At 68.1% G+C, this 49,123-nt stretch carries 45 protein-coding genes; 25 read left to right on the top strand and 20 right to left on the bottom strand.

Going from position 1 to position 49,123, the window contains the following annotated elements:
* The 3 genes from L687_RS22515 to L687_RS22505 form a co-directional block, all read left to right on the top strand.
* Positions 1–751 (top strand): CPBP family intramembrane glutamic endopeptidase (locus L687_RS22515; RefSeq protein ID WP_021198040.1); only part of this gene is annotated, 751 nt, incomplete at its 5' end.
* A gap of 52 nt (positions 752–803) precedes the next feature.
* Positions 804–1,196, top strand: a complete 393-nt coding sequence (locus L687_RS22510; RefSeq protein WP_021198039.1) for a DUF1304 domain-containing protein — start codon at positions 804–806, stop codon at positions 1,194–1,196.
* 45 nt (positions 1,197–1,241) lie between these two features.
* Positions 1,242–2,318, top strand: coding sequence for a DNA polymerase IV (locus L687_RS22505; protein WP_021198038.1), 1,077 nt, complete (start codon positions 1,242–1,244; stop codon positions 2,316–2,318).
* A gap of 37 nt (positions 2,319–2,355) precedes the next feature.
* Here the strand turns inward: L687_RS22505 and L687_RS22500 are convergent, their stop codons facing one another.
* The 4 genes from L687_RS22500 to L687_RS22485 all read right to left on the bottom strand — a co-directional run bounded on the left by L687_RS22500 (position 2,356) and on the right by L687_RS22485 (position 4,762).
* The gene (locus L687_RS22500) at positions 2,356–2,757 is read right to left on the bottom strand and encodes a RidA family protein (protein WP_029258462.1); all 402 of its coding nucleotides are present in this window, start codon (positions 2,755–2,757) and stop codon (positions 2,356–2,358) included.
* A 56-nt stretch (positions 2,758–2,813) separates the two neighbouring features.
* Positions 2,814–3,791 carry a zinc-binding dehydrogenase gene (locus L687_RS22495; RefSeq protein ID WP_021198036.1) on the bottom strand — a complete coding sequence of 326 codons (978 nt, stop codon included), beginning with the start codon at positions 3,789–3,791 and terminating at the stop codon, positions 2,814–2,816.
* A gap of 27 nt (positions 3,792–3,818) precedes the next feature.
* Positions 3,819–4,283, bottom strand: a complete 465-nt coding sequence (locus L687_RS22490) for a MarR family winged helix-turn-helix transcriptional regulator (RefSeq protein ID WP_021198035.1) — start codon at positions 4,281–4,283, stop codon at positions 3,819–3,821.
* 92 nt (positions 4,284–4,375) lie between these two features.
* Positions 4,376–4,762 (bottom strand): SHOCT domain-containing protein, encoded by a 387-nt coding sequence (locus L687_RS22485; protein WP_021198034.1) that lies wholly within the window; start codon positions 4,760–4,762, stop codon positions 4,376–4,378.
* Positions 4,763–4,948: 186 nt separating this feature from the next.
* Between L687_RS22485 and L687_RS22480 the strand changes: the two genes are divergently transcribed.
* The 3 genes from L687_RS22480 (at position 4,949) to L687_RS22470 (ending at position 10,426) form a co-directional block, all read left to right on the top strand.
* A complete protein-coding gene (locus L687_RS22480) occupies positions 4,949–6,625 on the top strand; it encodes a SulP family inorganic anion transporter (protein ID WP_021198033.1) in 1,677 nt (558 codons plus the stop codon).
* A 117-nt stretch (positions 6,626–6,742) separates the two neighbouring features.
* Entirely contained in the window at positions 6,743–7,723 is a 981-nt protein-coding gene (locus tag L687_RS22475; RefSeq protein ID WP_021198032.1) for an FUSC family protein, read from the top strand.
* 102 nt (positions 7,724–7,825) lie between these two features.
* On the top strand, positions 7,826–10,426 hold the full coding sequence (locus tag L687_RS22470; protein WP_021198031.1) for a LuxR C-terminal-related transcriptional regulator: 2,601 nt from the start codon (positions 7,826–7,828) through the stop codon (positions 10,424–10,426).
* Positions 10,427–10,439: 13 nt separating this feature from the next.
* On the opposite strand, the gene L687_RS22465 is transcribed toward L687_RS22470, so the two are convergent.
* The 5 genes from L687_RS22465 to L687_RS22450 all read right to left on the bottom strand — a co-directional run bounded on the left by L687_RS22465 (position 10,440) and on the right by L687_RS22450 (position 15,719).
* Entirely contained in the window at positions 10,440–11,156 is a 717-nt protein-coding gene (locus tag L687_RS22465; protein WP_021198030.1) for a GAP family protein, read from the bottom strand.
* A 45-nt stretch (positions 11,157–11,201) separates the two neighbouring features.
* On the bottom strand, positions 11,202–11,873 hold the full coding sequence (locus L687_RS22460) for a GAP family protein (protein ID WP_021198029.1): 672 nt from the start codon (positions 11,871–11,873) through the stop codon (positions 11,202–11,204).
* Positions 11,873–13,525 (bottom strand): SulP family inorganic anion transporter, encoded by a 1,653-nt coding sequence (locus L687_RS0120560; RefSeq protein ID WP_235045201.1) that lies wholly within the window; start codon positions 13,523–13,525, stop codon positions 11,873–11,875. The genes L687_RS22460 and L687_RS0120560 overlap by 1 nt, the downstream gene beginning before the upstream one ends.
* A 195-nt stretch (positions 13,526–13,720) precedes the next feature.
* The gene (locus tag L687_RS22455; RefSeq protein WP_235045200.1) at positions 13,721–14,863 is read right to left on the bottom strand and encodes an AI-2E family transporter; all 1,143 of its coding nucleotides are present in this window, start codon (positions 14,861–14,863) and stop codon (positions 13,721–13,723) included.
* Between the two features lie 22 nt (positions 14,864–14,885).
* On the bottom strand, positions 14,886–15,719 hold the full coding sequence (locus L687_RS22450) for a mechanosensitive ion channel family protein (protein ID WP_021198027.1): 834 nt from the start codon (positions 15,717–15,719) through the stop codon (positions 14,886–14,888).
* 180 nt (positions 15,720–15,899) lie between these two features.
* Between L687_RS22450 and L687_RS22445 the strand changes: the two genes are divergently transcribed.
* Positions 15,900–16,967, top strand: coding sequence for a DUF998 domain-containing protein (locus L687_RS22445; protein WP_084487203.1), 1,068 nt, complete (start codon positions 15,900–15,902; stop codon positions 16,965–16,967).
* Positions 16,968–17,023: 56 nt separating this feature from the next.
* On the top strand, positions 17,024–19,570 hold the full coding sequence (locus tag L687_RS22440) for a LuxR C-terminal-related transcriptional regulator (protein WP_152525827.1): 2,547 nt from the start codon (positions 17,024–17,026) through the stop codon (positions 19,568–19,570).
* A gap of 26 nt (positions 19,571–19,596) precedes the next feature.
* On the opposite strand, the gene L687_RS22435 is transcribed toward L687_RS22440, so the two are convergent.
* On the bottom strand, positions 19,597–20,025 hold the full coding sequence (locus L687_RS22435) for a DUF6325 family protein (protein ID WP_152525826.1): 429 nt from the start codon (positions 20,023–20,025) through the stop codon (positions 19,597–19,599).
* A 22-nt stretch (positions 20,026–20,047) separates the two neighbouring features.
* A complete protein-coding gene (locus tag L687_RS22430; protein WP_021198023.1) occupies positions 20,048–20,434 on the bottom strand; it encodes an SHOCT domain-containing protein in 387 nt (128 codons plus the stop codon).
* 212 nt (positions 20,435–20,646) lie between these two features.
* Between L687_RS22430 and L687_RS22425 the strand changes: the two genes are divergently transcribed.
* Genes L687_RS22425 through L687_RS22415 form a run of 3 tightly spaced genes read left to right on the top strand, consistent with a single transcriptional unit; the run spans position 20,647 to position 22,838 of the window.
* Positions 20,647–21,081: a DUF6325 family protein gene (locus L687_RS22425; protein ID WP_021198022.1), complete on the top strand. Its 435-nt coding sequence runs from the start codon at positions 20,647–20,649 to the stop codon at positions 21,079–21,081.
* A 1-nt stretch (position 21,082) separates the two neighbouring features.
* Complete coding sequence (locus L687_RS22420) at positions 21,083–21,430, top strand: SHOCT domain-containing protein (RefSeq protein WP_021198021.1); 348 nt, start codon at positions 21,083–21,085, stop codon at positions 21,428–21,430.
* Between the two features lie 49 nt (positions 21,431–21,479).
* Positions 21,480–22,838 carry a hypothetical protein gene (locus L687_RS22415; RefSeq protein ID WP_021198020.1) on the top strand — a complete coding sequence of 453 codons (1,359 nt, stop codon included), beginning with the start codon at positions 21,480–21,482 and terminating at the stop codon, positions 22,836–22,838.
* A 28-nt stretch (positions 22,839–22,866) separates the two neighbouring features.
* On the opposite strand, the gene L687_RS22410 is transcribed toward L687_RS22415, so the two are convergent.
* A complete protein-coding gene (locus tag L687_RS22410; protein ID WP_031206625.1) occupies positions 22,867–23,808 on the bottom strand; it encodes an HAD family hydrolase in 942 nt (313 codons plus the stop codon).
* 209 nt (positions 23,809–24,017) lie between these two features.
* Between L687_RS22410 and L687_RS22405 the strand changes: the two genes are divergently transcribed.
* The 5 genes from L687_RS22405 to L687_RS22385 all read left to right on the top strand — a co-directional run bounded on the left by L687_RS22405 (position 24,018) and on the right by L687_RS22385 (position 30,069).
* Positions 24,018–24,227 carry a heavy-metal-associated domain-containing protein gene (locus L687_RS22405; RefSeq protein ID WP_021198018.1) on the top strand — a complete coding sequence of 70 codons (210 nt, stop codon included), beginning with the start codon at positions 24,018–24,020 and terminating at the stop codon, positions 24,225–24,227.
* Positions 24,227–25,183 carry a hypothetical protein gene (locus tag L687_RS22400; protein WP_021198017.1) on the top strand — a complete coding sequence of 319 codons (957 nt, stop codon included), beginning with the start codon at positions 24,227–24,229 and terminating at the stop codon, positions 25,181–25,183. The genes L687_RS22405 and L687_RS22400 overlap by 1 nt, the downstream gene beginning before the upstream one ends.
* Positions 25,184–25,245: 62 nt before the next feature.
* Positions 25,246–27,573 (top strand): heavy metal translocating P-type ATPase, encoded by a 2,328-nt coding sequence (locus tag L687_RS22395; RefSeq protein WP_021198016.1) that lies wholly within the window; start codon positions 25,246–25,248, stop codon positions 27,571–27,573.
* A gap of 20 nt (positions 27,574–27,593) precedes the next feature.
* Entirely contained in the window at positions 27,594–27,854 is a 261-nt protein-coding gene (locus L687_RS22390; protein ID WP_021198015.1) for a YHS domain-containing protein, read from the top strand.
* 70 nt (positions 27,855–27,924) lie between these two features.
* Positions 27,925–30,069, top strand: a complete 2,145-nt coding sequence (locus L687_RS22385; RefSeq protein ID WP_021198014.1) for a heavy metal translocating P-type ATPase — start codon at positions 27,925–27,927, stop codon at positions 30,067–30,069.
* A gap of 63 nt (positions 30,070–30,132) precedes the next feature.
* Here the strand turns inward: L687_RS22385 and L687_RS22380 are convergent, their stop codons facing one another.
* Together L687_RS22380 and L687_RS22375 are read right to left on the bottom strand one after the other, a co-directional pair.
* Entirely contained in the window at positions 30,133–32,487 is a 2,355-nt protein-coding gene (locus L687_RS22380; protein ID WP_021198013.1) for an arylsulfatase, read from the bottom strand.
* A gap of 123 nt (positions 32,488–32,610) precedes the next feature.
* The gene (locus tag L687_RS22375; protein ID WP_021198012.1) at positions 32,611–33,105 is read right to left on the bottom strand and encodes a DUF1269 domain-containing protein; all 495 of its coding nucleotides are present in this window, start codon (positions 33,103–33,105) and stop codon (positions 32,611–32,613) included.
* 259 nt (positions 33,106–33,364) lie between these two features.
* On the opposite strand from L687_RS22375, the gene L687_RS22370 reads away from it, so the two are divergent.
* The 5 genes from L687_RS22370 to L687_RS0120555 are packed head-to-tail and all read left to right on the top strand — an operon-like array spanning position 33,365 to position 38,863.
* Positions 33,365–34,858, top strand: a complete 1,494-nt coding sequence (locus tag L687_RS22370) for an amino acid adenylation domain-containing protein (RefSeq protein WP_152525825.1) — start codon at positions 33,365–33,367, stop codon at positions 34,856–34,858.
* Positions 34,843–36,177, top strand: a complete 1,335-nt coding sequence (locus L687_RS22365) for a hypothetical protein (RefSeq protein WP_021198010.1) — start codon at positions 34,843–34,845, stop codon at positions 36,175–36,177. Before L687_RS22370 ends, L687_RS22365 begins: the two co-directional genes overlap by 16 nt.
* Positions 36,178–36,188: 11 nt before the next feature.
* Positions 36,189–36,959, top strand: coding sequence for an enoyl-CoA hydratase/isomerase family protein (locus L687_RS22360; RefSeq protein WP_021198009.1), 771 nt, complete (start codon positions 36,189–36,191; stop codon positions 36,957–36,959).
* 42 nt (positions 36,960–37,001) lie between these two features.
* Positions 37,002–37,727 (top strand): response regulator transcription factor, encoded by a 726-nt coding sequence (locus L687_RS22355; RefSeq protein WP_046398829.1) that lies wholly within the window; start codon positions 37,002–37,004, stop codon positions 37,725–37,727.
* 5 nt (positions 37,728–37,732) lie between these two features.
* The gene (locus tag L687_RS0120555) at positions 37,733–38,863 is read left to right on the top strand and encodes a sensor histidine kinase (protein ID WP_167254400.1); all 1,131 of its coding nucleotides are present in this window, start codon (positions 37,733–37,735) and stop codon (positions 38,861–38,863) included.
* A 45-nt stretch (positions 38,864–38,908) separates the two neighbouring features.
* Here L687_RS0120555 and L687_RS22350 read toward each other — a convergent pair whose 3' ends face one another.
* Positions 38,909–40,819 (bottom strand): heavy metal translocating P-type ATPase, encoded by a 1,911-nt coding sequence (locus L687_RS22350; protein ID WP_031206620.1) that lies wholly within the window; start codon positions 40,817–40,819, stop codon positions 38,909–38,911.
* A gap of 138 nt (positions 40,820–40,957) precedes the next feature.
* On the opposite strand from L687_RS22350, the gene L687_RS22345 reads away from it, so the two are divergent.
* The 3 genes from L687_RS22345 to L687_RS22335 are packed head-to-tail and all read left to right on the top strand — an operon-like array spanning position 40,958 to position 43,670.
* On the top strand, positions 40,958–42,379 hold the full coding sequence (locus L687_RS22345) for a ferredoxin reductase family protein (RefSeq protein WP_021198005.1): 1,422 nt from the start codon (positions 40,958–40,960) through the stop codon (positions 42,377–42,379).
* A gap of 14 nt (positions 42,380–42,393) precedes the next feature.
* On the top strand, positions 42,394–42,858 hold the full coding sequence (locus L687_RS22340) for an FMN-binding protein (protein WP_021198004.1): 465 nt from the start codon (positions 42,394–42,396) through the stop codon (positions 42,856–42,858).
* Positions 42,858–43,670: an FAD:protein FMN transferase gene (locus L687_RS22335; protein ID WP_021198003.1), complete on the top strand. Its 813-nt coding sequence runs from the start codon at positions 42,858–42,860 to the stop codon at positions 43,668–43,670. The genes L687_RS22340 and L687_RS22335 overlap by 1 nt, the downstream gene beginning before the upstream one ends.
* Here the strand turns inward: L687_RS22335 and L687_RS22330 are convergent.
* From L687_RS22330 to L687_RS42635, 4 genes are all read right to left on the bottom strand, one after another.
* Positions 43,648–44,625: a sensor histidine kinase gene (locus L687_RS22330; protein WP_031206619.1), complete on the bottom strand. Its 978-nt coding sequence runs from the start codon at positions 44,623–44,625 to the stop codon at positions 43,648–43,650. The two genes, L687_RS22335 and L687_RS22330, sit on opposite strands and share 23 nt — an antisense overlap.
* Positions 44,622–45,299, bottom strand: a complete 678-nt coding sequence (locus L687_RS22325) for a response regulator transcription factor (RefSeq protein ID WP_021198001.1) — start codon at positions 45,297–45,299, stop codon at positions 44,622–44,624. Before L687_RS22325 ends, L687_RS22330 begins: the two co-directional genes overlap by 4 nt.
* Positions 45,300–45,337: 38 nt before the next feature.
* Positions 45,338–46,630 (bottom strand): Na+/H+ antiporter NhaA, encoded by a 1,293-nt coding sequence (nhaA, locus tag L687_RS22320; RefSeq protein WP_021198000.1) that lies wholly within the window; start codon positions 46,628–46,630, stop codon positions 45,338–45,340.
* A 67-nt stretch (positions 46,631–46,697) separates the two neighbouring features.
* Complete coding sequence (locus tag L687_RS42635; RefSeq protein WP_017831028.1) at positions 46,698–46,871, bottom strand: hypothetical protein; 174 nt, start codon at positions 46,869–46,871, stop codon at positions 46,698–46,700.
* A 72-nt stretch (positions 46,872–46,943) separates the two neighbouring features.
* Between L687_RS42635 and L687_RS41455 the strand changes: the two genes are divergently transcribed.
* Positions 46,944–48,584: an MFS transporter gene (locus tag L687_RS41455; protein WP_152525824.1), complete on the top strand. Its 1,641-nt coding sequence runs from the start codon at positions 46,944–46,946 to the stop codon at positions 48,582–48,584.
* 23 nt (positions 48,585–48,607) lie between these two features.
* Here the strand turns inward: L687_RS41455 and L687_RS22310 are convergent, their stop codons facing one another.
* Positions 48,608–49,045, bottom strand: a complete 438-nt coding sequence (locus L687_RS22310) for a cupin domain-containing protein (protein WP_021197998.1) — start codon at positions 49,043–49,045, stop codon at positions 48,608–48,610.
* Positions 49,046–49,123: the final 78 nt, after the last annotated feature.

Below are 49,123 nucleotides of genomic sequence, written 5' to 3'. Positions count from 1 at the left end.
GGGTCTGATCGAGCGCGGCCGCCGCGCCGAGGACGAGGTCGTGCGCGTGGGGTCTCGGTTGGAGACCGCGAGGGTGATCGGAGTACACAGGCCGCCGTCTCTCACGAGGGATCTCTCCCTGATCGCGATCGGTCTTCTGATCGTGAGCATCATCCCGTTGGCTGCGGAGCTCGACAACCTCGCGATGCTGCGCTTCACTCTTGCACTCGGCGGGGCGGTCGCCGTGCCGTACGTCATCTCGAGGTTCGTCTATCGCGACCGTGCGATCAGCTTTCCCTGGCGCACCCATAAGCGCTGGGGTCGGCTCCAGTGGGGCTGGCTGGTGGCCGTGCTGGTGCTCGGCTGGCTCATCCTGCCCTTCTACTTCATCACCAGCGGGGTCTACCAGAACTGGCCGGTGGTCGACACCCCGGACCTCATCGCGAGGCTCTTCGTCGGCGTCGGCGCCGTCGGCATCTGGGACGAGCTGTTCTTCATCTGCGCGGTGTTCGCGCTGCTGCGACGCCACTTCCCGGACCTGGTCGCGAACCTGCTCCAAGCGATCGTCTTCGTCTCGTTCCTCTGGGAGCTCGGCTACCGGGAGTGGGGACCGCTGCTGACCATCCCGTTCGCCCTGCTGCAGGGGTACATCTTCCTCCGCACGCATTCGCTCGCCTATGTCGTCACGGTGCATCTGCTGTTCGACGCCGTGGTGTTCGCCGTGCTGGTGCACGCACACAATCCGGGACTGCTGCCGATCTTCCTCGTGTAGCCCCGATCGCGGTCAGCTTGCTCCCGACCCTTCGGAACGGGAGAATCAGCCCATGCTCATCGTCGGTCTCGTCCTCGCCGCAGCCGCCGCTGCGTTCCACGTCTTCATCTTCGCGCTCGAGTCGCTCAGGTGGACCGATACCGAGACGCGGAAGATCTTCGGCGTCGCCAGCGAGGCCGATGCGGTCACCATGAAGCAGTTGGCCTTCAACCAGGGGTTCTACAACCTCTTCCTCGCGCTGACGACCCTGCTCGGCATCGGTCTCGTGATCGTGGGAGCCGAGACGGTGGGGCTCACACTCGTCTTCGCCGGTACCGCGATGATGCTCGCCGCCGCGCTGGTGCTCGTGCTGTCCGACCGCACCAAAGTGCGCGCGGCCACGATGCAGGGAGCCCTGCCACTGCTCGCGGTGGTCGCCACGGCGATCGGCGTCGCGATCAGCTGATGCTCGAGGGGTGACATCCGCGCCGTCAGCGACCACACTCGTTGCATGGCCGACTGGGTGCTGCACGTGGACATGGATCAGTTCATCGCCGCGGTCGAGGTGTTGCGCAGGCCCGAGCTCGCCGGCCTCCCGGTGATCGTCGGTGGTCGGGGAGACCCCACCGAGCGCGCCGTCGTGTCGACCGCCTCGTATGAGGCGCGCGCCTTCGGAATCGGTTCGGGCATGCCTCTGAAGATCGCCGCACGCAAGGCACCCGATGACGCGGTCTTCCTCCCCGTCGACCACGAGGCCTATGCTCTGGCTTCCGGTGAGGTGATGGCCGCGCTCCGGGCGCTGCCGGATGTGGTGCTCGAGATCGTGGGGTGGGACGAGTGCTTTCTCGGCGTGACCACGGACGATCCGGAGACGATGGCGAGGTCCGCGCAGGCCGCGGTGCTCGATGCGACCGAGCTGCACTGCTCGGTGGGGATCGGCGACAACAAGGTGCGGGCGAAGATCGCGACCGGATTCGGCAAGCCCCGCGGCATATTCCGCCTCACAGCGGACAACTGGTTCGAGATCATGGGAGACAGGCCAACGCGCGAGCTGTGGGGTGTCGGGCCGAAGGTGCAGAGGAGACTGGCCGCTCACGGCATCCTGACCGTGCGCGAGCTGGCCGATGCGGACGAGCAGGCTCTGGTGGCGGAGTTCGGACCGCGGATGGGCGTCTGGTATCACGGCTTGGGATCCGGAATCGGTCCGCGTAGCGTCGACGACACCCCATGGGTCGCTCGTAGCCACAGTCGCGAGATGACCTACCAGCAGAACCTGACGACACCGGATCAGGTCGAGACGGCGATCAGAGAACTCGCCGCCCAGGCTTTCCAGGACTGCGCCGCCGAAGGGCGACCCGTCGTGCGTGTGTACCTCAAGGTGCGGTACGCCCCGTTCGAGACCAGAACGATCGGTCGCAAGCTTCCGGGGCCGACCACGGATCGCCAGGAATTCGTCGCGGCCGCGGCAGCACTCGGCGCGACGCTCGATCCCGAGCGCGAGGTTCGCCTGCTGGGCGTGCGCGCGGAGATGACCATGCCGGACGGCGCCGACGATGCGGAGCGCACTCCGGTGCGTGGCAGGATCTGACCTCCGTCCCGCACGCCCCCAAAAGCGCGGGGTTCGATCAGTCCCGGACGACGGCGGCGACGGCGCTCACCTCGATCAGCGCACCGGGCACCCCGAGCCCTGCCACCAGCGCAGCCGTGACGAGGGGCGGGGCGCCTTCCCTGGCGAGCCTCGAGGCGACCGCTCCATAGGCTGCGCGCAGATCCGCTTCCTGATGGATCAGCACGGTCCAGCTGATCACGTCGTCGAGTCCGGCACCGACCGACTCGAGAGCGATCCTGGCGTTCTCCACCGCGCGCAGCGACTGCTCGCCGGCATCGGAGGAGACGACGGCCCCCGTGGTGTCGACGCCGTTCTGGCCGCCGATGTAGATCGTCGTCGCTCCAGGCGGAACGACCGCCACGTGGCTGAATGCCGGACTCGCGACGAGCCCTTCAGGCTGAGTGAGTGTGATGTTCATGCGCACACTCTGCCTTGGGGTACCGACATCGGAGAGCTCCTCGGAGGCGCACGCGCTCAGAAGCGGAGGAGCACCTTGCCGACGCGCCCTGCGGTGTCGCTCGCCTGCACGGCCGCGCTGATGTCGGCAGCGTCGAAGATGCCGGCGACGGGAAGGGTGAGGCTGCCGTCGGCGAGACGCTGGAAGAGCTCGCCGAACAGAGCGGTGCGCGTATCGGCATCCAGACGGGGGATCACCTTGCTGCCCCAGAAGCCCTTCACCGTGGCCTGCTTGAAGATCACATCGGAGGACGCGATCTCCATGATGGGCGAGTCCATCGCGCCGAAGGCGACCAGGGTTGCTCCCTCGGCGAGCAACGAGAGCACCTGGCCCGCAGAAGCGCCGCCGACCGAGTCGACACCGGCGACGACGGGGGCACCGCCGGTGAGGGCTTCCACCTGTGCCTTCCAATCGGCCTGATCGGTGGCGACGATCCGGTCGATGCCCTGCTCGTGGAGTTCCGTGATGCCCGCCGTCCGACGCACGAGGCCGACCACGTTCACACCACGTGCGGAGGCGAGCTGCGCGAGCATGCGCCCGACGGCGCCGTTCGCGGCGTTCTGGACGATCCAGTCGCCCTCCTTCACCGCGAGGAAATCGAGCAGGGTGATCGCGCTGAACGGCATCGACACGAGCTGGGCGGCCGTCTCGTCGGGAAGCCCGTCCGGGATGGGGATGAGCCCCGCGGCGTTCGTCACGATGTACTCGGCCCATGCGCCGAAGGTCCCTCCAGTGGCGACGCGCTGGCCGACGGCGAGGTTCTCGACGCCGGCGCCGAGCGCATCCACCACGCCCAACGCCTCTGTGCCCGACGCCGCAGGGAGTTCGGGAGTGAAGCCGTAAGTGCCGCGCACCGTCCAGAGATCGTGATTGTGGATGGGGGAGAGGACCACTCGCAGGCGGACCTGTCCCTCGCCGGGCTCCGGAACGGGCCGGTCCTCGACGCGGAGGACCTCCTTCGGCTCGCCGAACGTGGGGTGGATGAGTGCGCGCATGGCGGCTCCGTTCTGTCGGGGGTGAGGTCAGCGGGCGTCGCCCGGGCGGGCGCTGCCGAGGTCGATGGTCGCCTGCTGGAGGCGATCGGTGATGTCGTGCAACTCGGCGATGAGAGCTCTGCGATGGTCGTCGTCGTGGAGTCCCGAGATCGCGGTGATCCTGGAATGGATCGGCGCGACCTCGGAGCGAAGCTCGCGCCCCTTTTCAGTGAGCGTCACGATCACGACGCGCTCATCCTCGCGACTGCGCGATCGCGCCACGAGTCCTGCCTGCTCGAGTCGCCGGACGAGCGGGGAGAGCGTGCCGGAATCCAGGCGCATCACCTCGCCGAGCGAGCCGATCGTCTGCTCGCCGTCGAGCCAGAGCGCGGCGAGCACCAGGTATTGCGGGTACGTCAGTCCCCACGGCGCGAGCAGTGCCCGATATGCCTGCGTGGTGGCGCGAGCCGCGGAGTAGAGGGAGAAGCACACCATCTCATCGGTCACCGGCATGGATGAATCATTGCATGCAATTCGATTGTGCACAACTTGAATGACGGAGAACAGGGCGTGCCCGCGGTGCGCGGACACGCCCTGTGTCGGTCCTAACGGAGGACCTTGGCCTTGATCGTGTTGTACTCCTCGGCCGTGATGGTCCCGGAGTCCAGCAATGCCTTCGCCTTCGCGATCTCCTCACTCGGACTCGTGCCGGCGACCTGCTGGATATAGGCATCTGCCGCGCTGCGGGCGCTCGCGGCCTCCGCATTGCTCCGCTCTGCCATGCCCGATCCCCGTGCGATCAGGTACACGAGCACCGTGAGGAACGGAACGAAGATCAGGAAGATGATCCACACCGCCTTCCACCAGCCGTTGAGCTTCCGGTCACGGAACAGATCGGCGACGATGGCGAACAGGGCGAACAGGTAGGAGATGAAGACGAACGCCAGCAGGAACCACCAGATGATGTCCCAGAACGATCCCCAAAAACTCATGACTACTCCTTCAAAAGATGTTCCGCGCGAAGTCGGCGGCTCGTCGGACGTTACCGGTGCGCAGGGCCGGCGGCACTGTCCGCGGCGGGAGTTCACCAGGGTGAGCCGCGCGTGGGACTCTCTTCCCCGTGTTCCTCGCGGTGTCCGCCGCAGTACGCTTCTGACGACCCGACGACGGAGAGGCCGATGACCGTGACGAGACGACCCCCGTGGCTGCTCGGCACCGTTGTGGGCTACCGACGATCCTGGATCCTTCGCGACGTGATCGCGGGGCTCTCGGCCGGTGCCGTCGTGATCCCACAGGCGATGGCCTATGCGACGATCGCGAACCTGCCCGTGCAGGTGGGCCTCTACACCTGCATCCTGCCGATGCTCGTGTACGCGTTCCTCGGGGGGAGCAGGGCGATGAGCGTCTCGACGACGTCGACCATCGCCACGCTGACGGCGACGACCCTGGTCACGGCGGGCGTGGCGGCCGGGGCCGAGGACGCGATGGGTTCGTTGATGATGCTGACCCTGCTGGTCGGCGCGATCCTGCTGATCGCCCGGCTCTGCCGGCTCGGCTCGCTCGTGGAGAACATCAGTGGCGCCACGGTCCTCGGCCTGAAGATCGGTGTCGGTGCGACGGTCGCGGTCGGACAGCTGCCGAAGCTGCTGGGCGAGAGCGACGACTTCTCCGGTCATGGATTCCTCGCATCGCTCGGCGCGGTGGCGCAGGCCTTCGGAAGTGCGAACGGGCCCACGATCGCCCTCTCCGCAGGCTCCATCGCGGTGATCCTCGTGCTCAAGCGCTTCGCTCCGAAGGTTCCGGGCACGCTGGTCGTCGTGGTCGGAGGGATCCTCCTGGTCGGGCTGGCCGGAATCGATCGGCTCGGCGTCGACCTGATCGCTCCGGTGCCCAGCGGCCTGCCCGTTCCAGGAATCCCGGACTTCGGACAGACGGTGGCGCTGGTTCCCGGCGCGCTCGCGATCGCCGTGATGGCTTTCCTCGAATCCGCAGCCGTCGCCCGAAGCCTTCGCGTCGCCACCGAGCCTCAGATCGACAGCGACCAGGAGCTGTTCGCGACAGGCGCGGCGAACACGGTCGGGGCCTTCTTCGGAACGATGCCGGCGGCCGGAGGGTTCTCGCAGAGCGCGGTCAATCAGAGCGCGGGCGCGCGCTCGCAGGTGGCGACCCTCGTGACGGTGGTCCTCGCCGTCCTCGTCGCCCTCTTCCTCGGCCCGGTGCTCAGTCTGCTGCCGGAGGCGACGTTGGCCGCGATGGTGTTCGTCGCGGTGGCGGGGCTCATCAACATCCCGGAACTCGTGCGCTGGGCACGCATCAGTCGCGTCGACTTCTGGATCGCGTCGTCCGTCGCCGTGCTCGGTCTCACCGCGGGGCTGCTCCCCGCCGTGGCCGTCGGCGTCGTCGTGACGCTGATCCTGGTGCTGCGCGAGGTCAACATCCCGAAGGCGACGATCGTGGGTGCTGACGGCGGGGTGCTGGGTATCCGCCTGGACCGCGGTCTCTACACTGCGAACGCCCTGGCGAACGAGCGGATGCTCCTCGAGACCGTGGCGGCCCAGGGGGCTCCGGTCCGCGCGCTCGTGCTCGGGTTGACGCAGCAGGAGGTGATGACGATCACCGTGCTCGACGCGCTGGAGGATCTCGACCGCGAGCTCTCGCAGCTCGGGGTCGTGCTGCACCTGGCTGCGGTGCCGGCATCGGCCAAGGTCGTGGCGGAGCGCACACCGTGGTTCGCAGGCCTCGAATCGGCGGGGCGCGTCCACGGGACGTTGCGAGAAGGCATCACCGCAGCCGAATCGGCGATCGATGCGGGGATGCAGAGCCTTCACCAGGGTGAAGTGGACGACGCGCCCTGACGCACCGACGGCCTCCTCCCTAGGCTGGCTCCACAGGTGGGAGCGGCGGGCAGCCCCACGAGAGGGGGCGGTCGTGTCGAGCGACGAGCGGGCGGTTGCGGGGCCGAGGTGGACAGGATGGACGACCGCGCAGGGCTGAGTTGGCGGTGGTCTCGGTTCGGCCTCGGCATGCTCTTCGCCGTGCCCGCCATCGTGGTCGCCCCGTTCGATCTGTCGCTGGCGGTCGCCTTCGGGATCGGGGTCGTGCCCGCGGCGGCTTTCGGCATGCCGCCGCAACGGCGCAGTCGAGCGATCATCCCGGTCGTCGGGGTGCTCAGTGCCATGGCACTGCTGCTCGGGTCCGTGCTGGCGGCTTCGCCCGTCATCGCCGTCGTCGGGGTGTTCGTGCTCGCGGTCCTGGCGAGCGTCAACGCGACGCGCGGACGCGGGGGTCAGCTCCTGCTGGTCCTGGCGCTGCCGATGACCGGTATCGGGCTGAGCTTCACCTGGTCGCCGGTCACCCTCGGTTTCGCGGCGTGCATCGTGGTCGGTTCGATCTATGCGTGGATCCTCATGCTGCTCTGGCCGGAACGCGACGAAGCGCCCCATCCGCCGCCGCCGGTGCCGCGCGGTCGCGCCATGCTGGTCTACGGAATCCTTCTCGGCGCGGGTGCGGCCACTGCCGCGGCGCTGGGCTTCCTGTGGGACCTCGAGCATGTCGGCTGGGCGACCGGTGCGGTGCTCCTGGTGATGAGGCCGGTGCGGGGGCAGCTCATCGCGCGCAGCATCGGGCGTGCGGTGTCCGTTCTGATCGGCGCACTGGCGGCGGCGGTCGTGGCGGTGCTCGACCCGGCGGACGTGGTCGTGGGGATCGTGGTGGGACTGGTCATCGGGTCGGCGTGCGCGATTCAGGAGAGCCGTTGGTACGTCGTGCCCGGATTCACCACGTTCCTCGCTCTGACGCTCATCATGTCGACGTCCCCGGAGCCCCCGGCGGAGCGGTTCGTCGAGCGCGCCGTGGAAACGCTGATCGGGGTCGGACTCGCTCTCTTCTTCGGAGCCGTGGTGCCCTCGATCGTCTCGCTGCTCGCGAGGGTTCGGCGTCGTTCCTCCGCGTGATTCCACGCTAGACGAAAGTTCCTTGAGCCCGTGTTCTCTGGGGTGGGATACTTCGAGTGGGAGAGGGTCGAGTATCGTCTAACATGTTACGGGGGGGTTCCGATGGCATCAGATGAAGAGGACCCGCAATCGTCGCGGGCTTTCGCAGCCTCGACGGTCGCGGGGGATATCGCGCGGCCTCGACTGCTGGCGCGTCTCACCGCCGCGATGGATGAACCCTGGACGTTGACCGTGCTCTCTGCGCCGGCCGGATCCGGGAAGACGCGACTGCTCGTCCACTGGGCTCACGCACTGGACGCCCATGGCGACACCGCGGTGGTGTGGTGGGCTCTGCAGCGTGGCGACATGGATCTCGAACCGTTGCGGAGCGCACTGGCAGACGTCGATGACGAACGGCTCCGCGAGAGCCTGGCGCGGGTCGCCGGCAGCTGGTCGGTGGAGACCGCACGCGCGCTGGCGCGCTCCCTCCGCGGCGCGGGGCGGCGTATCGTCGTCATCATCGACGACGTCCACCTCGTCGAGGACGATCGGCTCGCCGAGATGCTGACTTCTTTCGTGAACGCCGTTCCCGGCAACGGGCACGTCGTCCTCTCCGGACGGGGAACCCGCAGGATTCCGCTCGCGCGCCGACGCATCGCCGGGATCGCCCTCGAACTCGATGCGAAAGATCTCGCCTTCACGCCGGCGGAGGTGCGGTTGTTCTTCCGTGCGCGGGACGTGAGCCTCTCACAGGGGGAGATCACGTCCGTGCTGCGCAGGACCGAAGGATGGGCGACCGGGCTGCGTCTCCTCGAACTCGCCGCGCTCCACGATTCGTTCGCGACCGTGCTCCCGCTGCGCGGCGATTCTCCCACGGTGACCGACTACTTCGCCGAGGAGGTCTTCGCCGACCTCGACCACGAGCTCAGCGACTTCCTCGTGCTCACCTCGGTACCCGATTCGTTCACTCCCCGACTGGCCTCGCGGCTCATCGGTGGAGCGCCGGCCGCGGGTCTGATCGAGCAACTCATCCGCCTCAACGTTCTCATCAGTCGCAACCGCGACGAGCCGGGGTGGTATCACTATCACCCCCTGCTGCGGGAGTTCCTCTACGCCCGGTTGAAGGAGCGCGGAGATGCGGCGGTCGAGTCCCTCGAGAAGGTGACGGCGGAGTGGTTCGCCGCGGAGCAGGAGCACAGGCTCGCGCTCACTCACGCGACGCGCAGTCACGACGCGCAGTCGATGTCCCTGATCCTGCGACAGTGCGGGATGCAGCTCGTGCTCAGGGGGCACGCCTGCGAGGTGATCTCCGCGACAGCGGAGCTTCCGCATTCGGTGCTGGCCGAACCTTCCGTGCAGCTGTTGATCGCATCGGCGCGACTCGCGCGAGGAGACGCTTCCACGGCAGCTGCCCTGCTGGACTCCTCGCCGCCATGGCCGGGGGATGAGGGGTCTGCGGCCGTTCGTCAGTGGCGGAAGGGGCTGGAACTGCATATCGCCGTCCGGCGCGGGGGCCTCACCGAAACTCTCGACCGGCTGGAGCTCGCGCTCGATGAGGTGACCGGGGAGTCGCAACTGGACACCTATGTGTTCGTGCAGGCCGCCATGGCGGAGCTCTATGTCGGAGACCTCGACCGGGCAGGTCGATTCGCGCGGTTGGCGTGTGACCGCGCAATCGCCTCCGGCGCTGCAGCGGCGGAGTTGCAGGCGGCAGCCATCCTGAACACCGCTGAGTTCTTCCGCGGTCGCATGGGCGAGGTGCTCCGTTCGGGTGCGCGCCTCGATCAGCGCTGGGCCGAGCTCGGCACCCCGGATGATTCGTTCTACGAGGTCACCAGAGTGTGGCGCTATTGGGTTCCCTTCGAGAGGATGCTCGTCGGCGACGTCGACGAGACGCTGAAGGTCGCCGCCGGCATCATCGAATCGGGCGCCGAACCCTCGATCGCACGGGGTCTCCGCGGAATGATCACGCTTCTGGGAGTCGACTCCGCGATCGACGCGCATGCCGCGGCCACCGCTCTGCTCGACAACCTGGCGCCGCGCGCCGACATGCCGCTTCCGGTGCACTGGTACGCGATGATGAGCGCATTCGCCGTGCGGGCGTTCGATCGACTCGGGGAGCGCTCGCTCCGTGACCGCTTCATCGTCGAGATCGAGCGGGCGATCGGCTCGACCGGCGACGTCTTCCTGCTCAGGGCGATCGCGGCACTGCACGACCAGGACTTCGCGCGTGCCCGTCAGGCGCTCGCTCCCGTCCTGGAGGGAAGCTCGCAGTGTCTTCTGCCGGCATCGATGGTCGACGCGTGGCTGGTCGCGGCCTGCCTCGACGTGCAGTCCGGGCACCCGGACCAGGCGCAGGTGTCTCTCGCCTTCGCGCTCGCGCTGGCGGAGCCGGAGGAGCTGGTCCGGCGTTTCGCCGACGCGGGGCCGGTGGTGGCGCGTCTGCTCGCCGCACGCGCCACCCCGGGTTCCCGCGGGCGTTTCGCCGACTGCGTCCGCGAGCGCCTCGCCGCTGCGGGCATGCTGATCGACGAAGAACTCACGCGGCGCGAGCGCATCGTGCTCTCCGCGTTGAGCCGCAATGCGACGCTGCGAGAGATCGCCCAGCAGGAGTTCATCTCGCCGAACACCGTGAAGACCCACGTCCGGAACATCTATCGGAAGCTCGGCGTCTCCGACCGCGAAGGAGTGACGGCGGCCGCGCTCGCTCTCGGTATCGACTGAACCGGTGCGTCGCTCAGAGCAAGGCAGCGATCCCCTTCTCGAGCTGAAGGGCACCGATGACCAGGAGCAGCGCGGCGTTCAGGACGTGCGTGTTCCCGGCTATCCACGTCCGCACGCGATCGAGGAGCGGCTGGGCGTCGGCACCGCGGACCACCACGTACAGCACGGGCAGCGCGATGGGGAGCGTCCCGATGACGACGAAGACGACAGCGACCCACAGGCCGGAGCTCCGGTCGACGTCCGACAGCGAGATGTCGAGCGCGGCGAGGATAGCGCACGAGGCATCGACCGGATTCAGCACGAAGAGCCCGAGTCCGAGAAGCAGGGTCCGCCCGGGCCGAAAGGACTCCACGGAATGCAGCCAGCCCGGGAGCTGCGGTGATGCGGCGACGACTTCGCGCGGTGATGACGCCGCGGCCATCTGTGCGATGTGTGCGCGCCCCTTTCGGTACACCCAGACGGCAGACCCGATCAGGAACAAGCCGAGGAGGACGCGCACGATCGGGACCCACAGCGGAGGCTCACCGAGCTCGTGCACCGCGAGCAGGGGGAACAGCCAGAGGCACAGGGCCATGAGCCCGCCCAGACCGAGGAACCACCCGACCAGGTACGTGATGCCGTTCATCCGCGCATTGCGCGAGAGGAGAACGGCGACGAGCGCCATGATCGCGAGCGGGCTCAGGACCACACCGAGAGCGACCGGGACGAGCGCGAGTATCAGTTCTCCCACGTGCGTGTCCCTTCTGCGGGCCGGGCGCCCCGGCCGATCCCGGTTCTAGAAACTGCCGATTCCCTTGCCGATCATCGACACGCCGATCACCAGCAGCAGGACGGCCATGATGACGGCGTTCTCCGCCGCCAGCCACCCGCGCAGGGCGTCCAAAGGCGCGCGGAGACGGTCGGCTGCGATGAGATAGCCGACGACAGGGATCAGCACCGTCGATGAGGCGATGAGCGTGTAGATGACGACGACCACGACGGCGGACCCGACCGGAAGGGACGCGCCCCCGATGTCGGTGCCCGCGCCGGCGGCCATGATCAGGTTCTTGGGGTTCACGGCGGACAGGAGGAATCCGAGGCCGAACGCCACGGGGAAGGTGACCGTGTCGATGGCCTTCATCCACTTCGGCAGCGCCGCGTCCTCGCCGGGCTTGGGGCGCTTGCGCCATTGTCCGAAGGCGAGGAGGAAGAGCAGCAGCCCCAGGACGAGCTGCACCACACCACGGATCGGCCGTGAGGCATCAGGGTCGTCCGCCGGCAGGATCGACGACAGGAGAGTGAACACGGTGACGGCGACGACGATCCCGATCACCCACCCGAGGAGGAAGCCGACACTGGTGATGCGCGCCTTGGGCGAGAGCAGCATGAGGATCGCCGCGATGATCGGGATCGGGCTGATCGCGACCCCGAGCGCGAGGGGGAGGATCTCTCCGATGACGGTTCCCATCAGTGACCTTTCTCTGGAGTCGACCCCGTCGTCGACGGAGCCAGATTCGTGATCGCTTCGCGGTTGGTGGCGTAGACGTCTTCCGCCTCGAGGAGTCCGAGCTCGGTCAGGCGGTGCAGTGTGTTCGGCCGCACTCGACTGAAAGCGAGGGAGACCGACTGGCCGGCGAGCCAGTGCTTGAGGGCGACGAACGATTCCGCGCCGGTCACGTCCACATCGGTGACGGCTTCCATATCGACGACGAGGTGTTGGACACGGCCGTGGCCAGCAGACGAGATGGCGTCTTTCACGGCGCTCGAGAACACGGCACCGTTGGCGAAGAACAGCGGAGCGGCCAGCCGGATGACGATCACTCCCGGTGCCGTGACGTTTCCGGCCGGAGCGTCTTCGAGCAGCGACTCGCCGGGGTCTCCGCTGGATTCGAGCACGTCGATCGCGGGATTCGACGCGCGTTTGGCGATGTTGATGAGCGCGAGCACGAACGCCACCATGATGCCCGGGATCGAGCCGATCAGAAGCGTGACGAGGAAGCAGGTCGCGCCGATGAGGAACTCGAACCGGTCCTTGCGCCACAGGTCGATGAAGTCGCGGATGCCGAGCAGCGGGATGATCGCGACGCCGACGATCGCGCCGATGGCGGGCGACGGGATGTCGGCCAGGAGTGCCGTGCCGAACAGGAGCAGCAGCAGGGTGCCCGCGGCGAGGATCAACGCGGGGAACTGCGTACGCGAACCCGCTTGATCCATCGCCGCAGTGCGGGAGGTCGACGAGCCGACGGCGAAGCTGCCCTGCGCGCCGGCGACGATGTTCGACGCGCCGAATGCGAGGAGATCCCGGTTCGCGTGGAACGGGTAGCCGTGTTTCTCGGAGTATGACCGCGACACCAGCAGGCCCTCGGCCGTCGTGACCAGGGTCAAGGCGATCGCGGACGGAATCAGCATGAGCCAGAGCGACCAGTCGATCATCGGCCACGTGAGCACGGGCGGTCCTGCCGGAACCTCGCCGAGGACGTCGACGCCCTGCTGATCGAGTCCGGTTACGACGACGACGAGCGTGGTCGCCACCAGGACGATCAGTGCCCAGGGGACGGCGCGGAGAAATCTGCGCCCCAGCAGCAGCACGGCGACGGCGCACACGGAGATCAGGACGGCCCAGCCGTTGACCGTGGTGAACCCTCCGACGAGGTCGACCAGTTTCCCGATGAAGTCCTTGCCGGAGTCGATCTTGACGCCGAGCATCTTCGCCACCTGGCTGACCATGATGTCGAGCGCCAGCCCGCCGACGAAGCCCACGAGAATCGGCTTGGAGAGGAAGTTCGCGAGGAAGCCCAGTTTGAAGATCGCGAGGAGCACGAACATGACGCCGCAGATGATCGCCTGGGCCAGCGCGAGAGTGGCGTAGTCGGCACTGCCGGCGGCGGCGAGGCCGCCGATCGAGGACGCGACGAGCGCGGCGGCTGCCGCGTCCGGTGACGCGACCAGCTGTCGGGAGGAGACGATCAGCGCGTACACGATGGTCGGAACGATCAGGGCGTAGAGGCCGGCGGTGGGCGGGAGGCCGGCGATCTGGGCGTAGCCGATGTTCAACGGGATCGCGATGGCGAGCAGGGTGACCCCGGCGGTGAGCTCCGTGACGAAGTTGCGCCTGGTCAATCCCGCGAGTGGACGTTGCACATCGCCTCCATCCGCCGGCGCCCCCGTCGAGCGCTCCCGCCTCCACGATCCCACCGGGAACGTTCTCGGGACCACGTCTCGACGGCAACCTCACCCCTGGTGATTTACGGGGGAGGTGCGGGCACAGCGAGGTCGTGCGGGCGCAGCAGTGGGGAAGAGGCAGGTGCGGAGACGTCAGCGGCGACGAGGCGCACGACGTCGGCGACGTCGTCGCGCTGGCTCGACCGGCTCCGGCTCCGGCGCCGCGGGAACCGCGGTGCGGTCTCCGGAGAGCCAGCGCAGCCAGGTCGCTTCGGGATCGCCCTCGAAGACGAGCGTCCGCGCCAGCAGGGTGAGCGGGATCGACAGGATCGCCCCGAGGGGACCGATGATGAAGGTCCAGAAGATCACCGAGAAGAAGCTGAGCGTCAGACTGAGATCGACCGCATCGCTGACGAACTTCGGCTGGACGAGCACCTGGAGGACCACGTTGACGATGCAGTAGACCGCGACCACTCCGAGCAGCAGCGGCCAGCCACCGACGACGAACGCCAGGATCGCCGGAGGGACGAGGCCGAGGACGAAGCCGATGTTCGGGATGAAGTTCGTCACGAACGCCAGGATCGCCCAGACGACCGGAGCCGGAACGCCCATCCACCACAGCGCGAGACCGTCGATGATCGCGACGATCGCGCCGAAGCTCGCGTTGACGATGTAGTAACGGCGCACGCCGGTGTTGAGACGCGAGATCCGTGCGATCACCGCGCCCTTGGTCGCGCCGAAGATCGCGGGCGCCTGGCGGTAACGCGCGGCATCCACCGCCATGAAGATGATGTAGGCGCACACGAAGAACAGGGCCGTCGCGACGCTGACCACGGTTCCCCCTATGCTCCGTGCGAGCCCGAGCAGCGTGGTGGGGTCGAGGACCGAGGCTGCGGCGTCCGAGGCCTCCTCGTCCAGGCCGAGGGACTGCAGCCACGCCACGAGGTCGTCGACGGTCGTTGCCAGACCGCCTTCCGACACCAGGTCGCCGATCAGACGGGCGAACTGCGTACCTGCGAGCCAGAGCAAGGCTCCCATGATCAGGAGGATCAGATACGCGACTGCGATGACCGCGGTCGTGCTCGCCCACTGCGGCCAACCGCGTCGATCGAGAGGGCGACGGAGGGGCTCGCAGATGACCACGATCACGATCGCCAGCGCGATGGGCCCGAAGAGGTCACGGGCGAAGTAGACGCCGGCCAGAGCCACCGCGCTGGCCGCGAGCATGAGCAGCACCCGCAGACTGGGGGAGAGCATCCGGTCGGGGGCGCGCTCCGGCGCAGGCGAGGTGGTCACGCGGACAGCGTAGTCGACGAGCTCAGAACGGCTCCGGTGCGACCAGCGGTGCCGGGCCTTGCCGGGGGGTGACGACCGCTCTCACCCCGGCGGATTCCAGCGCCTCGGCCACACCGCGGACCGTCGCCGACATCACGGCCGATCCGTGCAGCGGGTGGTGCCAGATCCGAAGGGTGAGCATCCATCGTGTCGGAGAGATCGAGGCGAACGACACGCCGGGATGCTCACGGGCATGAACGCCCTCGACCTCGCCGGCGGCACGGGAGATGATCGCGATGATGTCATCCACGACGATCCCGTCTTCTCTCGCGACCCGGATGTCCACCGCGCTGCGACGCGCGCCGTGACGGGAGTCGTTCACCAGAACTCCGGTGAGGAGCGTGGCGTTCGGCACATGCACCGTCCTGCCGTCGACCGTCGCCAGGAGCACCGCGCGTCCGTTGAGCTCCTGGACGACGCCGCGGATCGGCCCGTCGGGGCCGTCGATCTCGATCTCCTCCCCGATCTTCACGGACTGGCGGGATTGGATGAGCACCCCGGCCGCGAAATTGTCGGCGACGCCGCGGAGCACGAGGATCAGGACGACCACGGCGATGGCCGTCATGGCCAGGAGCGGCTGCACGTTCGCCCCGAGGAACGCCAGCCCGACGCCGATGCCCACCAGGAGCAGGGCGTACTGGGTGAAGCGTGCCGCCAACTGCGCGACCGAGTCGGAGATGCCCGGCGTCCGTGTCGTCAGCTTGAGCACGCCTTTCCGGGCGAAGCGGGAGAGCAGCCAACCGATGAGGATGGACAGCACCGCCAGCACGATCTGCCACGGCGAGAGTCCATCGGGGAACAGCGCGTCCAGCGTCACGTTCGCCGACCACTCGATCGGGGGCTCCAGCGCATCATCCGACCAGGATGCGGCGCGCGCGCTCGCCGCGGACGATCGCTCTCATCCGGAGCGGGTGAGCGCGGAGCACGGCTGGGCGGTATCGCCCGTTGAGGATGAACGATGTTCGTCCGCGCTTCCGCAGCGCCGGAGACTGAGGGCATGTCGACGACGCCCCCATCGCCGGATCTCCTCACGGCAGCCCGCTCGCACGGCGCGACCCGCGAACGGGCGCGGGAAGCCATCGGTCTCCAGATCTCGATCTTCGCCTTCGTCGTCGCAGCGCTCGTGGCCCTCGTGGTGTTCCGTCTGCGGTCGGCGCCCATCTCCGGCCCCGACTCGCTCGGGCAGTTCGCGGCACTGGCATCCGCGGTCACTGCGGTCGTCGTCTTCGTGCTGGGTCGCGTCATCGCCGCCGATCCCGAGAGGCACAGGCGGCTCGGGGTGCTCGACATCATCGACATCGCGGCCTTCGCCTTCGCGCACGCCATCATCGCCCTGCTCGGGTGGACGCTCGCTGCGACGATCATCGAAGCGGGTCTGATCGGAGCCGTCGTCTACCCCGTGCCGGTCCTGATGCTCGCCGGCGCCGCGAGCGGGCTCACCGCCTACGTGACCTACTACTCCGCGACCCATCTGGACCTGCAGCTGCTGGCGACGGTCCTCGCGGTGTTCCTGGTCCTCGGGATCCTGGCGAGCATGCTGACGGCGAGCGACCCGCAGTGGTGGAAGGAGAACCTCAGCGCGCTCGGCATGACCGACGACCTCTCGGCGCGGGCGTTCAACCTCACTCTGATCGTCGCCGGGATCCTCGTGACCACGCTCGCCCGCTACGCGACGAGGGGCATCCCCACCCCGCACCCGCGCGGAGTGACCTCGGTGCGGACCTGCCTCATCATCGTCGGGCTCTTCCTCGGCATGGTCGGCGTGTTCCCCGTCGATGAGCACTTCGCGCTCCACACCGCGGTGGCGTCGGGAATGGTCGTCGCGTTCGCCGTGCTCGTCGTCGCGATGCGCTGGTGGGTGCCCGGAGTCTCGCGCACCTTCCTGCTGCTGGGTTACGTCTTCACTCTCCTGATCGTGGTTCTGGCGGTGTTCTTCGCCGTCGGCTACTACACGCTCACTGCCGTGGAACTGGTGGCCGGGACCGTCGTGTTCACCTGGATCATCCTCTTCATCCGCACCGCTGATGCCCTCAAACGAGACGAGGGAGCGAGGACGGGCGACTAAAGATCACCCGGAGGATGCCCTTGAGGGGTATCCGGCACGCCACTAGCTTTGGTGCCATGTCGCACCCCGTACGCTCGACGAGGCCGGGACCCACGGTGCGATTCCGGCCACCGGCTCCCCAGCCCGGCGCGATCCGTCGTGATCGGGTGAGCGCAGCGATAGGGGCGGCCGTCGTGAACGCGCAGTTGACGGTGATCAGCGCCCCGAGCGGATTCGGGAAGACGACCGCGGTCGCCGATTGGGCCTCGGGTGTCGATCGGGTCGCGTGGCTCGGACTCCACACGTTCGACTCCGACCCGTCCCGGTTGACTCAGGGGGTCGTGAACGCGCTGCTCACCGGCGCCGAGCGTTCCGGCCGTCCTCTCGATCTCGACCGTGATCTGGAGGATCCGGACAGGGCGTACCAGGAGATCTGCCGGGCGTTGGGAAATTCGGACGAGCGTATGCACCTGATCGTCGACGATGCGCAGCGCGCGGGCGAGGAATGGCGCAGGGGACTTCTCGGCATGCTCGCCGAGCAGGCGCCGGAGAGTCTGCACGTCGTCCTGGTAGGGACGACCCTGCTCGAGCTGACGCTCTCCCGTCATCGGCTGATGCACCCGGAGGCCTTCGTCGGCGTCGACACCCTCAGCTTCACGGGAGAGGAGGTTCGACTGCTGCTCGACGGGGACGCGGCCCACCTCGAACCCGAGACGATCCTCGACGAGACTCAGGGGTGGCCGATCGCCGTCAGACTGATGATGATCGGCGGAGCAAGACCCGACGCGCAGGCGCAGAGCGCCTCGAGTTTCCTGGGCAGCTACGTGAGGGAGCATGTGCTCGGGAGCCTTCCTCCCGACGTCGCGGACTTCGTGCTCGAGGCGAGCGTCTGCGGAGAACTCACCCCCGAACTCGCCGCCGCTGTCACCGGGCGCCCCGACACCGTCACGCTGCTCGAGACCTGCGTACGGCTCGGTCTGTTCCTCGACCGGTTCGAGAGTCCACAGGGCGTCGTGTATCGATGGCATGCCGCCTTCGCACGACGATGCGCCGAGATCCTGGGCCAGGATGCAGCGCGCGCGAAAGAATGCCACAGGCGCGCCGCCGCCGCCCTGGAACCGACGGATCCGACGGCGTCGATCGCGCATTCGCTCCAGGCGTTCGACTTCCTCGCTGCGCGCTCGACCCTTCTTCGGCACTGGCTCGGGCTCGTGGTCGGGGCGAGGGCGGACGAGGTCGAGCGCACCGCGACCGAGATGCTGCGACGCACGCCCGACGACGCCCAGGTGCTGCTCGTGCGCGCCTGCGCGAGCGATGTGCTCGGTGACCATCGCGTGGCGCGCGAGTTGTTCCGGCGTGCGGAGGCGTCGATCGCGCGATCGGCCGAACCCGATGAGCCTGTGGTGCTCCAGATCGCCCGACTGTTCATCGCCGATGAGCGCGCGGAGGTCGCGAGCGCGAGCGCCACGGTGCGGCAGATGCTGCTCGATGACGATTCGACGGAGCTGAGCGACCGCGCCGCGCTCAACTACCTGCTGGGATGGACCGAGATCCGGCATCGCGGCAATCCCCTGATCCCGCTCGAGTACTTCTCCGCGGCGGCCAGGGAGGCACGCGGCTCCGGAGATCGGGAACTCGCGAAACGGGCATCGGGACACCTCGCCTTCGGGCAGACGTGGGCGGGTCGCCTCACCGAGGCCCGGCAGTCGCTCACCCGTGTGCACGAAGCGGAGGACGTCGGTCTGCCCTGGAGCACATACGCCGGCGGCAGCGCCGCGGCGGCCGCGGGATTCGTCTCCTACTGGTCGGGTGACCTCGTCGACGCCATCCGCGAGTTCGGGACGGTGATCGCCAACGGCAGCTCCGATCGCTCCTTCACGAGCGTGGCGCGCATGATGATCGCCTATGCAGCGGCGGAGACCGGAGACGTCGCCGCCTGCCGTCGCGCGGCGATCGGCATCCAGGACATCCCGCTGGAGGTGGTGCACGGCATCTCCTGGCCGGCGTTCCGTGAATCATCGGTTGCCCTGCTCGAAGAGGCGGTCGGCCGGCAGGACCGGGCGATGCGGATCGCGCGCAGGTATGTCCATTGCCCCGACCTCCCCGTCGTCAACGTCGCACTGGCAGGGGTGTTCCGCCGGTCCGGCGAGTACTCGGCGGCGTTGGAGATGCTGCGATCCCTGCGGGCATTCAGCGAGGTGTCGTACGTGAAGTCGGCGACGCTCATCACGGCAGCTCTCCTGCGCCGTCATGGCGGGCACCATGAGCAGGCGCACGAACTGTGCGAGGCTGCCGTCGCCGTCGCGGCGGGGGAGAACATCCGCCTTCCCTTCGGCCCGCGCGAGACAGCGGTGCGCAAGCTGTTGGGAGAGCATGTGCATTTCGGCACGCAGTTCGAGGACTTCATCGGCAGGTGTCTCGCCACGGATACGGCCGGGTCGCTCGTGGACGCGCTCTCGGAACGCGAGCGTGATGTGTTCCAGCAGCTCCAGACGGCGCGTACGCTGCAGGAGATCGCGCGGGAGCTGGCGGTGTCGATCAACACAGTGAAGACCCACCAGCGAGCGATCTACCGCAAACTCGGGGTGTCGTCGCGACGTGAGGCCGTGCGGACCACCGTCTGACATGGACGGCTGCCCGGCAGGAGGCCTCACACCTCGTGCAGTGCCGACGAGAGGATCGTGTTCGCGATCGACGCCGGTATCGGCTGGGTCGCGAGGATGCGGTCCTCTCGGTGGTCGACGTCACGGGCGAACCGCTCGACCCAGATCGGCTCCACCAGGATGAGCGCCGCGAGTGCGCCGAGGGGAACCGTCGCCGCGAAGTGACGAGCGTCGTCCTCGCCGATGAGACCGGGAGTCTCGAGGGCGAGGCCGGCGAGTGCGAACTCGTCACGGTCGACCTCGACGATCCGGTGCTCCTCGAGGTCGAGCCGCTCGATCATCAGGAAGTCGAGGAGGCGGATGGCGCCGGCCTCCACCTGTCGCAACAGGGCCTCGAGGACGTTCGGGCGGAGGCGGTCGCCCTCGAGGTGCACGGCGACGAACTCGACGTCGCCGAGCGCCTGCAGAGTCGTCACATCGACCACCTCGACCACGGCCTCAGCTCAGAGCGCGGGTCTTGATGGCCGCGAACTCGTCGGCGGTGATGGTCCCCGCGGCGAGCAGCTTCGATGCCTTGTCGATCTCGTCGCTCGGGCTGGAGCCCGCGACGCTGCGGATGTAGGAGTCGGCTGCCTGCTGCTGGTCCCTGTAGGCGGAGACACTCCGCTCGCCCATGCCTCTGCCGCGCGCGATCAGGTAGACGAGCGCCGTGAGGAAGGGGACGAAGATGAGGAAGATGATCCACACGGCCTTCCACCAGCCGTTGAGCGTGTGGTCGCGGAACAGGTCGGCGACGATGTTGAAGAGCACCATCAGGTAGGAGACGAACACGAATACCCAGAAGAACCACCAGATGATGTCCCAGAAACTGTCCCAGATGGACATGTCGCACCTCTTTCGTCGAGTGACTGCGTACGGCGATCGTGACAGGACGCATCGTCGCGCGGGGGAGTCGCTCACCCTGATCGGGCGACCCCGCACGACGGGCAGGGGTGAGGGTCTCATCCGCTCGGGGTGAGAGAGCGGCCCGCGCCGGGCGCGGCGATGCGACCATGGTGCACAGTCGTGGCCGTGTGCCCCGTGAGAGAGGACCATCCATGAATGACTTCCGTTTCGGTCCCGCCGAGTTCTATCTCGTCGGGTTCGAAGGAACCCGCCCGGACCCCGCGACATTCCGCGCGTTGACCGACCTCGTCGACAGTGGGATCGTGCGCCTGTTGGACTTCGTCGTGCTCGCGAAGTCGGAGACCGGGAAGGTCGAGATCGTCGAGCTCGACGACGACGACGGAGTCCTGGACCTCGGCGACTTCGAGCCGATCGCGGCGGGTCTTGCGGGCGAAGAGGACGTCGAGTCGTTGGCGGGCGCGCTCGCCCCGGGACAGTCGGCTGCCCTGGTCGTCCTGGAACTCGCGTTCGCTCGCACGCTCGCACAGAATCTCGCCGCGGCGGGCGGACAGGTGCTGCGCACCGAGCGTGTTCCGGCGCCCGTGGTGAACGCCATGATGGACATCCTCGATCAGGAAGGTGAATGACATGCCCTTGAGAAGATTCGGTCGCCCCGGACTGATCGGCCTCGCCGCCCGGACGGCAGTGGTGGCCGGGACCGCGACCGCCATCGGCGGGGCGATGTCGCGGCATCAGCAGGAGCGTGCGCAGGGAGAGTACGAGCAGCAGCAGTACGAAGCCGCACAGCAGCAGGCGCAGATCGACGCCGCGGCTCAGAACGCCGCATCGCAGTACTCGTCTCCGCCTCCGGCCGCGCCCGCGCCCGCGCAGGGGGATGACCTGATCGCGAAACTGCAGCAGCTCGCGTCCCTCAAGGACTCCGGCGTCCTCTCCGAGGCCGAGTTCGCCGCAGCGAAACAGAAGCTCCTGAGCTGAACACACCGATGATCCGTCGTCTGCGGAATGGCCGAAGCGAGAAGGACGAATGAGCGAACTGGACGATCTGCGAGCGCGTGTCCTGCTTCTCGAACAGGAGAACGAGACGCTCAAGAAGCCCCGTCGGCGTCCGGTGGCCAGAAGCATCGTCGCGGGGATCGTGCTGGCTCTTGCGGTGCTGATGGAGCCGGTCGCCGCGATGGGGACCTGGGCGCGCCTGCAGCTCGTCGATGCCGATCGGTTCGTCGCGACGTTCGCGCCTCTGGCCGAAGACCCGGACGTACAGGACTTCGTCGCGGATCAGGTCAGCTCGGCGATCCACGAGCAGGTGGACTTCGACGCGATCGTCGGCGAGGTGTTCGACGGGATCCGCGAACTCGACCTTCCGCCCCGTGCCTCCTCCGCCCTGTCGTTGCTGGAGGCTCCGGCGGCCAGTGGGCTGACCTCCCTCGTCGACGGTGTCATCCATGACGTCGTGGCATCGGACCAGTTCGCCGACATCTGGGCGCAGACGCTGCGCATCACTCATGAACGTGCCGTCGCGATCCTGCAGAACAGCCCTGACACGGCCCTGCAGCTCGCAGACGACGGGGTTCTCTCGATCGACCTGGGTCAGGTCGTCGACCGCGTCAAGGCGGTGCTGACGGAGCGCGGTGTCGGGTTCGCCGACCTCATCCCGGAGATCGACCGATCGGTTCCCATCGCCCAGGCGGATGCCCTCGTCCTGGTGCGCACGATCTATCAGATCGCGGTGGCCGCCGGATTCTGGCTGCCATGGGTCGTTCTCGGTCTCGTCGTCGTCGGCATCCTCCTCGCGAGGAACCGCGCGCGTGCTCTCTTCTGGACCAGCGCGGGATTCGCCGTCGCGTTCCTGCTCCTGTCGGCGGGGATGGGCATCGGAAGAACGTTCTTCATCGGCGCCGTGAGCCCGTCGATCATGACGGCGGCGGCCGCGCAGTCGCTGTTCGACGAAGTCACGTCGCTGCTGAGCTCGACGATCGTGGCTCTGGCCCTGGTCGGAGTGCTCGTCGCCGTGTGGGCGTGGCTGGCCGGATCGAGCCGCAGCGCCGTGGTGACACGCGGAATCCTGGAGAGCGGCTTCACGGCGGTCCGGAGCACCTGGGAACGACGAGGCCTGTCGACCGGACGATTCGGCCTCGCGGTCGATCGCTTCCACGGTCCGATCCTTCTGGTCGGGTTGGTGCTCGCGCTCCTCATCCTCATGGCGTCGAGACCGGTCTCGTTCGGAGCGGTGTTCGGGGTGACCGTCGGACTGCTCGTCTTCGCCATCGTGGTCGAGCTGCTCAGGCGACCCCCGGGCGCAGCGATCGTTTCCCCGAGGGAAGAGCCACTGGTCGAAGAGCCGGAGGAAACCGACCCGGCCGACGCGGAGAACGCCCGACGGTGAGTCTCCGACGGGCGTTCTCCCCGACATCTCAGGCGCGCGCGGAGTCGGGAAACACCTGCTCCCAGTCGTCTCTGACGCTCACGACGGTGTAGCCCTTGTCCGCAGCGTCCGCGAGGGCCTTCTCGGCGCCCGCGTCGTAGGGGATGTCGCCGCGTGACGGGTCGTCGTGGTGGACGAGGAGTGCGAAACCCGGCCGGGGTCCTCGGCGTGCGAAGTCCATCATCGCCGTGTCGCCGTTGGAGTTGCCCCCCACGAACAGGGGGCGCCGGCCGATGCGGGTCCAGATGCGGATCGGCTTCTCGGGGCCGTCGTCGAAGAAGGCCAAGGAGGACGAGTACCGCACGGTCGCCTCGGCATCGTCCCACGCGAGACCGAAGGCCGACCCCACCACGCGCTCCGGGGGGATCCCGTAGTTGGCCTGCGTCATCGGACGCATGAAGTCACGCTCACCTCCCGAGACGATGTAGCAGGTGAAGCCGTGGTGCTCCAGAAACCTGAGCAACTCGACCATCGGCTGATACACGGTCTCGGCGTAGGGGCGCTGCAACGTCGGATGCTGCGCGGTGCGGTAGAACTCCGCCACCGACGTCGCGTAGTCCTCCACGCTCATCCCATCCGTGAGCCCGACCAGCGCCTGGATGATGATCCCGAGGTCGGAGTCGTCACCACCGTAGTGCTTGTCGATCGCCGCTCCCAGCCACGCGAAGTCGCCGCTCACGGCTGCGAGATACGGCTGCCTCTCGGCGAGCTCCGGTTGCCGCTCCGCAGCCGCACGCCACTGCTCCACGACGAAGTGCAGCTGTGTGATCATCGGCTTCTCCGACCACAGGGTCCCGTCGTTGTCGAACACCGCGATGCGCTCCTCGACGGGGACGGCGTCTGGCCCCGATGTCACGGAGGCGACGAAAGCCTCGATGTCTCGGCGTGTGCGGGTGTCGCGCCAGGAGGGGAGGGAAGGGTGAGCGGTCATGTGCGATCCTCGCGTCTCTTCGAATGCCGGCGGAAGCATCAGCGTGGCATCGTCCCGCGGTTCTCGACAGGCTGACATCACCCCGCCGGGGCGATGGTCCGCGCGGTCGAACACGGAGATCACCGCGTGATCGGAATACCCCAGGAGGGTATAGGGTTGACACGAAGGAGTACCCCACCCGGGTATGCTGAATCGAGAAAGGAACCCTCATGAACACGAGCGAGTACCAGGTGAGCGGAATGAGCTGCGGCCACTGCGAGGTCGCTATCCGCGGCGAAGTCAGCCAGATTCCCGGTGTCGATGCGATCGACATCAGCGCTCAGACCGGCAGGCTCGTCGTGACGAGCGCAGAACCCCTCGAAGACGCGGCGATCCTCGCGGCGGTCGACGAGGCGGGCTACCAGGCAGTACCTGCCTGATGAACACCGCAAGCCGTCTCGGTCTCTACGGCGCAGGTCTCGTGGTGGTCTTCGGGGTCGCGTTCGCGGTGGCCGGCGCCGTCGTTCCCGACAGCGCTGTGGCCTCCTGGACGGAGCGCGGGGGAGACGGCCACGATGAGCAGTCGGCGGAACCCGCCACGCAGAACACGGATAACGGGAAAGAGCAGGGGACAGACGTGAGTGGAGTGATGATCGCCGCATCCGGATACACCATCGGCGCGATCTCGGCCCCGGGGGAGACCGGGACCGCGGGGGAGCTCTCCTTCGTGGTGCGAGGGCCCGAGGGCGAGCCGGTCACCTCGTACGAGACGGCCCACGGCAAGCAGCTTCACCTGATCGTGGTGCGCAGTGACGGCAGCCGATATCGGCATGTGCATCCCGTGCTCGATGTCGGGACGGGGGCCTGGTCGCTGCCATGGACCTGGGAGGCTGCGGGTACGTACCGTGTGTACGCCGACTTCACCGCATCGGACGGGCCCGGGGTGACGCTCTCACGGACCGTCGATGTGGGCGGGCCGTTCACGCCGCAGCCTGCGGCCGAGACGCGGTCCACCGCCACCGTCGATGGATTCGACGTGTCGATCAGCGGTGACCTCGTCGCCGGTGCCGGGAGCGAGTTGACGGTCGAGATCGCTCGGGACGGGGTGCCCGTCACCACGCTCGAGCCCTACTTGGGTGCGTTCGGGCATCTGGTCGCACTCCGTGACGGAGACCTGGCCTACCTGCACGTGCACGCGCACGGAGATGAGCCCGCACCGGGTGAGGTCGCCGGTCCCGAGGTGGTCTTCACCGCGCAAGCTCCGACCGCCGACAGGTACCTGCTCTACCTCGACTTCCAGGTCGACGGGAAGGTCCACACCGCGCCGTTCGTCCTCGATGCGGTTCCCGCCGACCTGTCGTCGAACGACACGGGCGACGACCACGGCGGGCACTGAACCGCACCACCCCACTCTTTCCGCGTCCTCGGACGCGGAGCGCAAGTATCGAGGAGATCATCATGACGGACACGCAGTCCGCGGCCGCACCGGCCAGCGTGGAGCTGGAGATCGGCGGCATGACCTGCGCATCGTGCGCGATGCGGATCGAGAAGAAGCTGAATCGGATCGACGGCGTCACGGCGACCGTGAACTATGCCACGGAGAAGGCCAAGGTGATCGCCCCGGCCGGCTTCGATCCTGCTCTGCTCATCGCGGAGGTGGAGAAGACCGGATATACCGCGGCCCTTCCTGCGCCCGAAGCCGAGACGCGTCAGGACGATGCGGGCGATGCCCCCGATGCCGAACTCACGAGTCTCAAGCACCGGCTCATCGCCTCGATCGTCCTGACGGTCCCGGTCATCGCGATGGCGATGATCCCGGCGCTCCAGTTCATGTACTGGCAGTGGCTCTCACTCGCGCTCGCCGGTCCCGTCATCGTGTGGGCGGCGTGGCCGTTCCACAAGGCGGCGTGGACGAACCTGCGCCACGGCGCAGCGACCATGGACACCCTGATCTCGATGGGGACCATCGCCGCATTGCTGTGGTCGCTCTACGCCCTGTTCTTCGGGACTGCAGGAGTCCCCGGGATGACGCACCCGTTCGAGCTGACCGTGGCTCCGAGTGACGGCGCCGCGAACATCTACCTCGAGGTAGGGGCGGGGGTGACGATGTTCATCCTCGCCGGGCGCTATTTCGAGAAGCGCTCCAAGCGCCAGGCCGGGGCCGCGCTGCGCGCGCTGCTCGAACTCGGAGCCAAAGACGTCGCCGTGATCCGCGACGGTATCGAGAAGCGGATTCCCACGGCCGACCTCCAGCCGGGCGATGAGTTCGTCGTACGCCCCGGTGAGAAGATCGCCACGGACGGGGTCATCGTCTCGGGGACCTCGGCCGTCGACGCCTCGATGCTGACCGGCGAGTCGGTGCCGGTCGAGGTCGGTGAAGGGGACGCCGTGACCGGCGCGACCGTGAACGCCGGTGGCCGCCTGGTCATCCGGGCGACCCGTGTCGGCTCCGACACGCAGCTGGCGCAGATGGCGAAGCTGGTCGAGGACGCGCAGACGGGGAAGGCCGAGGTGCAGCGCCTCGCCGACCGCGTCTCCGGGATCTTCGTGCCGATCGTCATCGCGATCGCCCTCGCCACCCTCGGGGCATGGCTGGGAGCCGGGTTCCCTGCCTCCGCAGCCTTCACGGCGGCCGTCGCCGTGCTCATCATCGCCTGCCCCTGCGCGCTGGGCCTCGCCACACCGACCGCTCTGCTGGTGGGGACGGGACGCGGAGCGCAGATGGGCATCCTCATCAAAGGACCCGAGGTGCTCGAATCCACCCGCAAGGTCGACACGGTCGTGCTCGACAAGACGGGCACTGTGACGAGCGGCAAGATGACGCTCACCGCCGTGCACACCGCGGAGGGCGTCGATCGACGCGAGCTCCTGCGGCTGGCAGGCGCCGTGGAAGACGCGTCGGAGCACCCCATCGCGCAGGCAGTGGCGAAAGCCGCGACTCAGGAGATCGGCGCACTCCCGGTGCCCGAGGACTTCGTCAACGTCGAAGGCAAGGGTGTTCAGGGCGTGATCGAGGGGCACGCGGTGCTCGTGGGTCGGGAATCGCTGTTGGCCGAGTGGTCGCTGCACCTGCCCGCCGCGCTCGCTGCCGCGAAAGCGGAGGCCGAGAGTCAGGGCAAGACCGCCATCGCGGTCGGGTGGGACGGCGAGGCGCGTGGCGTGCTCGTCGTCGCCGACACGGTGAAGCCGACCAGTGCGCAGGCCATCTCGCAGCTCAAGAGTCTGGGTCTCACGCCCGTCCTCCTCACCGGCGACAACCGGGCGGTGGCGGAGCAGATCGCGGCAGAGGTCGGCATCACCGATGTCATCGCCGAGGTGCTCCCGAAGGAGAAGGTCGAGGTGATCACACGGCTGCAGCGCGATGGCAAGGTCGTCGCGATGGTCGGGGACGGCGTGAATGACGCGGCCGCACTCGCCCAGGCCGATCTGGGGCTCGCGATGGGCACAGGGACCGATGCGGCGATCGAGGCCAGCGACATCACACTGGTCCGCGGAGATCTGCGCAGTGCCGCGGACGCCATCCGCCTGTCCCGCAGGACTCTGGGCACGATCAAGGGCAACCTGTTCTGGGCCTTCGCCTACAACGTCGCGGCGATCCCGCTCGCTGCGCTCGGCTTGCTCAACCCCATGCTCGCCGGCGCGGCGATGGCGTTCTCCAGCGTCTTCGTGGTCGGCAACAGCCTCCGCCTGCGTTCCTTCCGGAGCCAGACGGCGGACCCCTCTCCGGCGGGGAGCCGTGCGGCGCGGGAACGCGCGACACCGGCAGCCCCCGCAGGAACCCACTGAAACCGAAAGAGGAGCATCTCATGTCCGATTCCCCCGCAGGATCCTGCTGCAGCGTCACCAGCAACGGTGCGGTCTCCGCCGAAGGTCGAAAGGATCTGCTGGCGTCGCCCTCCGGCGCCATGGCAGAGTGCCCGGTGATGGTCGGCAGCGCGGTCGTCGTCGCGGATGCCGAGGCCGCCGGCCTGTTCCGTGACTACGAGGGCACCCGCTACTACTTCTGCTGCGCAGGATGCGGGCCGGCGTTCGACGCCGACCCGGCGAAGTACGTCGCCGCAGCCTGACCGTTTCACCCGTGCGGGGCCGCACCACGCGGCCCCGCACGGGAATCGTCTTTCCGAGGAGGAGAGGGTAATGAGCGCTCCGCACCACGACAGCACCGCACCCGGCGCCCCGCACCACGAGTCGAACGACTCCGACCATATGCATGGGGGACACGACGCCCACGGGGGACACGACGCCCACGGCGCCCACGGGGGACACGGCGGACACGGCGGACACGGCGGACACGGAGGGCACGCCGACCACGTCGGCCAGTTCCGGCGGCTGTTCTGGATCATGCTCGCGCTTGCCGTCCCCACCGTCGCGTTGTCGGGGATGTTCGCGATGATCCTCGGCTACCCCCTTCCCGACCTCCCCGGGCTGATGTGGGTCTCGCCCGTGCTGGGAACCGTGATGTACGTGTGGGGAGGCAAGCCCTTCCTCGTGGGCGCCGTCAGCGAGATCCGCGCGCGCAAGCCCGGCATGATGCTGCTCATCGGCCTGGCGATCACCGTGGCCTTCCTCGCATCGTGGGGGGCGAGTCTCGGCATCCTCCATCACGAGCTCGACTTCTGGTGGGAGCTGGCCCTCCTCATCGTGATCATGTTGCTCGGGCACTGGATCGAGATGCGCTCGCTCGCGCAGACCACCTCTGCGCTCGACTCGCTCGCCGCTCTCCTGCCGGACGAGGCCGAGCGTGTGGAGGACGGTCAGGTCGTGATCGTCTCACCCGCAGATCTGGCCGTCGGCGACATCGTCGTCGTTCGCCCTGGCGGAAGCGTTCCGGCCGACGGGCGCATCGTCGACGGACGCGCGTCGATGGACGAGTCGATGGTGACGGGGGAGTCCCGCACGGTCGCACGCGGTGCGGGAGACCAGGTCACCGCCGGCACCGTCGCCACGGACTCCGGGCTCCGGGTGGAGATCACTGCGACCGGAGACGACACCACCCTCGCTGGAATTCAGCGCCTGGTGACCGAGGCGCAGAGCTCGTCTTCGCGAGCTCAGCGCCTCGCGGATACCGCAGCGGGGTGGCTGTTCTGGTTCGCTCTGGGATCCGCGGCGATCACCGCGATCGTGTGGACTCTCGTCGGATTCCCCGACGCGGCCGTCATCCGCACGATCACCGTGCTCGTGATCGCCTGCCCGCATGCGCTGGGTCTGGCGATCCCGCTCGTCGTGTCGATCGCGACCGAGCGCGCCGCCCGGGGTGGAGTCCTCGTGAAGGATCGCCTCGCCCTGGAGAGTATGCGAACCGTCGACACCGTGCTGTTCGACAAGACCGGAACCCTCACCAAGGGCGAGCCCGTCGTGTCGGAGGTGTCGGTCGCGGGCGAGCATGACGCCGATCGCGTGCTGGCGCTCGCCGCCGCTGCGGAAGCCGACAGTGAGCACCCGCTCGCGAAGGCGATCGTCCGCGCCGCCACCGAGAGGAGCCTCTCGGTGCCGCAGAGCCGCGACTTCACGTCGTCGCCTGCTGTCGGGGTCACGGCTACCGTCGAGGGATCGACCGTGCGCGTCGGCGGCCCGCACCTGCTCACGGAGGAGCAGGCGGACGAGCTCGCCGTCGCCGAGCAGTGGCGGGAGGACGGCGCAATCATCCTCCACGTCGTCCAGGACGGCCGAGTGATCGGAGCGCTGAAGCTCGCCGACGAGGTACGTCCGGAATCCCGCGAAGCCGTGGACGCGCTGCATGCGCTCGGTGTGCAGGTCGTCATGATCACGGGTGATGCCGAGGCCGTCGCGCAGACAGTCGCCGCCGACCTGGGGATCGACCGGTTCTTCGCGGGGGTGCGCCCCGAGGACAAAGCCGCGAAGGTGCAGGAGCTGCAGCACGAGGGGCGCAAGGTGGCGATGGTCGGCGACGGCGTCAACGACGCACCCGCGCTGGCGCAGGCAGACGTGGGGCTCGCCATCGGGGCGGGCACAGACGTCGCCATCGCCTCTGCCGGCGTGATCCTCGCAAGCGATGACCCGCGCTCTGTTCTCTCGGTCATCGAACTCTCGCGGGCCGCGTATCGGAAGATGAAGCAGAATCTGTGGTGGGCCGCCGGGTACAACCTGCTCTCGGTGCCGCTCGCGGCCGGCGTGCTCGCGCCGATCGGGTTCGTGCTGCCGATGTCGGTGGGGGCGATCCTGATGTCGCTGTCGACCATCGTCGTCGCGCTCAACGCGCAGCTGCTGCGGCGCCTCGATCTGCGGCCTGACGTCGCGACCCGCGCCATCCTCGATCGCTGATTCCCGTACGCAGAAAGACCCCGTCCAGCCGGACGGGGTCTTTCCGCGCACGGTTCTCGCGACTCACTGATGCCGCAGCGCGGCGTTCAAGTGCTCCTCTGGGTCGACCAGGTGGTTGTGATCGTCGGTGCCGAGTGCGACCTCTGCCCAATCGATCGTGCCGGTGAACTTGCCGCCCCACTCCTTGTATCCCTCGTAGGCGGGCATTCCGGTGTCCTCGCCGGTGTCCAGGCCCTCGTCGAAGGAGAAGTACAGCGGGTGCGTGTGCTCCACGCGTCCGGAGCCGACCGCGGCACCGTCGATGAACAGCGTGACCTCGCCGCCCTTGCCGATCCCCCCGCCGTCGTAGGCGAACTCCGCACGCACGAGGTGATCGCCACCGCCGATGGTCGTGTCGGACAGCACGGTCGTGCGGACCAGCCCGCAGTAGTTGTAGTGATACCCGAGCTTGCCGTCTTCTGCGAAGAACGACCACCCGCCGGTGCGCCCGCCCTGGGCGACGATGGCACCTTCGACTGCGCCGTCCTCGGGCACCGTGAGCTGGGCCGTCACCGAGTACGAACGGTTCTTCACATTCAGGGCGACGTTCTCTCCCAGACGGATCATCCCCGGGTACAGCCGCAGTCGGTCGCCGGTGACCAGCGTGGGCCTGCCGGCGATCGCGGGATTCATGCGCTCGGCCGCGCGGTCGTCGAGCGGGAACACGTTGTGTCGAGCCGCCTCGATCAGGAACATCTGCTGCATCTCTGCCAGCTTCTCCGGGTGTGTGGACGCCAGGTTGTCCGACTGCGTCCAGTCGACCGAGGTGTCGTACAGCTCCCACACGTCGGCCGAGAAGTCCGGAGCCTTCGAGACGACATCCCACGGAGTGCGGTGCTTCGTCTGCGCCGTCCAGCCCTTGTGGTAGATGCCGCGGTTGCCCATCAGCTCGAAATACTGTGTGACGTGTCGTTCATCGGCGTCCGGGGCGTTGAAGCTGTAGGCCATCGAGACGCCGTGCATCGGAATCTGGGTGACCCCGTTCACCGTGTGCGGCTCGGCGAGGCCCGCGACGTCCAGGACGGTCGGGGCGAGGTCGATCACGTGGTGCCACTGGTGCCGGACCTCGCCGGATCCCTCGATCGCGCTCGGCCAGTGGACGATGGTGCCGTTGCGCGTTCCGCCGTAGTGCGATGCCACCTGCTTGGTCCACTGGTAGGGCGTGCACATCGCGTGCGCCCACGCCACGGAGTAGTGGTTGTACGCCTCCGGACCGCCGACCTTGTCGAGATGCTCGTTCCAGAACTCGACGGTCTCGAACTGACCGCCGCCGTTGGAGGCGGTCGTCAGCATGTAGGCACCGTTGATGCCGCCCTCCGCGCTCGCCCCGTTGTCGCCGATGATGTAGTAGACGAGAGTCTCGTCGAGGATGTCCTGCTCCTCGAGCGCGTCGATGACGCGACCGGTGTGGAAGTCGGCGTACTCCAGGAACGCCGCATAGACCTCCATCTGGTGCGCGAGGATCGGCTTCTGCTCGTCCGGGACGTCGTCCCAGGCCGGCAGTCCCTCCGGGCGTTCCGTGAGCTTCGAGTCCGGCGCGATCACGCCGAGTTCGATCTGCTTCGCGAAGGTCTGCTCGCGCTGCGCGTCCCAGCCGTGGTCGAAGGCCCCCTTGTACTTCGCGATCCAGTCCTTCGGAACGTGATGCGGGGCGTGCGTCGCGCCCGGGGCGAAGTAGATGAAGAACGGCTTGTCCGGCGTCAGGCTCTTCTGCTGCCGGATGTAGTCGATGGTCTTGTCGGCCAGATCGGGCATGAGGTGGTAGCCCTCGTCCGTCGGCGGCTCGACCGCGGTGACTCCGTCGACGAGGGCCGGCGTCCATTGGTTCGTCTCACCGCCGATGAAACCGTAGAACCTCTCGAAGCCCGAGAAGGCAGGCCAGTGGTCGAACGGTCCCGTGGGGCCTGTCTCCCACACCGGCACCTCGTGGCACTTTCCGAACTGCGCGGTGTTGTAGCCGTTCTGGCGCAGGATCTCGGGCAGCGGGACGGCAGAGTTCGGACGCGTGGAACGGTAGCCGGGGGAAGGGGTCGCGGTCTCGGTGATGTGGCCCATGCCGACGGCGTGGTGGTTGCGTCCGGAGAGCAGCGCGGCACGGGTGGGGGAGCACAGCGCGGTCGTGTGGAATCGGGTGTACTTCAGCCCGGCGTTCCCGAGGCGTTCGGCCGTGGGCGTGTGGATCGGGCCGCCGAATGCGCTCGACGCGCCGAAGCCCACATCGTCGAGGAGGATCACCAGGACGTTCGGTGCGCTCTTGGGCGGGCGCTTGGCGACGAGGGGAGGGAAGTCGGCCTCCGACTTCTTCGCGTCGAAGACGACGGGCCCCTGATACTCACGGTCAGGAAGCGGCAGGATCGATCCGGGCAGTTCCGCGGTCATGGAAGTTCCTTCTTCTCATACATGGGGTGTATCGCGAGTACCTGGGGGTGTATCGCGAGCTGGACACCGAGCGCGGCGGGTCGGGCGGAGCCGGCCGTCGTGCTCGGTGTCCGCGTGGATCGACTACTGGGCGCCGCCGAGGTCGTGGATGAGCTCCTTCTCGTCCTCGGCGGAGAGGGAGGTCTGGACGACCGTGCCGTGGAACGGCGCGAGCGCGGCGGCGAACTTGTCCTCGGTGATCTTCGTCGCGTATACGACGACGGCGGACTTGCCGGCGGAGACCGTGCTCTTCACCCGGTCGCGGAACTCCGCATCGATCCCGGTCTTGTCGAGGCCGGCGAACAGCGCGCCGAAGAGGCCGCCGAAGAGCAGTCCGGCGATCGGCACGAAGAACAGGAGGCCGATGAGCATGCCGAAGAGTGCACCGCCTGCGGCTCCGACACCGACGTTGCCGGCAGCGCCCGGATACTCGACCTTGGTCTTGCCCTTCTCGTCGACCTTCACGAGCGCGAGGCCCGCGAGCTCGACGACCAGGTCGTTCTGCAACGACAGGATCTCGTCGTAGGCGCCTTCCGCCTGGGGCTCGGAGTCGAAGGAGATGACGATCAGTTCGGCCATGGGTGAGTTCCCTTGTTCAGGGCTGAGTCGACCACCCTCAGCCGTTGACGACAGGAGGCCACTCCGCGGTGGCTCCCGCTCGAGGCCAGGCTAACCGTGCTGCACCCGCGAAACGCGGGCGTCATCGCGAATTCACCCGGGGGACCTTCGGCGATGACAGGGGATACGCAGGGAACTGATCACGCTCTGTAATGATTGCCCGCCGTCGTGGGAGGTCGGTCGAAAAATACTGGGCACACCGAAACGAAAGGTGTTCCCCGTGTCCGCTCCTGCTCCTCCTGTCGTATCCCCGTCCGCTCCGTCCGCCCGCCGCACGATCCTCGACATGCTCAGCCGGTGGATGTGCGAACAACCGCTGGCCGTCGCGGCCCGGCACGCAGGGCGGGAGCTGACATACGGAGAGCTCGATCAGCTGTCCGGCATGCTGGCGGCGGATCTCCGACGGAGAGGCGTCGGGAGAGGTGATCGGATCGGGATCTTCGTGGAGCGCGGATTCGAGATGGTGGTCGCCATCGTGGCCGCACTGCGGCTCGGGGCGGCGTACGTGCCCGTGGATCCGCGAATCGCCACCGAGGTCCATATGGCGCATGTGGTCGCCGTGACGGGCATGCGTGTCGTGCTCACCCAGGCGCGGTTCGCGGACCGCATGACGTCGGCGACGGGCATCCTGGTCGTGCCGATCGAGCGCGCCCGCACCGCGGACGCGGATGCCTCTTCGCAGGGGACCGTCGCGCCACGCGCCGGAGATGAATGCGTGATCATCTTCACGTCCGGAACGACGGGTACGCCCAACGGCGTGCGGGTGACCCACCGCAACCTCGAGAACTTCCTGTTCGGAGGGCCCGGAGCGCTCGGCATGAAGCCCGGGACCGTGGTCGCCCAGATCCTCAACATCGCTTTCGACATGGCGGTCTGGGAGATCCTCGGCGCGCTCACCCACGGTGCCACGCTGCACATCCGCGGACGGGACTTCGCCGAGGCTCTGCGTGCCGCAGACGTCGTGATCGCGACCCCGTCGATCCTCACCCCGCACGACCCGCGACGGCTGGGCCGGTTCACCGCTGTCGCCGTCGCGGGGGAACGGTGCCCTCGTGCCCTCGCCAACCGCTGGGCTGCCGTGACGGATTTCTACAACTCGTGCGGTCCTACCGAGATCACGATCGTGAACACGATGCATCTGTGCACCCCCGATGAGGCGGATCCGCCGATCGGGCGGCCGATCCCGGGAACGACCGCCTACATCCTGGATGAGGGTGGCGCTCCGGTCGCCGACGGCGAGGTCGGGGAGATGTGGGTCGGGGGAGCGGGGGTCACCGCCGGGTACCTGGGAAACCCGCGTCTGACCCGCGACCGTTACCGACTCGACCCGTTCTCCGACGACGGCAGTCTCATGTTCCGCACCCGCGACCTCGCCCGATGGAATGCGGACGGAGATCTCGAGCACCTCGGACGCACGGACGACCAGGTCAAGATCCGGGGCTTCAGAGTCGAACCCGACGCCGTGAGCGCACTGCTCGAGCGGGAGGACTCCGTGCAGCACGCGGCCGTCCTCCCCACCGACGACCGCACGGCGCTGGTCGCTTTCGTGACTCCGGAGGACGCCGACGTGGAGGCTGCGCTCGCCCATGTACGTGAAGCACTGCCGTACTACTGCGTGCCGGAGATCGTCCATCTCGTACCGGCTCTTCCGATGACGACGCGCGGCAAGGTCGACCAGACGGTGCTGAGGAGCCACGCATGGCGAGCAGCGTGACTCCCGGGACCCACGTGCGCCCCGCGGCGCTCACCGGGTGGCGGCTTCTTCTCACCCGTCCTGCTCTGATGCCCTACAACAGGCTGGTGGTGCTGGTTCTCGCGATCAACGCCGTCGTCGCCGGGATCATCGCCACGACCCTGGCCTCGATGCCGCCGGCCGACGTCGCCACCCTCCTCATCACCATGAGCGGCGTGAACCTCACAGCCGCAGTGTTGATCCGCCAGCAGTACGTGATCAACCTCCTGTTCCGGCTCGCGACGAGCGTGCCGAAATCGGCGCCGCTGGCGGTCCGTCGACGTCTCGCGAAGGTCTACCACTTCGGTGGGATCCACGTCGGAGCCGCGGTCGCGGCCGTGGGCTGGTTCCTGGGGGGAGCCGCCACCGTCGTCTTCAGTGATTCCTTCTCCGTGTTCTCGAAGGGCGTGGCCGTCGCCCTCGTCGCGTGCCTGGTCGGAATCCTCGTACCGGCGCTGCCTCCGATCCGCCAACGCCGCCATGACCTGTTCGAGATGACCCATCGCTTCGGAGGATGGTCCGCTCTCACCCTCTTCGCCGTACTCACCGTGGCGCTCGCCGCCGATGCCGCCGACTCCGCCGGCGCTGCGGGGATCGGACGAGTCCTCGCCGCGTCGCCGTCGTTCTGGCTGCTGCTGGTCATCGTGCTCAGCGTCGTCGCACCGTGGCTGCGGCTCAGGAAAGTGCCCGTCCGCATCGCGACGCCGTCGTCTCACGTCGCACTCGCGGACTTCGATCACGGCGTGCGTCCCTTCGCCGGTTCGTCCACCACCCTGGCGCGGCATCCGCTCGGCCAGTGGCACTCGTTCGCGAATGTCGTCACCCGCGACGAGACCGGCTTCCGGCTCACCATCTCGCGGGCGGGGGACTGGACCGGAAGACTCATCGACGACGCGCCCTCGCATGTGTGGACACGAGGGATTCCGACGGCGGGCGTGGGAAACGTGGACCAGCTCTTCGAGCGCGTCGTGTGGGTCGCGACCGGAAGCGGGATCGGCCCGTGCCTGCCGCACCTCTTCGCCGACACCACGCCCTCGAAGCTCGTGTGGGCGACCAGAGAACCGGAAGCCACCTACGGCGACGATCTCGTCGAGTCCATCCGTGCCTCGCACCCCGATGCCGTGATCTGGAACACCAGCGAACAGGGGCGCCCCGACCTCGTGGCACTGGCGCTCGAAGAGTTCACGTCGTTCGACGCCGAAGCGGTGATCTGCATCTCCAACCAATCGACCACCCGCCGGGTCGTCTCCGCGCTGGAAGCCCTCGGGGTCCCCGCGTACGGGGCGATCTGGGACTCCTGAAAGGGCTTACCGTGTCCACACTGCTCATCAGCTCCGAGGGGACCACCCTCACCGTCACCCTCGACCGCCCCGCTCAGCTCAACGCCATGGGCATCGACGAGCTCGATGCCATCCGGCATGTGTTCACACAGCTCGCCGAGACGGTGCCCGCGGATCGCCACCGCGCCGTGGTCGTGCGTTCGACCGGAACACGCGCGTTCGTGGCCGGGGCCGACATCGCCGAGATGGCGGCCGCATCGTCCGACTCCGGTGAGCGCATCAGCCGCGCCGGACAGGCGGCCATGGACAGCATCGCCGCCTGCCCCGTGCCGGTCATCGCCGCCGTCGACGGTCACGCGCTCGGAGGTGGGTGCGAACTCGCGGCCGCCTGCGACCTCGTGTACGCCACGGCGAACTCGCTCTTCGCGCTGCCCGAGGTCGGGTTGGGCCTGATCCCGTGCTTCGGCGGCACGTATCGTGTTGCCGCCCGGATCGGCGACGGCCGGGCGCGACGCATGGCCCTGACGGGCGAGCGGGTGACGGCCGCGACGGCGGAGGAGTGGGGTCTCATCGACGCCGTGCTTCCCGACGCCGATGGGCTCGCCGCCGCGGTGGACGGCCAGGCGCTCGCGTTCAGCCGTGCGTCGAGGAGTGCGCTCGCCGCCGTGAAGGCCGCTTTCGCGCTGCCCGCGCCGCTGCGTGCGGTGGCGGAGCGCACACTGTTCCGGGACGCTCTGGCACACGCGGATGGCCAGGAGGGCATGGCGGCGTTCCTGTCGAAGCGCGCCCCGTCGTTCCGCTGAGAGTGCAGGACTCTGTCGGCAACGACGACGTATCTTCGGAAGGTGCGCAGAACCGTGGAAGTGCAGTTGGCCGACCTCGCGAACGGCCGGGTGCTGGTCGTCGAGGACGATGAGGAGCTTCGCAGCATCCTCGTGGCCTATCTGCGTCGTGCCGGGTTCTCCGTCGAAGCGGTCGCCGACGGCTTCGCGGCGTTGGAAGCCGCGACGCTCAGTCCTCCGGATGTGGTGCTCCTCGACCGCATGATCCCCGGCGTCGACGGCGTGGAGATCTGCCGTCGTCTGCGCACCACGTCGAACGCTCCGATCCTCCTGCTCACGGCGATGGGGCAGCCGCATGAACGCATCGACGGCCTGGAAGCCGGCGCGGATGACTACGTCGTCAAGCCCGTCGCACCGCGCGAGATCGTGCTCCGCGTGATCCGGCTGTTGCAGCGGACCGCGCACCAGGGCGCCGGCGAGTCGCCGATCACCCTCGGACGGTTCCGTTTGACGCCGGCGATGCGGGTGATCCAGAGCGATGGCGTCGACCTGGAGCTGACCGTCCGGGAGTTCGAGCTGTTCGCTTTCCTCCTCCGCCACCCCGATCGGGTGCACTCGCGCGAGGAGATCGCCGGCGGAGCGTGGGGATGGGAGGCCGGAGACACCTCGGCTGTGGCCGTCAACATCCGTCGCCTCCGCCTGAAGGTCGAGCCCGATGCCTCCCGGCCGGTCGTCATCCGCTCGGTGTGGGGGCACGGCTATCTGCTCGACAGCGAAGGGACGAGATGAACGCGATGCTCCTCGAAACGCTCGGAGTCGTCGTGGCGGCGGTGATCCTGACCGGAGTCTTCGGGGCGGTCGCGCTTCGGCTGACCCGCAGGTACTCGATGCGCTGTCAGATGATGATCGTCGTGATGACGGTGGTCGTGGGGATGTCGGCATCCTTCGCCTTCGCGGCCTCTCGGATGCAGATCGAGGAGGACGATCTGCCGCTCATCCTCGGAGCGACGATCCTCGCCGGCTCGGGCACGATGCTGCTGGCGTGGCGCCTGGGCAACCGGCTGGTCGAGGAGAGCAGACGGATAAGCCTGCACACCCGGCAACTGGCATCGGGTCGTCCCCTCGACGACCACACGGTGGTGTCGAACTGGGAGTATCGGCAGATCGATCGAGAGCTCCACAACGCTGCGCGCGCGCTCCACGAGGCACGGGAGACGAATCTCCGGCAGGAGGAGGCGAGACGGCACCTCATCACCGGGATCTCCCATGATCTGAGGACACCGTTGGCCGCCATCGACGCGATCATCCGCGCTCACGAGGATGGGATCATCGAGGACCGTGTCGAGTTCACGACGAGGCTTCGCGCGCAGAGCAGTCGTCTCGGGGCGCTGGTCGAGGACTTCTTCGCGTTCTCGCTCATCGAGATCGATCGGGTGCCGCTGAGCCCGGAGCACCTCGATGTCGCCGATCTGGTCGGCGATGCCGTGGGAACAGCCCGTAATCTCGGCGCGACGGTGCACCTGGAAGTCGACGAGTCAGGCGACGTCACGGCCTTCGCCGATCCTCTCAGCATCGAGCGCATCTTGATGAACCTGCTCGCCAATGCGGTGCAGCACACCCCTGAGGGGACCGCGGCGACGGTCTTCCTGGAGGCCGATGCCGACGCGGTCAGGATCAGCGTGGAGGACCACGGCTCCGGCATGACCCCTGAGGCTCTCGAGCAGGCGTTCGATGCCGGATGGCGTGGCGACCTCGCCCGCACCCGGAGCATGGCCCCCTTGGCGACGAGCGGAGCCGGGCTGGGGCTGGCGATCGCGCGCGGACTCGCGGTGGCGAACGGCGGAACGCTGGAAGGTCGTTCGCAGAGTGGGGCCGGCTGCCGGTTCACCCTCACGCTGCCGCAGCGAAACCGTCCACATGGATGATCCGCCTCCGTCGGGTCGGTCGTCGTACGCGCAGGTCGTGACTCCTCACTCCTTGCGCTGCGGTGCCGGTGTCTCGGTCTTCACCTGCGGACGGGCGGGCGCGGAGGCGAGCACCGTCGAGGGGCCGCTCAGCGCCCGCAGCGCGTACAGGATCGTCGCGAGATCGACGAGCTCCTGGACGAGTGCTCCGACCACCGCGGGGATGAGGCCGGTCATCGCGACGATCATGAGCCCGACGCTCAAGCCGATCCCGATCCAGATCGCGGTCAGGGCGACCCGCAGAGTGTGGCGACCGATCGACACCGCATCGACGAGCTTCGCCAGCGAGTCGACGAGGATCACGACATCAGCGGCATCGCCGGCAGCGGTCGCTCCCTTCGCGCCCATGGCGACGCCGATATCGGCGGCGGCGAGCACAGGGGCGTCGTTCACGCCGTCGCCGACCATCATGATCGGCCGCGGTTGGAGTTCGCCGGCGAGAGCGACCTTCTCGGGCGGAAGCAGCTCGGCGTGGATCTCCGAGATGCCCACCTGATGAGCCACTGATTCCGCCGTCGGCCCGACGTCGCCCGTGAGCATGACCACGCGATCCACCTCGTGCGTCCGCAACCACGAGACGACGGCCGCTGCTTCGGGCCTCGGGTGGTCGGCGAGTACGAGCACCCCGGCGAAACGGCCGTCGACGGCCACGTAGGCTGCGGCCTGACTCAGCTCCAGCGTCGCCCGCACGGTGTCGGGCGCGAGAGCGGCCACGTAGGCGGGCTTGCCGACGACGACAGCTCGACCATCGATCTCGGCGACGACACCGTTCGTGGCCTCCTCCCTGGCCTCTGTCGCGACACGCAGCGCGAGTCCGCGCGCGTCTGCGGCGCGACGGATGCCCTCGGCGAGCACGTGCGTAGAGTACTGTTCCGCCGAGGCGGCGAGTTGCAGGACCTCGTCCGCGCCGAAGCCGTTCGCTGGCCGGACATCGACGAGTTCCGGGCGGCCCTGCGTGAGCGTTCCCGTCTTGTCGAAGGCCGCCGATCGCACGCGCGCGATCTGTTCGATGACGGCGCCGCCCTTCATGATCACGCCTGACTTCGCCGCGCGTGAGAGGCCTCCCAGGAACGCGACCGGCGCGGCGATCAGGAGAGGACAGGGCGTCGCGAGCACGAGGACCTCGGCGAAGCGCGTCGCGTCGCCCGAGATGGCCCAGGCTGTGCCGGCCAGGACGAGCGACACCGCGGTGAAGGGGATCGCGAAGCGGTCGGCGAGCCGCACCACCGGCGCGTGGGAGTCCTCCGCGGCGTGCACGAGTGCGACGATCTGCTGGTACTGGCTGTCTGCGCTCGAGCGAACGGCCTGGATCCGCACAGCGCGACTGCCGTTGATCGCTCCGGAGAGCACCTCCCCTCCGGACTCGCGGGCCACGGGCATGCTCTCGCCGGTCAGCGACGACTCATCGAAGGTTCCGGTCTCGGTGAGCAGCACACCGTCGACGGGCACCACCTCCGACGGGCGCACGAGGAGCACATCGCCGATCGCGACCTCGTCGACGGGGAGATCCCTCACCTCGTCCGAATCCGCGGCCTGTGCGTGCACGAGCACGTGGGCGATGCGCGGAGAACGATCCAGCAACGCGGACAGGTCGCGCTTCGCGCGACGGCCGGCGAAGTCCTCGAGCGCCTCTCCGCCCGACAGCATGAGCACGATGATGAGGGATGCGATGTACTCGCCGACGGCGAGCGTCGCCACCATCGCGACCACCGCGAGGATGTCGAGACCCACGTGGCCGCGAAGCACATCCCGCACCATGCCGACGAGGGTCCAGACGACGAACGCGGCCACGTAACCGGTGGCGATCCACCGCCCGATGACGGCCGCGTCGACCGCGTGCAGGATGAGCACGCCGACGAACACGAGGACGGTGGTCGTGATCGCCGGATAGCGCCACAGCAAGCGGAGAAACCTCATGCTCCAGCTTCCCGCGAATCGGTGCGCAGTGCCACCGACGGGCGGCGGGTTCGGGTTGATCCCATGAAATCCCTGTGAGTGGACTGTGGCGAGGTCATTCTTAGAACCGTCTCAGAGCCCGGTCTCCAGGATGACCCCATGACCACTCTCACGAACAGACCCCGAGGTGCCCTCTCCCCGGTGATCGGAGAGCACCATGGCTCGGCCCACCGCCGCGCTCAGGCATGGCGGGCGGGAGCGATCATCGTCATCTGGGCGACGAGTCTTCTCGTCGTCGCGCTCTGGGTGGCCGGGGGAGGGATCGGTGCCGTCCTCGGAGCCGGCGGGGAGACCGTCACCACGCTGGGACGACTGACGGGTCTCGTCGCCGCCAACCTCCTGCTCTACCAGGTGCTCCTCATGGCGCGGGTTCCACTCTTCGAGCGCGGATTCGGCCGTGACGGCATCACCCGTATGCATCGCTTCGTCGGGTTCTGGTCGTTCTGGCTGATGGGCGCGCATATCGTTCTGCTCGTGCTGGGCTACGCGATCACCGCCGGCATCAACCCCTTCGTGCAACTGTGGGGATTCGTCTGGGACTACCCGGGCATGCTCCTCGCCACCGCGGGGACCCTGCTGATCCTGCTCGTGGTGGTCACCTCGATCCGACGCGCGCGCCGGCGCCTGCGCTACGAGTCCTGGCATCTCCTGCATCTCTACGCGTACCTCGGCGTGGGCCTGGCCCTCCCGCACCAGCTGTGGACGGGCGCGGACTTCCTCTCGTCGCCGCTCGCGACCGCGTACTGGTGGACGATCTGGGCGCTCGCGGCGGCGTCGATCCTCGTGTTCCGATTCGGTATGCCCGTGCTGCGCTCCTCGCGGCGTGCCGTGCGCGTGGCGAGCGTCGAACCCGACGGTGCGCGGGGAGTGACCATCCGCGTCGTCGGGCGTGATCTCTCGACCCTGGGTGCCCGTGCCGGACAGTTCTTCGTATGGCGCTTTCTCGACGGGCCGGGGTGGACGCGTGGTCACCCGTTCTCGCTCTCCGCTGCGCCAGGGAGCGAGCTCACGCTGACGGCCCGAGTGGTGGGGGACGGTACGCGCCGTCTGGCATCGCTCACACCGGGCACGCGCGTCATCGTCGAAGGACCGTACGGGGAGATGACGGGGGAGCGTCGTACCGGGACGAAGCTGCTCATGATCGGTGCAGGTGCCGGGGTGGCCCCTCTTCTCTCCCTGTTGGAAGCCGAGGATTACGCGCCGGGGGAGGCGACCCTCCTCACTCGTGACTCCGTCGCCGAAGATGCACTCCGGCAGGACGCGATCGCCGACCTCGTCTCGCGTCGAGGAGTGCGGTACCTGCCCTTCATCGGTCCCCGGTCTTCCGGCCCGTCGAGCTGGATCGCGGCCAGCCACAGTGCTTGGAACGGTCCCGACCTGCTCCGCCACCTCGTTTCCGACCCCGAGGCCTACGACGTCTTCGTCTGCGGAACCGAGACCTGGATGAAAGGGCTCACGCGCGACCTCGAGAGCGCCGGGTTCCCTCCGCACCGCATCCACTCCGAATCGTTCACCGTCTGACCAGGGAGGTCGCCATGAAGAAGATCCTGTATGCCGTGCTCGCGACGATTAGCGGGCTCGTGCTGCTGTTCAGCTATCGCACGTCGCTCGATGCGGTCATGCCGCACGACGCGACTCCTCCGACCACAGGCGCCGTCGGCAGCTCCGGGACGTCGAACTCCGGAGCGTCGGACTCCGGAGCGTCGGCGGGTACCGGTCTCGCCGACGGGACCTACACCGGCGCGTCGTCGCAGACCCGGTACGGACCGGTGCAAGTCAGGATCACGGTTTCCGGCGGACAGATCAGCGACGCGCAGGCCATCGATTATCCCGACGGCAACGGCCGTGACCGTCAGATCAACGGCACCGCGATTCCTCGGCTGGTTTCGGAGACTCTGCAGTCGCAGAGCGCGCAGATCCAGATGGTGTCGGGAGCCACGTATACCAGCGACGGCTACCTCTCGTCGCTGCAGAGCGCGATCGATCAGGCGCACAGCTGATGCGTGGCGCACCGGAGAGCACGCGGGTCTGGGTCGAGAAGATCATGGGCATCCCGATGAGCATCCACCTGATCTCCGCGGGAGATCAGGATGCTGTGGCGACCGAGGGGGCGATCAGAGCGTGCTTCGATGAGCTGCACGACGTGGACGGCATCTTCTCGACCTATCGACCGGACTCCGACATCAACCGCATCCGCCGAGGAGAGCTGTCTCTGGCTGACGCCGACCCGCGGGTGGCGTTCGCGTCTGCTGCGTGCGAACGCGCAGCGCACGCGACCGGTGGGCTGTTCTCTGGGTATCGGGAAGGGTGGTTCGATCCCACCGGCTGGGTCAAGGGGTGGGCGGTCGAGGAGGCGAGCCGTCGCCACCTCGCACCGCTGCTGACCTCGGCGGTCGCGGTCGGGATCAACGCGGGCGGAGACCTGCAGCTGTTCACGGCGGACGGATCGGATCGGCGGTGGCACGTGGGGATCGCTGATCCACACGACTGCGGCCGGGTGCTCGCCACGCTCGATATCGCCAACGGTGCTGTCGCCACATCGGGCACTGCCGAGCGCGGCCACCACATCCTCGATCCGCGAACGGGCGCGCCGGCGACCGCCGTGGCGTCCGCGACCGTCGTCTCTGACGGCCTCGCGCAGGCGGACGTCTGGGCGACCGCAGCCGTCGTGGCAGGAGCTCTTGATCGCTCCTGGATCGAGGCTTCCGCCTCGCGCACCGGCATCGTGGTGGACCACGAGGGGGTTGTCACGCGCTGGCTCGGTTCGACGATGATCGACGTGTGCGCGGTCAGCGGGACGCGGGAAGTGTGAGGAGGAAGGTCGTGCCGCGAGCGGTCGAACTCTCGACCTCGATGGAACCGCCGGCCCGGCGCGCGACATCGCGCACGAGCGAGAGTCCGAGGCCGAAGCCGCGCAGGCGCCCGCTCTCGGGCGGGCGGGCGAAGCGCTCGAAGATCTGATCCGACGGGATCCCGGCGATACCCGGTCCCTCATCGGTCACACGAACGGTGACGTCACGCGCGTCCGTGCCGATGCGGATGGTGACAGCGCCGCCGGCAGGAGAGTGCTGTACCGCGTTGTCGAGCAGAGCGACGAGGACGCGGACCAGTGTCACCGTGGGGATCCGGGCTACGGCCCCGTCGTCGACGACGGTCACCGTGAGAGCCACCTCGTGCTCGTCCGCGATCGTCGAGATCGCGGCGACCGCCGTGGACGCTGCACTCGCCACTTCGGCCTCTCCGTCGTCATGGGACGCCCCCTCGGCCGCTATCAACAGGTCGTTCAGCACATCTCCCATGGAGTCTGCATCTCGACGGAGCTCGACCAGGCCGGGGCCGATGTCCTCACCCCGGTCGAGGCGTCGCTGAAGCACTTGGATGCGACTCGTCACCGTCGTCAGGGGCGTGCGCAGCTCATGGCTGGCATCGGCCACGAAGTTGCGCTGTCGGCGCAGTGCCTCACCCAGCGGGCGAACCGACCGTCGGGCGGCGACGGCGGCCACGATCCCCAGCAGCACGACGCCGATGACGCCCAACACGATCACCACGGGCACGACCACGTCGATGTCGACGATGAAGTCGTCGCGTGCACCGACGGGGCCGCCGAACCATCCACCGCCGTGTCCCTCCCCTTCCCGGCGGGAGGTGGAGAGGATCACGGTGATCAGGATCCCGATGCCCATCGCAACGATCACACCCGACGCGACGCCCACCCACAGCCCGATCGACAATGCCGCTCGGCGCACCCGCGCCGCGTCGTCGCTCATGAGGGCGCCCCCGCCCGGTACCCCCGTGCGCGCACGGTCTCGATCATCTCTGCGCTCGTCTTGCGTCGCACATAGTGCACATAGGTGTCGACAGAACTCGTCGTGTCCCCCTCGTGGAACACCGCGTGCAGGATCTCCTCCCGGGTGAACACATGCTCAGGGCTGGCCGTGAGCAGCTCCAGCAGGGCGCTCTCGGTCGCCGTCAATGCCACGCGATACCCCGTCGGGTCGTAGACCGCCTGGGCATCAGGGGCGAAGACCCACTCGCCCAGAGGCCTGCGCGCGCCCTGCGCGCGGAACGCTCTCCGCAGCGCGCGAAGGCGCGCCAGCAGTTCGTCGTAGTCGAACGGCTTCACCAGGTAGTCGTTCGCTCCGCCGTCGAGACCTGTCACGCGATCATCAACGGTACCGAGGGCCGTCAGCATCAGGACGGGCGTCGTGATGTGTGCTGTGCGCACCGCATGCACGAAGGCCACGCCGTCCATGCCCGGGAGCCTCCGGTCGACCACCATCGCGTCGTAACGCCGACTCAGTGCGAGTCGCAGGGCGCTCTCGCCGTCCGGAGCATGATCCACGTCGTACACGTCGCCCAGCACCTCCACCGTCAAGGCGGCGATCTCCGCGTCGTCCTCCACATAGAGGAGCTTTCCGCGCGGCGCATCGGTCTGGTTCATGGCGGCCGTCCTCGGGGAGTCGTCCGTGATCTTGGTGATCAGAGTACGCCCGCACCGGCGTCGTGAGACTCACGACGCCCCCGTGCATTGCTGCGCGCCAGGATGATCCCGCCGAGGAGGGCGGCGACGAACGATCCGACCAGTACCCCGATCTTCACGTGTTCGTCCGCAACCGAGCTCGATCCGTAGGCGAGTTCGCCCACCAGGAGGGACACCGTGAACCCGATGCCGGCGAGGAACGCCATTCCGGTCAGGTCTGGCCAGCGCAGCGACTCGTCCAGGCGCAGCGCAGGGAAGCGACTCAGCAGGAAGGTCGTGGCGAGGATGCCGATCGGCTTCCCGATCACCAGGCCGACGACGATTCCGATGGTGATCGGGTCGGTGAACGCCGACGTGAGGCCTGCCCACCCGCCGACGGTGACCCCCGCGGCGAAGAAGGCGAAGACCGGGACCGCGAACAGCGTGGCCACGATGCTCCAACGGTCGGCGAAGTGTGCGGCCATGCCGTCGTAGACCGGTCGGCCGGCATCGTCCGTGCCGACCCGCACGCGGGCGCGCTCCGTCGCCGTGACGGGCACGACGAAGCCGAGAAGAACGCCGGCGACGGTCGCGTGCACACCGGATGCGTGGATGCACACCCAGACGGCGATGGCGAGGGGGAGCAGGATCCACCACGCCCGCACCCCCTTCGCCACCAGGGCGGCGAATCCCGCCAGCGGCAGCAGCGCCAGGATCAGCCACGGAAAGCTGATGGTGTCGGTGTAGAACGTCGCGATGATGGTGATCGCGATGAGGTCGTCGATGATCGCCAGCGTGAGCAGGAACACCCGAAGGGCGGGAGGCAGGAACTTGCCGACCACGGCGATCACGGCCACGGCGAACGCGATGTCCGTGGCCGTGGGGATCGCCCAGCCGCGCAGGGCATCCGAACCGCCGGCGGCGTTGATCACGACGAAGATGAGAGCGGGAACCACCACGCCGCCGATCGCGGCCGCGATCGGCAGGGCGGCTCGACGTGGATCGCGCAGGCGTCCGGCGACGAACTCCTCCTTCAGCTCGAGACCGACGACGAAGAAGAAGATCGCCAGCAGGCCGTCGGACGCCCAGGCGCCGACGCTGAGTTCGAGATGCAGTTCCGGGATGCCGAACGTGAAGTCGCGCACGGACTCGTACCAGGGGGCGGCGGGACTGTTGGCGAGGACGAGCGCGGCGAACGTCGCCGCGAGCAGGAGCGACCCGCCGAGGACGTCGCTGCGGGCGTTGGAGCGGATGCCGTTCCACAGCGCATGCGGGGCGAGGGAGAAACGGGCAGGGGAAGAATTCGGGGACACGGAAAATACCTCACGCGAGAGAAGGGGGGAATGGCGCAGAAGACCAGCGCCCCGTTCGAGGCGTGGTCTAGTTCCGTGGCGGCGGGCAGCCGGCGATCTCGCCGTGCGAGAGGGTGCCCCAGACACTGGTCCACCCGTTCGTGCCCGGGTGCAGGATGACCCGCATCCATTCCCTCATCGGGGTCGCCGAACGGAGACGGTGCGGGGCACGCGTCGAACCGGCGATCGAGAGGAGGGGCACGTATCGAGCCTATCGTCGTCCCGCTGGGACACCGCCTACCGCGATCGAATTTCGCTAACTAGGCTAGCGATCATGGAAAGATACGTGCGCTGGCGTTGGCTCGGGCTCGTCTTCATCAGCATCGCGGTCTCGCTGATCATCGTCGATTCGACGATCGTCAACGTGGCGATCCCCGCGATCGTGGAGGACCTCGGCATCACCTCGACCGAGGTCCAGTGGGTGCAGGAGTCGTACACGCTCGTCTTCGCGTCGCTGCTGCTCGTCTTCGGCAGCCTCGCCGACCGTTTCGGTCGACGCCGGGTGATGATCATCGGCGTCGTCGTCTTCGGAGCCTCGTCGGTGTTCGCCGCGCTGTCGCCGGACGGCGGCATGCTCATCCTGGCCCGACTGGCGCAGGGCGTCGGCGGTGCGATGATCCTCCCCACCACCCTCTCGATCATCAACGCGACCTTCCGAGGCAGGGAGCGCGGAATCGCGTTCGCCGTATGGGGTTCCACGATCGGCGGCATGGCGGCCGTCGGTCCGCTCCTCGGCGGGTGGCTCACGACCGCCTACTCGTGGCGCTGGGCTTTCGGCATCAACATCCCCCTCGGCGTCATCATCGTGATCGGCGTGCTCCTGACCGTCGCGGAATCGCGCAGCGACCGCGTCTCCCGCGTCGACATCATCGGAGCATTGCTGTCGATAGCGGCGATGGGAAGCCTCGTGTTCGGCCTGATCGAGGGACGGACCTACGGCTGGTGGCTCGTCGACACGCGGCCGCAGATCGGTGACTGGGCCTGGCCGTGGGAGCTGTCGCCGATCCCGCTGTTCTTCGCCGTCGCCGTCCTCGCCGTCATCGCGTTCATCCTGTGGGGACGGCACCGCGAACGGGTGGGGAAGTCGACGCTGCTGGCGCTGCGGCTGTTCTCGATCTCCTCGTTCCGCAACGGGAACATCGCCGCAGCGGTGGTGTCGTTGGGGGAGTTCGGCATCATCCTCGCGCTTCCGCTCTGGCTGCAGTTCGTGCTCGGTTTCGAAGCCGTGCAGACAGGGCTGCTCCTGCTCGCGCTGGCGGGCGGATCGTTCCTCGCCAGCGGTGTCGCCGGCGCCTCGAGCGGAAAGGTCGCCCCGGTCTGGGTGGTGCGTGCCGGCCTCATCGCCGAGATCATCGGTGTCGCGGGAGTCGGCTTCGTCATCGGCCCTGACGCGTCCTGGGGACCGCTCATCCCGTTCCTCTTCGTCTACGGACTCGGTGTCGGCCTCGCCACGGCGCAGCTGACCGGGGTCGTGCTCGCCGAGGTGCCGGTCGCGGACAGCGGGGCGGCCTCGGGCACGCAGTCCACGTCTCGGCAGATCGGCGCCGCCCTCGGCGTCGCTGTTCTTGGCACTGTTCTCTTCACCAGCACCGCCGGGATCCTCGCGTCTTCGCTCGACGAGCGCGGTGTCCCCGCCGCCCAGCGCGACCAGATCGTGTCGGCCGTGGTCGACAGCGCAGGGGCGGCGATCAGCGGGCTGGAATCGAATGCCGCGACCGCTGATGTGGCCGATGATGCCAAGGCCGCCTTCTCCGAAGGGACCCGCTACGCCGCCTGGACAGCGGCAGGGTTCCTCGCCCTCGGCCTGCTCGCCACCGTGTCCCTCGGATCGACCACGGTGCGCACCCGACCGGAGGACGAGGACGGGCGGACGGAGGAAGAAGGCCGCCAGCAAGACGGCGAAAGAGCAATCTGACGGAGGGCGTCGCCACTCCCGCCCTACTGTCGCGAAGCAGGATCTCCGGTCCGCCGGTCGAAGCGCCCCGCGTAGTCGTCGTCGGTGATGTGCTCTTTCCACTCCGTGGTCTCCGCAGGGTCGTCCGCGTTCTCGAGCATGGCGATGTGCTCCATGAAAGAGTCTCCCGCAGCGGCGTGCCAGTGATCCTGTCTAGGCGGCGTGTACAGCGTCTCTCCGGGATGCACGTCGATGATCTGCCCGTCGCGCGTCCCGAAGCGGGCGACGCCCTGGGTGACACGAAGATACTGACCTCGGGCGTGCGAGTGCCACGCGGAGCGCGCCCCGGGTGCGAACTTGACGATGGCCACGGTCATCCGTTGGTCCCCATCGTGCGGTGCGGCGATTCGGTCCACCCAGACGTCTCCCACGAACTGGTCTGCAGTGTTCTTGGCGGTCGGTGTGGTCGGTTCGAGGTTCACAGTGGCGTTCCCATCGCAGTGAAGGAGAAAGGGCTGTCTCTTATACACATCTGACGCTGCCGACGAATAGAGAGGTGT

This window comes from Microbacterium maritypicum MF109 (assembly GCF_000455825.1).
GTDB classification, from domain to species: Bacteria; Actinomycetota; Actinomycetes; order Actinomycetales; family Microbacteriaceae; genus Microbacterium; species Microbacterium maritypicum_A.
This window is presented reverse-complemented; position numbering and strand designations above follow the sequence as displayed.

Excerpts from the sequence above, each read along its gene's own strand:
- L687_RS22510 (WP_021198039.1), top strand. The coding sequence starts at position 804 with ATGCTCATCGTCGGTCTCGTCCTCGCCGCAGCCGCCGCTGCGTTCCAC.
- L687_RS22505 (WP_021198038.1), top strand. The coding sequence starts at position 1,242 with ATGGCCGACTGGGTGCTGCACGTGGACATGGATCAGTTCATCGCCGCG.
- L687_RS22500 (WP_029258462.1), bottom strand. The coding sequence starts at position 2,757 with ATGAACATCACACTCACTCAGCCTGAAGGGCTCGTCGCGAGTCCGGCA.
- L687_RS22495 (WP_021198036.1), bottom strand. The coding sequence starts at position 3,791 with ATGCGCGCACTCATCCACCCCACGTTCGGCGAGCCGAAGGAGGTCCTC.
- L687_RS22490 (WP_021198035.1), bottom strand. The coding sequence starts at position 4,283 with ATGCCGGTGACCGATGAGATGGTGTGCTTCTCCCTCTACTCCGCGGCT.
- L687_RS22485 (WP_021198034.1), bottom strand. The coding sequence starts at position 4,762 with ATGAGTTTTTGGGGATCGTTCTGGGACATCATCTGGTGGTTCCTGCTG.
- L687_RS22480 (WP_021198033.1), top strand. The coding sequence starts at position 4,949 with ATGACCGTGACGAGACGACCCCCGTGGCTGCTCGGCACCGTTGTGGGC.
- L687_RS22475 (WP_021198032.1), top strand. The coding sequence starts at position 6,743 with ATGGACGACCGCGCAGGGCTGAGTTGGCGGTGGTCTCGGTTCGGCCTC.
- L687_RS22470 (WP_021198031.1), top strand. The coding sequence starts at position 7,826 with ATGGCATCAGATGAAGAGGACCCGCAATCGTCGCGGGCTTTCGCAGCC.
- L687_RS22460 (WP_021198029.1), bottom strand. The coding sequence starts at position 11,873 with ATGGGAACCGTCATCGGAGAGATCCTCCCCCTCGCGCTCGGGGTCGCG.
- L687_RS22445 (WP_084487203.1), top strand. The coding sequence starts at position 15,900 with ATGTCGACGACGCCCCCATCGCCGGATCTCCTCACGGCAGCCCGCTCG.
- L687_RS22440 (WP_152525827.1), top strand. The coding sequence starts at position 17,024 with ATGTCGCACCCCGTACGCTCGACGAGGCCGGGACCCACGGTGCGATTC.
- L687_RS22430 (WP_021198023.1), bottom strand. The coding sequence starts at position 20,434 with ATGTCCATCTGGGACAGTTTCTGGGACATCATCTGGTGGTTCTTCTGG.
- L687_RS22425 (WP_021198022.1), top strand. The coding sequence starts at position 20,647 with ATGAATGACTTCCGTTTCGGTCCCGCCGAGTTCTATCTCGTCGGGTTC.
- L687_RS22420 (WP_021198021.1), top strand. The coding sequence starts at position 21,083 with ATGCCCTTGAGAAGATTCGGTCGCCCCGGACTGATCGGCCTCGCCGCC.
- L687_RS22415 (WP_021198020.1), top strand. The coding sequence starts at position 21,480 with ATGAGCGAACTGGACGATCTGCGAGCGCGTGTCCTGCTTCTCGAACAG.
- L687_RS22410 (WP_031206625.1), bottom strand. The coding sequence starts at position 23,808 with ATGACCGCTCACCCTTCCCTCCCCTCCTGGCGCGACACCCGCACACGC.
- L687_RS22405 (WP_021198018.1), top strand. The coding sequence starts at position 24,018 with ATGAACACGAGCGAGTACCAGGTGAGCGGAATGAGCTGCGGCCACTGC.
- L687_RS22400 (WP_021198017.1), top strand. The coding sequence starts at position 24,227 with ATGAACACCGCAAGCCGTCTCGGTCTCTACGGCGCAGGTCTCGTGGTG.
- L687_RS22395 (WP_021198016.1), top strand. The coding sequence starts at position 25,246 with ATGACGGACACGCAGTCCGCGGCCGCACCGGCCAGCGTGGAGCTGGAG.
- L687_RS22390 (WP_021198015.1), top strand. The coding sequence starts at position 27,594 with ATGTCCGATTCCCCCGCAGGATCCTGCTGCAGCGTCACCAGCAACGGT.
- L687_RS22385 (WP_021198014.1), top strand. The coding sequence starts at position 27,925 with ATGAGCGCTCCGCACCACGACAGCACCGCACCCGGCGCCCCGCACCAC.
- L687_RS22380 (WP_021198013.1), bottom strand. The coding sequence starts at position 32,487 with ATGACCGCGGAACTGCCCGGATCGATCCTGCCGCTTCCTGACCGTGAG.
- L687_RS22375 (WP_021198012.1), bottom strand. The coding sequence starts at position 33,105 with ATGGCCGAACTGATCGTCATCTCCTTCGACTCCGAGCCCCAGGCGGAA.
- L687_RS22365 (WP_021198010.1), top strand. The coding sequence starts at position 34,843 with ATGGCGAGCAGCGTGACTCCCGGGACCCACGTGCGCCCCGCGGCGCTC.
- L687_RS0120555 (WP_167254400.1), top strand. The coding sequence starts at position 37,733 with ATGCTCCTCGAAACGCTCGGAGTCGTCGTGGCGGCGGTGATCCTGACC.
- L687_RS22350 (WP_031206620.1), bottom strand. The coding sequence starts at position 40,819 with ATGAGGTTTCTCCGCTTGCTGTGGCGCTATCCGGCGATCACGACCACC.
- L687_RS22345 (WP_021198005.1), top strand. The coding sequence starts at position 40,958 with ATGACCACTCTCACGAACAGACCCCGAGGTGCCCTCTCCCCGGTGATC.
- L687_RS22340 (WP_021198004.1), top strand. The coding sequence starts at position 42,394 with ATGAAGAAGATCCTGTATGCCGTGCTCGCGACGATTAGCGGGCTCGTG.
- L687_RS22335 (WP_021198003.1), top strand. The coding sequence starts at position 42,858 with ATGCGTGGCGCACCGGAGAGCACGCGGGTCTGGGTCGAGAAGATCATG.
- L687_RS22330 (WP_031206619.1), bottom strand. The coding sequence starts at position 44,625 with ATGAGCGACGACGCGGCGCGGGTGCGCCGAGCGGCATTGTCGATCGGG.
- L687_RS22325 (WP_021198001.1), bottom strand. The coding sequence starts at position 45,299 with ATGAACCAGACCGATGCGCCGCGCGGAAAGCTCCTCTATGTGGAGGAC.
- L687_RS41455 (WP_152525824.1), top strand. The coding sequence starts at position 46,944 with ATGGAAAGATACGTGCGCTGGCGTTGGCTCGGGCTCGTCTTCATCAGC.